Genomic DNA, 54,573 nt, shown 5'->3' on the forward strand with positions numbered 1-54,573 from the left:
TCAGTCCAGACGCGTCACAACCCCGTCCGCAAACGCGGTGATCAGGGTCTGATAGGCGCGCTCTGCTTCAACGCTTTCAAACAACAGCGGCTCTCCGTCCTCGTCCACAGCGGTCACACCGGACAGCGAGACGCTAAGTTCATAGGAATTGAAATTCGCGTTGTTATTCTCATCTGTCACATTCACCTGACCGACCAGCACAGATTGTTCCAGATCGAAATTGCGTTCAAACGCATTGGCAAGCGCGACTTCTTCCAGCCGCACCGAAATGCGGGCACCTTCATCTTCGATGCGGTCCACGATCTGGGCCAGAATGGCGTTTTCCAGATCCTGCGCAATCGAAGACCAGAACAATGCCGCCTCTTCGTTGCTGATGGCGGTGATATCGGCAGTGACGGTCACTTCGGACACTTGGTCGACGCCTGCAAGCGCAGTGCTGGACGCCAGTGCAAACAGGGCGGGGGCAAGGTGACGTGCAAGTTTCATGGTCCGTTTCCTTTTGTTGGGACGGTCGTGTTTCAGACCTTATGGGATCAAAAACCCCCATCCCCCGTTCTGGTTCCCGTGAACCCGAACCCTGCGCGGAATTTCGCGCCTTGGGCGTTGTGTTGCGGTACCACCCGCGCGTCACATCCTGAGCAGAAGGATTTCTGCCTTCAGGTGGTATTCGCTGGCGCATCGATGCGCCTGTTGCAGGACCGGCGTTAAGATGCGGCAGAATGCGCGGCGCAGCAAAGTGACCCGTGCCCTGCCGACGGTCCGGTGCCGTTTCGCGCGCTGTCGCCGGGACCGACAGCTACTTTAGCAAGGCGCGGATTTTAACCTGTATTCAGACCCCCAATGTTCGGCGGGTATCTAGGACCAATGCATCGTTTTGAAACCTTCGCGAAAGGCAAAGCGCTCCAGATGGCTGTCGATGATCGTCTTGGCGCGTTCAAGCTGTTCAAGTGTCGTGGCCGTCACAGTGATTTGAAGGTCACTTTCCGATGCAGACAGGGTGCATGTCCCAGTTGGCAAGCCGACCTCCCCGCTGGTTTCATTGAAACTTACGGGAATTTTATGGGCAAAGTGCTTGCACAATTGCTGAAGATAGGCGCTTGCCTTCAGTGTGGGGAACCGGCCCAAAGCTGTTTGTGTGGATTGCATTTCCCAAAATCCTGATTTAATTGCTCAGGCATACACATGACAAAAACAATCAGGTATGTCCAGCCGCCGCCAGACATCCGCTATCAGCACAGGAAAGAATATGCGCATTATACTTGCCGTGGCGGCCCTAACAGCACTTCCCTTGACGGCGCTGGCACAGGACGTGACGATTGAAACCCATCCCGGCCCGGTCACCCTGCCTGCCAGCCCGCAAAAAATTGTGGCGCTTGATCTGGCCGCAATCGACGCGCTTGATGCACTTGGCATTCCCGTTGCCGCCGTACCCGCCATTACGCCGCCTGCATATCTGGCTGACACGATGGCAACGCTGCCGACTGTCGGAACACTGTTCGAACCCGATCTTGAATCGCTTGCCGTTATGGCCCCCGACCTGATTGTCGCTGGCGGTCGTTCGCAGGCGCAGGTTGGGGCATTGTCGCGCGTTGCCCCGACAATCGACATGACGATTGTGGGCAATGACCTGATCGGGCAGGCACGGGCGCGCGTCCTGGCCTATGGCACGCTGTTCGGCAAATCCGCGCAGGCAGATAGCCTGATCGCGGGGCTGGATGATCTGGTTGCCCAAACCACCGAAGCTGTTGCGGGCAAGGGCGGTGCGCTGATTGTGCAGACCAATGGCGGCAAATTGTCGGCCTATGGTGCGGATAGCCGTTTTGGATGGCTGCACAACGCCATCGGGCTTCCCGAAGCCTTCGAGGGTATAACCGCCGAAAACCATGGCGAGTCGGTGTCGTTTGAATTCATCGCGGAAGTGAACCCCGACTGGCTGCTGGTTCTGGACCGTGCCGCCGCCATCGGACAGGAAGGCGAGGCCGCGGCCGTGACGCTGGACACGCCGCTGATCGCAGGCACAACTGCGGGACAGCGCGGGCAGATCATCTATCTTGACGGCGGTGCGATCTATCTGGCGGGTGGCGGTATCCAGTCTGTCCAGATCGTGCTGGACCAGATCAGGGCCGCGTTCGAGGGCGCTGGCGGCTGATCACTTGCGCGGTTTTCCTGTTGCCCTGACCGGGCTTGCCCTGCTGGGGCTGGCAAGCCTGCTGGTCGGGGCGACCAACCTTTGGAACACCCAGCTTGACGCGGGCATGGTGCTGGCCATCAGCCGTGTTCCGCGCACGGTTGCGGCCATGCTGGCGGGCGCCGGACTGGCGCTGGCGGGTGTGGTTGTCCAGCAAAGCGTGCAGAACAGGCTGGTTGACCCCGGCCTGATCGGCACACCGGAATCGGCCATGCTGGGCCTGCTGGCAATTACCCTGATAGCACCCGGTGCCGCTTTGCTGGTCAAAATGTCGGTGGCCTCACTTTCCTCGCTTGCAGGAACAGCCGTTTTCTTCGCGCTGGCGCGTCTGGTGCCCCGACGCGACCCGATGCTGTTACCGCTGGTGGGCCTGATTTATGGCGGGATTCTGGGGGCTGCAGCAATGTGGCTGGCATGGGTCAACGATCTGGTGCAATTCATCGGCATATGGCAAACCGGCGAATTCTCGGGCGTTCTGCGCGGACGGTATGAGCTGCTTTGGATCATCGCGGCGCTGGCCGTGGCGCTGTTTTTGCTGGCCGACCGGATCACACTTCTGGGGCTGGGCGAGGATTATGCCCGCGCCTTGGGGCTAAACTATCTGCAAACTGTGCTGTTGGGGCTTGGCTGTGTGGCGGTCACCTTTGCGGTGGTGGTTGTGACCGTGGGCGCAATGCCCTTTGTGGGGCTGGTCGTGCCCAATATCGTGTCACGCTGGCGCGGGGATAATCTGCGGCGCAATCTGCCTTGGGTCGCGCTTTTGGGCGCGGTTCTTGTTCTTGCAGCCGATCTGCTGGGCCGCGTGGTGCGCTGGCCCTACGAGATACCGGCGGCAACCGTTTTTGCGGTTTTCGGGGCGGGGTTGTTCCTGTGGCTGCTGAACACACGCAAGACACAGGCACAGCATGGTTAGGTTGCGCATGGCAGCACTGGCTGCGACCCTTTGCCTGTTATGTGCGTTTTTCCTGCTGTGGAATTTGCGCGCGCCGATGGGCTTCATTCTTGAACTACGGGCCGAGAAGCTGGCCGCACTTGTGCTGGTTGGGGCCGCGACCGGCGCGGCAACGGTCCTGTTCCAGACCATCGCAACCAACCGGCTGCTGACCCCCGGTATTGTCGGGTTCGATGCGCTGTTTATCTTCACCCAGACGCTTCTGGTGCTGCTGCTTGGGGGGGCGGGCTATGTGGCGCTGGACAACATGGCCAAGTTCCTTGTGGAAACAGCGCTTCTGGCGGGGGCGGCCATGGCGCTTTTCGGGGTTCTGTTCCGCAAAGGGGCCGAAGATATCATCCGCATGATCCTGACAGGCGTTATTCTGGGGGTTCTGCTGCGCGGGTTGGCGGGCTTTGCCCAGCGCCTGCTGGACCCGTCGGAATTCGCAGTTGTCCAACAGGCCAGCATTGCCAGTTTCAACACGGTTGACCCCGGTTTGCTGGGAATTGCGGCGCTTGCGCTTGGCGCGGGTCTGGCGGGGGCGCTGCGGCTGGCGCCGCGTCTGGATGTGGCCGCATTGGGGCGCGTTCAGGCGCGTGTTCTGGGGCTGAACCATGACCGGCTGGTGCTGTTGTCCCTTGGTGTTGTTGCCCTGTTGGTGGCAGTGTCCACTGCCCTTGTCGGGCCGATCACATTTCTGGGGCTGCTGGCGGCCAGTTTTGCACATGCCCTGTTGCGCGATCACAGGCATATTGTGCTGATTCCGGCCGCTGCCATGATGGGTGCGGCGATACTGCTTGCGGGCCAGACCATATTCGAGCGCCTGATGGGCCTGCAATCAGCACTGGCCATCATTGTCGAATTTGCCGGAGGATTGCTGTTTCTGGCACTGGTGCTGAAAGGGCGCAAATCATGATCGACATCGACAACCTGTGCCTGACGCGGGACGGGACGCAAATTCTGCACAATGTCACATTGCGCATTCCGTCGGGGCGGCTGGCGGCAATTATCGGGCCGAACGGGGCAGGCAAATCCACGCTGTTGCATTGCATGGCGGGACTGCTGGCACCGGATTGCGGCAGCGTGCAGATAAACGGGCAAGATATTCATGCCCTGCGCGAGGATCGCCGCGCGCTGGTTCTGTCCTTGCTGACCCAATCACAAGCCGCCCTGCCCCGCCTGAGCGTGGGGGATCTTGTCGCCTTCGGGCGCTGGCCCCACCATCGGGGCAGGCCACGCGCGCAGGATCACCAGATCACCCGCGAAGCGCTGCGCCGCTTCGATCTTGAAGCCTTGGCCCAGCGCAATGTCGAAACGCTGTCCGGCGGACAGCGCCAGCGGGCCTTTGTCGCAATGGCCTATGCGCAATCGACCCCGTGGATGCTGCTTGACGAACCGCTTGCCGCGCTGGACCCGAAATATGTCCGTGACATCATGGACCGGCTGCACGGCATGACAGGTTCGGCCACGGGCCAGCGCAGTATTGCGCTGGTGCTGCATGATCTGTCTGTCGCCGCACGCTATGCAGATTACTGCATCGCCATGAAGAACGGGCGCGTCGTTGCTGCCGGACCATGGCAGGAAACTGTCACCTCGGACCTGCTGTCAGACTTGTATGAAACGCCGCTGCGGCTGGCAGCGCTTGACGGGGTTGCGGTTGTAGTGGGACTGTAGCCCCCTTCTATCCGGCGCGATCCCGCCCGATTCTGCGCAGGCCGCCCCATTCAACACGACAAGAGGTAGCATGCGCCACCCGAATGATTCAGCCGCGACCGACCCAGAACGCGCACAAACGCGCTATGGGGACGCGCATCCTGAAATCGCCTATTTTCGGGTGCATTTTGCCCTGATGCGCATATCCCGCACGCTGATGCCCCCGATCGAGGCCGAACTGCGCGCGCAGGGCATTGCCGATCCGGTCTGGTACGAGATCCTGCTTGCCGCAGAGGAGGCCCCGACAGAAGGTGTGCGGATGCAGGATCTGGAACACCGGCTTTTCCTGCCGCAATACGCAGTTTCGCGCCATGTCGCGCGCATGCAGAAGGCGGGGCTGGTCACATGCAAGGCCCGCGCAGGCAAAGGGCGCGGGCAGAGCGTGCATGTAACGGACATGGCGCGGGGGCTGCATGAACGGGTATGGGACGCCTATTCCGCGCAACTTCGCGCGGCACTGGCGCCAAAACTGGATACGGACGACGCCTATGCCTTGCTTGATATTCTGAACCGCCTGTATCCGTAATACCTGCACATAGCAGCGTGGTTCCGTTGGCGCGGGTCATATGCGCACCAACGGAAACCGTATTCAGAACCGCAAAGAGGTCGTCAATGTGACACTGCGGCCCGGCTCGAAGAAGGGTGTGACGCTGTTGAAATCGGCCCCGTAGGTCGCACGATCAGCATAATGCTTGTCAAAAAGGTTGTTCACCTCGGCGCGAATGACAAGCCCCCTGACCTGCGGTGCGTGATACTCCGCAAATAGGTTGGCAACCGCATAGCCGGGAATGCCGCGGTCCGATCCGGCAGCGATGGTCCGATAGGCTTGCGCGGCCTGCACACTGCCCCCGAAGGCGAAATCGCTGTTGCGGGGCTGGTGCTGGGCCTCCAGCGCTAGCACCCCACCAAGGGGCGCACCCAGATCCAGCGCCGAATAGCTGTCAGAAGCCTGACCATCAACCTTGATCCTGCTGCGGGAATAGCTGGCGCGCAGATACCCCCCGTCCCAGCCATAGCCCAGACCAAGGTTGAACCCGCGGCTTTCGGCGTCACCAATCGCGTTGCGCGCATAGACACTGACCCGCGCGTTATCTATGCGGGTCAGGAACACTTCACCATCCAGACGCAGATTGCCTGTCTCGTAGTCGAAACCCATTGTGTAATTCGTGGATCGTGCGGCGCGCATGTCGCTGTAATCCCAGGCAGGGTTGAAGATGAAGTTATCTTCCAGTGACAGCCCCCCAAACACCGAAGACGCCCCTGCCCGCAGCCGCAGCGCATCAGTGAACTGATAGGCCGCCGAGACATTGCCACTGAACCCCCTGAAGGAATTCTGCCAGTCATTGACCCCAGTGAATCGCTGGCTGTCGAAACGCAGACCAAATGACAACGACAGCGCATCACTCGGGTCAAGGCGGGCTTGTGCATAGATGCCGGTATTGCGCGCTTTCTCTCGCAAAGGCGCTGTGGCATTGTCACGATAGGTGCTGGAGCGGTCGTAGTAATCCACACCCGCCGTCACGCTGCCCAACTCGCCAAGGTTGAAACGGTTTTCGATCTTGCCGGAAAAGGTGGAACTGTCCCCCCAGCTGGTCCCCAATGCAGGTGCCAAGGGCTGGTCCACGCCAACCCGCACGCGCGAGCGGCCGAGGACAATGCGCGGGTCCCAGAACCCGTCAGCGGCAGTGTTTTCATAGGACACGGAGAATGTGTCGCGGGTGGTGTTGTAGCGTCTCGGCTCTCTCGGGGCACCCACGCCAACCATGTTGGCGCGAAACGGGCGCAGGGCGTCATCAATCATGCGCAGGCCGGAAACCTCGATGCGGTGGCCTTCGGGGTTCTCGAATGCGAATTTCAGCAACCCCGATGTCAGATCTGCGGCACTGCCCGCAATGGTGCTGCCATCACCCGCGCGGTAGTCATTGCCCTTGGCGCGTTTCAGATATCCCACAGCTTCAAAACCGGCATGACGCGCGGCAAGGGTGACCGACCCGGCAGGTGTCTGGCCATTGCTGCTATAGGAAAAGCGCGCATTGCCGCCAACAGATTGGCCCGACAGCAAAATATCTTCTGCATCGACCGTTTCCATCACAACCGCCCCTGCCAGCGCATGCGGCCCCGCATCTGCTGCGGCCGCGCCTGCGTCAACACGGACCGATTTCATAAGACCGGGATCAAACGCATTTGCCGATGTGTGGTGGAAGATCCGGTTATTCTGCGCGACCCCGTCCAGCGTGACCCCAAGGTTCAGCATATCCACACCATTAACGAAGATTTTCTGCGCCACAGGAATGCCCCCGCCAACCGAAACGGATGCAATGCCCGAAAACAGGTGCCGTAGATTCCCCATGCGCGCCCGATCCAGCTCGGCGTCGGCCACATAATGGCTGTTTCCACGATCTGCGGCATTGCCGTCCGGATCTTGTGCGCGCATGAACGCCGGGTCCAGCACAAGCTGGCCCAGATGCAACTCTCCTGCGGTCTGCGCGAAACCGCTTGTCGCGCAACAAAGCGCCAGAACCGAGGAGAGCGTGAAACTATAATAGCGGTGTCCAGATCGCGGACGATCTGTGTGTACGGGCAGGGTCATGGCAAGCTCCAGCGTTAGGGGAAATGGCTGGGTGCATGCCTGGCTCGGGGGGTAACTACAGAATTTGCAATTAACATGCAAGTGCATGTTATGGTCATGAAACACTACACCCTTACATTCTGCCGGACCTGTCGCGGATTGACGCCGCTGCCATGAATGCGACCTGAATGATTGTGCTGCGATGCAGGGATTATCGCTCTGCGTCACTGCATCCGGCGGATCAGAGCCTATACCACAAGTCGCTCGATTCTTGCCTGCGGAAACGCCTGAAGCGTTTGTGCGATCCGGTTGCGGTTCATCAGGCAGAAGGCCGTGCTCAGACCATCGGCAAGCCATGCCTGCGGGGCGGTCACAGTGACAAGTTTCCACCGCTTATGCGCGGGCAGCCCGTTTTTCGGGTTCAGGATATGACCAACGCGGCCTTCGCCGTCAAAGCTGATGCCCTGCGCGGCAGAACTTGCCAGCGCCGCATCCCGAAGGGCAGCCCGTTCTGGCAGCAGGTCATCCCCGGAACGCAAACCAATCTGCCACGGCTGGCCGTCCGGCGCGTGACCAAGCGCTGCAAATTCGCCGGTATTGACCAGCACATCGGTCAAACCCTGCGCACGCAACAGCGCGGCCACCTTGTCAGCTATCAAGCCTTGCGCGATGCCGTTCAGGCTAAGCGCCATGCCGTATTTCAGTCTTAGCTCATTGGGATCAAGGCGTATTTTTTGAAACCCGACATGTTCCAGCACAGACTTTAGCACGGTGGCGTCGGGCAGGGCCGCATTGGTTTTCCCTGCGAAGTGGCGCGCATAGAGCACCCAGAGCGGCTGGATCGTGGGGTCGAACATGCCATCTGTGGCACGGTAAAGCGTTGCGCAGTGGCTTAGGCATTCCAGCAATTCGGGCGGTGGGGCGGCCAGCCTGCCAGTCGCATTCAGCCGGTTCAATGCCGATCCGGGCGTGTGCAGGCTGAAGACATCTTCCAGGCGTGCAATCTCGGCGCGGGCCATCGCCACGATGCGGGGGGCGTCCGGATGCGCCAGCGTGATCGAGGCATCCGCCCCCAGCGCCACCCCGCGCCAGTGATGCACCGATTGCCCACGCGCCGCCACCGGCAAGGCAGCGGCAACCGCAGAAATGGCCAGAAACCGGCGTCTTGACAAGGTCATGTTCATCCCTCCTGTCCGCGCGACAGGGCGCGCAGGCGTTCTTCGAAATCGCCATCATCCTCAATGCCGATATCGGATTCAAATTCGACAGGGGCAAGCACCATGTCATCGGTGATGCCATTCAGGCGCAGGGCCTCGCCGCCATGGCGGGTGATGAAGGCCTGCGCGCCCTCATGCGTGGCAAAGGGCACCAGTTCGGGGGTTTCCATCCCCCCCACCATGTCCGACCCCACAACGTAATAGGCGGCACCCGCAAGGATCCAGTTATCCGCGCCGGGGTTGGCCCAACTTGCCCCCGACCACCCCATATCCGAGACATAGATGGCCGCGATCATGTGGCTTTGTTCCGGCATCCGGTCATAGGCGATGGCATCGCGCACCTGAGAGAAGAACAGCGGATAAGGCAGGCCATCGAGGAAAACCTGCGCCTTGGGGCCGGGGTGTTCCAGCATCTCCATCTGGCAGAAATGGCCAACCGCCTCTTCGGTCATGGTCACGGGGGCAGGCAGTGCGGCGGTGCTGTCCTCGCGGCAGGCGGCAAGCGCAAGGGCGGCGCAGCAAAGAAGGGATGCGTGTTTCATGGCGTCACCTTTCTGAAGGCCAGCACAGCCAGCCCAAGGCCCAACAGCGGCCAGAGCAGGATTGACGCCAGCGCATGTGACGGCGCAATGGTCTGCGCGGCGGCACCGATACCGGCGGCCGCGGCCGTCGCGTCTGACGCCGCCAGATTATACAGGCGGAAGGCATCGGCGGGGTTGCCCACCAGCAGCCACGGGAAAACCTCGGTGGTGAAGCGCCCGCCATCATCGGCCACGACAGCGGCCAGAAGCCCCAGATCGTAAAGCACGATCATTACCAGCCACAATGCAATCGCCAGCCCCGCCGCCGCACCGGGCCTGCGCGCGAAAGCCGAGATGGCATAACCAATGGCAACAAAGGCCGCACCCAGCAGAAGCGAGGTCCAGAACAGCCGGAACATGGCCGGAAAGCCCGCGCTGGCGCGCGGGTCTGTCCAGATCGCTGCCCCTGCCGCCAGCCCGTAGCCAATGGCGACCGCCAGCGACAGGATGACAAGATGCGCGATGAACTTGCCCAGCAGGATTTCAAACCGCCCCAGCGGATAGGTCAGCATCAAGGGCAACGTGCCGCGCTCGACCTCGCCTGCGATGGCATCAAAACTCATCAGCAGGGCAACCAACGGCACCAGATAGACCGCTAGGCTGGTCAGGCTGGCCACGGTCACCGACAGCCGGTCCGCGCCCAGCGTTCCCGTGGGCGCACTGCCTGCACCCGCCAGCACCAGCGAGAAGATCGCCATCATGGCAATCGCGATGGCGACCCAGCGGTTGCGGAATGCGATGCGGAATTCGGCGGCAGAAATGGCAAGAATGGCGTTCATGGCTGCACCTGCTTGCTGAAATGGGTGTAAAGGTCTTCCAGGCTTGGGGGGATCACCTCCACATCCTCGATCATGTCGCCCAAGGCTGTCACCTGCCCCAACCGCGCCAGTTTCTGATCTGGCGCACAGGACAGCGTGACCGTGGCCCCATTGAAACGCGCCCCGCCCAAACGTGCGGCCACCTGATCGGCAGCGGCTGCAGAAGCGCGCACTTGCATCAGGATCGGCAAGGCGGCCTTGCGGCGCAACTCGGCCAATGCGGCATTGGCCACCATCACGCCCTTGGACAGGATCACGATGCGGTCGGTGCGGGCCTCAACCTCGGTCAGGGCATGGCTGGACAGCAGGATCGACGCCCCTTCGGCGGCCAGCCCGTCCAGCGTGGCATAGAATTCCCGCCGCGATACGGGGTCCAGCCCCGATGTGGGTTCATCCAGCACCAGCAGGCGGGGCTGCCCGATCAGCGCCTGCGCCAGCCCCACGCGCTGGCGCATCCCCTTGGAATAGGTGCCAATGCGGCGTTTCGCGGCCTCGGCCAGCCCCACACGTTCCAGCAGGCCCATCGCATCGCGCACAGGCGCGCCGCGCAGGCGCAGGTAGGTGCGGATCTGCTCCAGCCCCGTAAGGGCGGGGTGGAAGGCGACATTTTCGGGCAGATAGGCCACCTGACGGCGCGCTGCGCGGTCGCCGGGGGAGGCACCCAGCACCTCGACGCGGCCAGAGTCATAAGGGATCAGGCCCAACACGATCTTCATCAGCGTGGATTTGCCCGCACCGTTATGGCCCAGAAGGGCGATACGCTCGCCGGGGGCGATATCGAAACTGACCTCGCGCAGCGCGCGTGTGGCCGCGAATGTTTTAGTGAGCTGTGAGAGGGTCAAGTTCGGCATCGTCAAACCTTCCATATTGCCATGCGGGGCGGGCTTCGGCCTCCAGCTTGGCAATGTCATCGGGAACGGGGATTTCGGGCGCGCGCATCAACGGGAAACTGTCCAGCACGCCACCGGGTAAGGTGGCGGGGAATTGGGCCTGCGCAAAGCGGATCAGTTGCACGGCAGGCGAGCCAAGCAGCAGGCCAGCGGCTGGTTGGGACCACAGGATATGGTCCATCATGTCATTGGGGCGGAATTTCGCATCGGCAATCCCGTCGCCATCCAGATCGAAACTGGCATGATCCGACCAGTAATTGCCGCGCCCGTCATGACTCCATTCAATGTCACGGGTGCCAACATATTTGACCTGCGTGCGGTTGCCGATGAACGCATTGCCGGTCAGCGCATTGCGTTCAGAACCGGCGGTGAAATGGATACCGATATCGCACCCCTCAAACCGGTTGCCGACGATCACGTTGCGATGGGCGTTATAGATGAAGGTGCATTTTTCATGGCTGCCGCCACGGATCAGATTGCCGCTGACATCGGCATTATTGGCGAAATTCAGCATCAGCCCGTGGCCACGGTCGCGCAGGGACAGGTTGCCCGTGACCTGTGTGCGGTTCGAGAACATTATGGCATAGCCAAGGTGGTTGCCGATCGAGACATTGCCCGAAACCTCGCTCAGGTTCGTATACATGAAATGCACGGCAAAGCGCAGATCGCGCATGATGTTGTCGCGGAAGATATTGTCGCGCGAGGCATTGGCGAAAATCCCGTCGCGGCCAAAGCGGATGTCATTGCCTTCGACAATCGTACCGGGCGCATTCCAGACATAGATTCCATTGCCGCGGTCATTCATCCGCGCATCCTGCCGGCCAATGATCGTGTTGCCGCGCACGATGGACTCGGTTGCGCCAAAGACATGCACGCCGACAAGGTTTTCGTTCATAACATTATTTTCGATCAGCGCGCGGGTGGCGGTGCGGTCCAGCTTGACCGCGGCATCCACAACCGGATGGGCATTGCCGGACCCGATCAATGTCAGCCCGCGCACCACCACATCCGCGCCGGTCACGCGGATCACATCTGCCACGCCCTGCCCGTCAATCGTGGCTTGCCCGCGCCCGTCCAGCGTTATGGGGCGCTCAAGGGTCACCGGGCCATCGTGGCGGCCCGGCGCAAGGACAAGCACATCGCCGGGGTTGGCCCCGGCGATGGCCGCGACCAGCGCCCCCGGATCAGCGGGCACGAAATGCTGCCCCGCCCCGGCAAAAGCCGGAACAAGGGCCGCAAGCAGCGCCGCAAGAAGGAAACGCAGGCCGCGCATATCAGGCGTCCTTCGGTTCGACGAACATGCGTCCGCGCATTTCCATATGCAGCGCATGGCAGAACCACTGGCAGTAATACCAGTAGACGCCCGCTTTCGCTGCCACGAAGGTGGCTGAAGCCGTCTGGTTTGGGCTGATTTCAAACGCGACGCCATGGTCGCCCATGCAGAAGCCATGCGCCAGATCCTCGATATCATCGAGGTTGGTGATGATCACCGTCACCTCGTCACCTTCCTTGACGGTAAAGCTCTCCAACGAGAAGTTGGGCGCCATGGACGACATGTAGACGCGCACCTTGTTGCCATCGCGCACCACGGTTTCCATCCAGTCGTCGATATCGACGCCGTCGGCTTCGGCGATACGCCGCGTTTCCGCCCATGTCGGATCATTGCGGTCATAGACATGCAGCGGGTTGACGATGTCGCTGCGCACAATGATCGAGTCATGCGGTTCGGCAAAGGTCGGCCCGTCATGCACCAGCCGCAGATTGTCCCCTTCAATGACGAACAACTGCTCGTTCTCGGCCTTGAGGGGGCCGACATTCAGGAAACGGTCCTTCGAGAACTTGTTCATCGACACGAACCACTTGCCATCCGCCTCCAGCGTTTCGCCCATCGAGGTGGAGTTGTGGCCGGGCTGGTAATGCACATCGGTCTTGGACAGGATCGGGTCCACATCCTCGCCGTTGAACAGACGGATCGCGTCCGCGATGTTCCATTTCACGATCTGACTGTCGAGGAACAGCGTGGTGAAGGCATTGCCCTGCCCGTCAAACGCCGTATGAAGCGGGCCAAGGCCCAGTTCGGGTTCGGCCACCAGAACGGTTTCGCGCGGATCAAGGCTTTCATCCGCGAAGATCAGGTCGAATTTGGTGACATCAAGCACCGAAACCGTGGGCGACAGCTTGCCCGCAACGCAAAGGTGCTTCTTGTCGGGTGCCATGTTGATGCCATGCGGGTTGTTCGGGATCGGCACATAGCGCGTGTAATCCTTGTTCTGGCCCTTGCGCCCGTCCACAACCTTGACGCCCTGCAATTCGATATAGTCCCCTTCGCGGATGGCGCGTTCGATCGCGGCAATGTTGAAGATCACCACATGGTCCATCTCCGAGGATGTCATCTCGGCCAGGTTCGTCCCCATTTCCGAGTTGTAGCTGGTCGAGAAGGCCCATTTGCCCTCGTAATCGGCATCGGTGTTGTCAAGGTTTCCCGAAACCATCACCTGCCAGGCGACGTCCATGGTGTCGGCGTCCAAAGCGGTGAAGAAGTTTACATATTTTTCGGGTTCATCAAGAATATTGCCGTCATTGACCATCGGGCCTTCATCCTCGCCATTGGCAAAGACATAGTTGGTGCGCGGGTATTTCTGCGGACGCAGCCCGTGAATGGCCTTGGCGTTGGGGATTTCCGTGATCTTGTCGCATTTCATGATGTCGCAACGAATGCGCGCCACGCGCGTATTCGCCTTGTCATTCATGAACAGGAAGCGCCCGTCATAGGTGCCATCAGTGAAGGACATATGGATATGGTGCAGGTCGCCATTGTCGTGGATCTTCTTGCCATTAGCCTCCAGAAAGGCCTTGGTCTTGGGCAGCATCCGTTCCTGATGAATGCGGATCGATTCATTGGTCTGCCCCCAGCCCGTGGCCGAGCAGCGGTTGAACACCGGCACGCGCATCAGTTCGCGCATGGAAGGAATGCCAAGGATGCGCATCTCGCCTGTCTGGCCCGAAGACCAGAAGCCGTAATATTCGTCCAGCTGCCCCGGCCCGACATGGTAATCCGCCGCTGCATGCGCGCCCTTGGTCGCTGCCGCAGTGCCAAGCGCCGCCGCGCCGCCCATCAGGCCCAGTCGTGCCGCGCCGCCGCCAAGGCCTGCGCCCATCAGCGCCGCGCCGCCTGCGGTTGCCCCCAGCAATCCGCGCCGGCTGATGCCGGGTTTTTGTGTCTTGTCAGACATTGGAAGTCTCCTTCTTCAGGTTGGGATGGTTCGCACGGGCAGGATCGACCGCTTTGGGCGCGGCACTCGCCTTGACAGACTCGCGCCGCTTCAGCTTGCGGATCACGACCGGGCATTTCGTTTCCGACTGATAGAGCACCTGACAATTCATGCAGTTCAGGCATTCATTGGGGTTGATCTCTCCCGTCGGGTGGATGGCCTGCACGAAGCACTCATTCGCGCAGGTCTGGCACGGGGTGCCGCATTCCGGATAGCGTTTCAGCCAGTCGAACATGCGAATCCGTGCCGGAATCGCCAGCGCCGCGCCCAGCGGGCACAGATAGCGGCAATAAAAGCGCTCGATGAACAGCCCGATGCCAAGAAGCACCAGCGCAAAGCTCACGAAGGGCCAGGCGCGGTCGAATTTCAGGACAATCGCGGTCTTGAAAGGCTCAACCTCGTTCAGGCTGCCTGCCCATGGCACAGCGGCCAGCGACGCCGCAAAGAGCGCAAGAAAGATGATGTATTTCAGCGGCCACAGGCGTTCATGCAGCCCCCAAGGCAGGGTGATCTGCGGCACCTTGAAAAACCGCGCGATCTGGTTGGTCAACTCCTGTAGCGCACCGAAGGGGCACAGCCAGCCGCAATAGGCGCCGCGCCCCCAGAAGATCAGCGCCGCCGCCACCGCCCACCACAGGATGAAGGTCAGCGGGTCCAGCATGAACGCCTGCCAGCTGAACCCCGCGCGCAACGAGTCCACCAGCGCAATGATATTGACGACCGACAGTTGTGCCGCCGCATACCAGCCCAGAAAGACCAGAGTGAAGGTCAGAAACCCCATGCGGAACCAATAGGTTGCGCGCGCTGAACGGGTCAGGAACATCTGGAAGAAAAACGCCGCTGTCAATACGGCCAGCATGAGGGCCAGCCCTGAAATCTCGACGCGGCGATCCCACCAGATACGTTCGATCAGCGCCCGCTGCGCGGCCAGTTCGGCCTCTTGGTCATGCAGATCTGGCAGGACAAGTTGCGGCGCAGCAACTTCCGTCAGATATGGCCGCGGCATCTGGAAGCCCAGATCGAAGGTGGTGAACACCCGTTCCAGCGCGGCCACGTCACGGCTGACCAGAAGCTGCAAGCGCCATGGCTGGGTCGGGTCAAACCCGTATTCGGCCGGTATGCGGAACAGGTCCAACTCGTCAAAGGACGGTGCGCCACCCACGTCCAGCGCCCGCAAGCGGCGGTTGTCGCGGTCGCGAAAACGGATGGATTGTTCGTTCTGGATCAACACGATGCGGTCGAACACACCGCCGCGCACATAGCCCGACCCCTTGAAGGAATAGAGCCCCCGCCCGCCGATCACCAGCGCGTGCTCACCCTGTTCCAGCCAGTTTTCCAGATTTGCGAATTCGCGATCACCGATCAGGGTGCGTCCGATACCCGGCACGCTGGCCACGGTCGCATACATGTCGATGAAGCGCGTATCTTCAGGTTCGGTCAGGGCGCGGCGGGTGGCGCGCGGGTCATCCATCGCGGCGAAGGCCGCGTTGACCTGCCCCACATCCAGCGACATGCGCCGCACCGTGCCGTCACCAACCAGCGTGAACCAGTCATCCGCGACGGGTGCATCGGGGTTGATTTCAAATTGCGGGCCTGACGCGACATCGCGCGGGGCCAGACCACCCAGCCCCAATGCGCGGGCCACACGGATACCCGAGCGGACGATGGAATCATCGATCACCATGATCGTGACCGTTACGCCCGAAATGATGTTAAGGTCCTGAATATCCCCGCCCGCCTGCGCGGCAATGGTCAGGTCCAGCCCGATATGGTCCTGCATCAGATCGCGGATGCGCGATTCAGGGATGCCGATCAGGACTATGGGTTCCCAATGCTGGACAAGGTTCAGCCCGATGATGCGGGCATCATCGTCAATGGCCACCATTGTATGGATGGGTTTGCCCGCATAGCCGGTCGTGCCGACATAGTCAGAGGTGATGAAAACCCAGCCGATCTGCGCGTTGCCGCGTAACAGGGGGGCAGCGGGAATGTCTTCGCGCATCGGGCCAAAGCCGGTTGCGTCTGGAACAAGCGTGTCGGGTGCAACTTCGGCCAGAAAACGCGGCAAATGCGGGGTCTGCGCCAATGCAGGCGCAAACGCCAGAAGGCAGAGTATGACGGCAAGGCAACTGAACCACAAAGCGCGCGGAACGCCGGAAATGGCTGGGGAAATCATAGATCAGACCTGCTTCAGATAAGGGGGCGCGCGTGGCTGATGGGCCATGCGGGATATGACGGGGAGTGCGAGCGAGATGCGGGGGGCGCCTGCAAGCGCGCTGGTAATTTCATGCGCGCGTGTCGCGAGGATTTCTGACGACAACGCCGCAGTCACGCGCAGGCAATCCTGACATAGGGTGTCCGGACAAGTATCCGGATCAATCGGATCGCCAGATTCATCCACGAAGATCGTCTCAAGGCCGGTTTCACCACAGATCACCAGTTCATGCATGTCCGGCGCAGGTGTCTTGGCCTGTGCATACCCGTGCGCCACGGCACTTATGACAAGGCCAAGCGCCAGCAGGGCAGACAGGAAAGGGGTTGCACAGCGTTTCATGCGTGCACGCTAGCAAGGGATATTTCAAAGGTCTTTGATCAAGATCAAATTAAATATCCTTTTATAAGAATCGATATGCTATATCTTTGCAATCGGGTTAACATTCACGGACCGTATGGACGAACGAGACAATGCAGCTTTCGAAATTCACCGATTATGCCTTGCGTGTGCTATTGCTTGCCGCCAGCAGCCCTGATCGCAACACAACGATCCGCGAAGCGGCCGAGATTTACGGCATTTCCCACGCACATCTGAAAAAAGTTGTGCTGCTGCTGTCCAAGCAGGGCTATCTGGAATCGATGCGCGGGCATGGTGGCGGGTTTCGCCTTGGCTTGCCACCTGAACAGATCAACCTTGGTGCCCTGATCCGCGCGACCGAAACGGATTTCGCGCTTGTCGAATGCTTCAATCCGAATTCGGGGTGCAGTATTGCGTCTAAATGTATTCTGCCGGGCATCCTTGATGAGGCGCTGACAGCATTTCTGCAGGTGATGGACAAATATTCTTTGCAAGACATTGTCCTGCAGCCTGACGCCTTCGCATTTGGCGGGTCTTGCGGGTGAAGGCATGGCAACAGAAACGTCGATCAGGTCCTGATAGGCACTAGATCCTGATAATCCGACGCAGACCCGAACCAGCACTTCAGTATGAATACCGCCGGACTGCGAGCGTGAACAACTTCCCATCTTAGGGCGAAGGCTTGATGCATGTCAATGAAGTCTGACAGATGCTTCTTTATCCTGCCGTCAACACCGGTGTTTTCACATTCACCGTTCCCACGCCAGTCGCCAACAACTTCAAGCCCGAAAGACGATGTTATGGACCCTGTCATTGACCGATACGCCCGCCGCGCAGGCCAGCGCGGCAGCCGAGGCGCTGACTGCCGAGGGGTATGTCGCCATCGGGCTGGACCATTTCGCACTGCCGGAGGATGATCTGGCCATTGCTGCGCGTGACGGGTGGCTGCGCAGGAATTTTCAGGGCTACACAACCGATCAGGCCGAAACGTTGATCGGGATCGGCGCAACCTCGATCGGGCGCACGCCTGCGGGTTATCTGCAAAACATCGCTGAAACCGGCGCATGGTCCCGCGCGGTCGAAGCAGGAAATCTGCCCGTTGCCAAGGGGCGGGCGTTTGTTGGTGAGGACCGGTTGCGCGCCGAGGTGATTGAACGGCTGATGTGCGACAGCCATGTCGATGCCGCGCATATCGGCGCAAAACATGGGGCGCCTTCGGACTGGTGGCGGGATGCGGCAGCGGGGCTTGCCGAAATGCAGGCGGATGGTCTGGTATCAGTTCGCAACGGTCAAGTGGTTATGACAGATCGGGGTCGCCCGCTGGTGCGGCTGGCGGCGGCCGCGTTTGACACATATCTGGCGGACAGCACCGCCCGCCATTCTGTGGCGGTCTGAGCAGGCATTTCTGCGCAGCGTGATCTGGCAACGCTATTGCACTTGGTGCGCGTTAAGGGGCGTCTTTCATCGCAGGCCCAATTCCGACTGTTTTGCTGGGTTTGGCATTTACGCGCGGCTTGTGCTTGATTATAATCAAGCCATGTAGCCCCAAGGAGGCCCCGCCATGACGACCACCGCCAGACAAAGCCGCGACTGGACAGGCCCTGCCGTGCTCAGCTACGGGTTTCGGCCCTTTTTCCTGTTCTCTGGCCTTTGGGCCGCGTTCGCCATGGGTATCTGGGTCTTTCTGCTGACCGGCCGTGATCCCCTGCCCATCGCCTTTGCGCCCACGGATTGGCATGTGCATGCTTTTGTGTTCGGCTATCTGTCTGCGGTGATCGCAGGCTTTTTGCTGACAGCAGTGCCCAACTGGACAGGGCGTCTGCCTGTGGTGGGCTGGCCGCTTGCCGGGCTGGTGGGCCTGTGGTTGCTGGGGCGTCTGGCGGTGCTGATCGGCGGGGGCTGGCCTGCATGGGTCGTGGCGGCGCTGGATCTGGGCTTGCCGATGGCATTGATCGCCTTCTTGACGCGCGAAATCATCACTGGACGCAACTGGCGCAATCTGCCGGTTCTGGGCCTGATGGCGCTGTTTGCCATGGCCAATGGCCTGTTCCATCTAGAGGCCTCGCAAGGCCCCGCGCAGGATGGATATGGCCTGCGGTTGGGGCTGGCGGCTGTGCTGATGCTGATCGCGCTGATTGGCGGGCGGATTGTGCCAAGTTTCACACGCAACTGGCTGGCCAAGCGGAATGCCACCCGCCTGCCTGTCGCGTTCAACCGCGCTGATGGCGCTGTATTGGGGCTGACTGGTGTTGCGCTTCTGGCCTTTGTGATCGCCCCCTATGGGGTCGTCACCGGCACCCTGTGCCTGACCGCGGGGCTGGCCAATATATGGCGTGTCGCACGCTGGCACGGCTGGCAGACAGGGCCGGAGCCACTGGTTTGGGTGCTGCATGCGGCCTATGCACTGCTCGCGCTCGGGTTTCTGATCGTGGGCGCGTCGGCGCTTGATCTGGTGCCGCAATCGGGCGCGCGTCATGTCTGGCTGGCGGGCGCGGTCGGGCTGATGACCCTTGCGGTAATGACCCGCGCAAGCCTTGGCCATGCGGGCCTGCCGCTGACGGCCAGTCGTCCCGTGACAATGCTTTATCTGGCGCTGATCGGGGCGACGCTCGCGCGCCTGCTGGCCGGGTTTGCAACCGGTCAGGTCTGGCTGATGCATCTGTCAGCGGCGCTGTGGATCGTGGCCTTTGGCGGCTTCTCGGTCATCTACTGGCCAATCCTGACACGTCCAAAACGCGCGCCGAAACCCGCCAGCAGACCGCAACCGGCATGAACGCCTGGATTGCCTATATCGGCGCATGGGCGCTGTTTCTGCTCACCCATGCTGTGCCCGTGCGTCCGCCCGTCAAGCCGTGGCTGATCGCGCGGCTGGGTCCGGCGGGCTACGGGATCGCCTATTCCGCACTCTCGCTCGGGGTGCTGGGATGGCTGTTTATTGCGGCTGCCCGCGCGCCCTATGTTGCGCTGTGGCCCATGCCTGCGGCGGCGCACTGGATCGCCTTGGCCGCGATGCTGCCTGCGGTGCTGCTGCTGGCGCTGACCCTCGGGCGGCCCAACCCGTTCTCTTTCGGTGGGGCACGGAATGACCAGTTTGACGCCCAGCGCCCCGAACTGATCGGGCGCATCCGCCACCCTGTGCTGGCAGCGCTTGGTCTATGGGCAGCGGCGCATCTGGCCATCAATGGCACATTGGCCCATGCGCTGATGTTTGGCGGGTTTGCCGGTTTCGCGGTGCTTGGGATGTGGCTGATCGACCGCCGCAAACAGCGCGAGATGGGCGCTGCCGTGTGGCAAGATTTGCGCAGGCGCAGCTTGAACGCGCGCGCCACACTTCCACCGAATGCAGGTTTACGCCTTGGCGCGGGTGCCATTGTGACCGGCGCGTTGATTGCCGGTCATCAATGGCTGTCCGGTGTGGCGATCTGGCCGCGCTTTGTGCCTTAACCCGACTTGGGACGAAACGCCTTGCAGCGCGCAGGGTCCGTCTCGATCCGGCGCGCGCCGATCAGGTCAAGGCAATAGGGCACAGCCGCAAACACGGCCGCAAGGCAGGTCGCAATCGCGGCGGGCTTGCCGGGTAGCGTGATAAACAGGGTCTTGCCCCGCACGCCTGCGCTTTGGCGCGACAGGATCGCCGTGGGCACCTCCAGCAGTGAGGCGCGGCGCATTTCCTCGCCGAAACCGGGCAGGTCGAATTCGATGATATCGGCCAGCGCCTCGGGGGTCCGGTCGCGCGGGGCAGGGCCTGTGCCCCCTGTGACCAGCACCAGATCAGCACCACCATCAGCCAGCGCGCGCATGGCCTTGGCCACAATCTCGCGCCCGTCCGCAACAATCTGGCGGGTCACATCCAGCGGTGATATGATGGTCGCGCGCAGCCACTCCTCGGCTGCGGGGCCACCAAGATCGGCATATTCCCCGCGCGCGGCGCGATCCGACACGGTCAGAATGGCAATGCGCGCAACCTCAGGCGGCATGACGCTGCCCGACGCGCAGACACCAATCGGTGACATAGGCCAGATCCGCAGGCAGGCCCTCGGCCAGCCAGTCGGCGAATGCTTCGAATGCAGGCAGGTTCAGCGCATTGACACCCACAAGGACCGGCATGCCCAGACAGATCGCCTCGCCGATGACGGGCACAAAGCCACCACCTTCGGCCTCGGACTTGCCGAATTTGTTGACAATCAGCAAATCCGATCCCTGAAGCGCCCCCTCGGTCGCGACAACAGCCTGTGCCAGAACACTGGTATCCAGCGTGCACCCCCGCGCGAGGGCGCCACGATCTTCGCTGATGCGCAACACCTGACCCGTGGACAGAAGTTGCAGGTCCATGTCACATTTGCGCCGGTCCGCGCGGGCCGTATTGGTCTGCACAGTCCCGCAAAGCGCCAAGCGACCGGCCAGCGCGTCAACCACCTGCGACAGAAACAGATCACTCGCGCCCCGCCCTGGCAGACAGATATATCCCAATCTCATCATGCGCGTCCTTTGTCGTCATTCGTTTCACAAGGCATATGCCATTGGCGACCACCAACCCTTGATATGAATCAATAGAAATATGAAATCTTCAGATTCCTCTGCAGAAAAGTGCAAAATACCTGAACTACGTCAACGTATATGAATTGATTAACATCAACAAAAAAAATCCCAACACCCGACCAAAGTGACCCAGGCTAACCTTTCGTAACCAACCTCTGATTGCCGTATACATCTGGAAAACAGGGTTCTTTTCCGCAGTTTCTGTAGCAAAAAAGCCCCGGCCACGCGGGCCGGGGCAGTTACAGGTCATCTATGGGATTACAGAAAACCCGCTGGGACGTTTCAGGCGGGCGCAGTGCGGTGATGCCAGTTTGCACCCGCGCCATCACGCCCGTATCCGTCGCAAAACTGCATGCCGGGATGGGCGGCGTTCAATGCCTCGATCAGGGCATGCGCGGGCAATTCGCCAGCCAATAGCTGCGCGTAATCGTGGCAGATTGCGTGAAACCCCGCCGATTGCGGTTGCAACCGCAGCGCAGTGACGCCCATGTCCTGATACTGCGTGACATATTCCGCCATACAGGCATAGGACTGGCTGAGGGTCTGCACACCGTTGACTGTCAGAAACTGCTGACCTTCCAATGTGTCCACATCGCGCCCGTCGGGGTCTTGTTCGCACACGAACTGGCAGGAATCCTTGGCGCGTTCATGCAGCCGCGCATGATAGCACCGGCCCGAGATGGCCAGCGGCAGGCGTCCATGCCCCCAAACCTCCAGCGCGACACCTTCGGCCTGCGCGACCTGTGCCAGCACGGCGATGGCGGGCATCGGCAATTCCGGCGGCAGGCAGATACGCGCGGCCCCGCGCCGCGCCAGCCAGCGCAATGTGCCTTCATTATAGACATTGACCAGTGGTCCAACCCAGAAGGGCTGTCCTGCGGGGATATGATGCAGCGCGCTCAGGTCGTTCACCTCTAGCGGCAGGTCCATATCCATCAGGTCGGCGGTCAGCTTGCGTTCGCGCTTCAACGTGATCAGCGAAAGCGACGTCAGCGCAACCTGCTTGCCCGCTGCCTGCAACAGTGCCACCGCTTGCGGGATCTCATTTTGCCAGAACGGTAACCGCTTGGAACAGACCAACTCACCCACCACCACGCGGGCAACCGGCGCATTGGCCAGACCGGCATAGAAGCGGCGCACAGATTCGGCGTTCCAGAAAAACGGGTTCGGGGCGATTGTCAGGTCCATTGCGTCACCTCCATGTCTTGGCATATGCGCCTGTGGTGGCGGCTTGCCCTTCCGACAGGCGGGCCAAGGCCAGCGCGGGCGGGGGGCGGCCGGTTTCCAGCGCATCGGTCACGGCACGAAACGCCCGCACGATCTGCGCGACATAGGCCCGAGAGCGCTGCCTCCCTTCGATCTTCAGCGCGGTGACCCCTGCTTGCGCCAAACGCGGCACAAGGGTCGATGCATCCAGACTGACCGCGTCCTCGAACACATGGCCGGTCTTGTCGCCCGAGGTGAAACAACCCTTGCACAGCGTCGGATAAGGCGCGGCCCCACCTTTGGGCGTGCGGTGAATGGTAAAACCGCCCAGCCGCGCCACACTGTCTGTGCCGTCAGTCGCGTAATCGACATGTTCGGGCGGCGAGCAGACACCGTTCATGTTGGGTGACCGGCCAGTGGCATAGGATGACAGCGAACAGCGCCCTTCGGCCATGACGCATAGCCCCCCGAAAACGAACACTTCCGTTTCGACATCAATCTCGCGGTTGATGGCCGCGATTTCCTCGACGCTTAGAACACGCGGCAGAACCACGCGGCGCACGTCGAAGGCACTGGCATAGAAATTGATCGCATCGGGATTGGCAGCCGCCGCCTGCACGGACAGATGGCGGCGCAGGTCAGGGTGATGCTCGGCAGCATAGGCCAGCAAGCCCAGATCGGCCAGAATGACCGCATCCGCGCCCGCGCGTTCTGCATCACCCACCGCCGCATGCCACAGCGCCTCGTGCCCAGCAGTCGGGAAGGTGTTGATCGCCACCAGCACTTTCGCACCGCGCGCATGCGCGTAGTGTACGGATTCGGTCAATTCTGCGCGCGAGAAGTTCAGGCCGGGAAAGTTGCGCGCATTGGTTTCATCGGCAAAACCACAATAGATGCAATGCGCGCCCGCATCAACGGCGGCACGCAGGGCGGCGGGGGTTCCGGCGGGGCAGACAAGTTCCATCAATACACCTCCTGTGGGGCGCGGCGCAGATGCAGGCCGGTCACCCGTTCCAGCGGGGTCAGTGCCATCCGCAGCGGCGGGGCAAGCAGCGGCAGCGCGCGCGCGATTTCCGCGCTCAGGTCCAGTTCGGCGTCATCCAGCGCATTGCGCAGCGCCAGAACAGCAGATGTGTCCCCTTCAATCTGCAACGCCCCCGAGAAATAGAGCGAGTCGCCATCCTCGACCCCGTGCAGCATTGCCAGAAACGCGGCCAGTGTGCCCGCGATCCGCGCATCCGCGTCACGCGCGGCATTACGTCGAAAGGCGCGCAACTGTGCTTGCGCCGGATCAAGCTGCAAAATGAAGGGCAGATCCGTAATGTCCAACACGAAAACATATGATTGATATTTATCAATACGAGTCAAAATCTGTGGATGTGCGCGTAACAATTTGCGCGCAAGCTGACTCAGCGCGAGTGTGAGGGGCCAAAGCGGTAAAACATGCATCGGGGCTGTAATAAAAACCGGCGTTCTGACGCTTGAAGGATCGTTGCACATAAATCCGCCCCTGCACTTGCAGTGAAATGACACACCCTCGCTATCAGAGGGGAAGCGCTTGATGTTTGACTTAAATCAATCACTGGAAAGATTCTGCCTGATATCCGACACCTATCCTTTCTGGCAGGCTGTCATGCGTCAATTCCCCCCTTTCCCTGATCTGCGCACCTTTCTGACATGGTTGGCGGGGCGCAATGATATTCTGACTGTTGCCGACCCTGTCGATCTGCGCCACGAAATGACCGCGCTGCAACTTGGGGCCCTGCGGGCCGCGGGGCCGGCGTTGCGGTTCACGCATGCGCATGACGGGGACAATCCTGCGCAGATGCCGGTTATCACGAATTTATTCGGCACGCGCGCGCGGGTGGCGGCAGGGCTGGGCATGACACTGGACGACCTGCCGCAACTGGGCGCGTTTCTTGCCGCCCTGCGCAGCCCCGCCCCTGTGGACGGCATGCGCGACGCGCTGTCGCGCTGGCCAATGCTGCGCGCCGCACTTAGCGCAAGGCCGCAAACCTGCCGCAGCGCGCCGGTGCAGCAGGCGCAGGATATTGCCGATCTGACGCAAATCCCCGTCCAGACACCGTGGCCGCTGGATGCAGGCCCGCTGATCACATGGCCGGTTGTCATCACCCGCCCGCATGGCACGAAGGCCCATCAGATCGCGCACTATAATCTGGGTGTCTACCGCGCGCAGGTGCTGGGGCCAGACCGGCTGATTTTGCGCTGGCTGGCGCATCGTGGTGGCGCAGCCCATGCCCGCACATGGGCGCAGGCGCGCGACCCCATGCCCGTGGCCATTGCGTTGGGCGCTGATCCGGCAACATTGCTGTCCGCCGCATTGCCCCTGCCCGAAACCGTGTCGGAACTGGGCTTTTCGGGTGTGTTGCGCGGGGCGCGCACTGAACTGGTTGCGGCGAAAACCGTACCGCTGATGGTGCCGGCGCGGGCCGAAATCATGTTGGAGGGGTGGATACATCCGGATGACACAGCGCCAGAAGGTCCGTTTGGCGACCATACCGGCTATTACAACGCGGTCGAACGTTTTCCGGTCATGCGTATCGCGGCCATCACGCACAGGCGCGATCCGCTGTATCTGACCACAGTGACGGGCCGCCCACCCGATGAGCCGTCAGTTATTGGCGAGGTGTTCAACGATCTGGCCCTGCCCGTCATCCGCGCGCAGATCCCCGAAATCCGCGACCTGTGGCTGCCACCTGCGGGCTGTTCCTACCGGATTGCTGTGGTGCAGATCGACAAACGCTATGCAGGTCAGGCGCGGCGCGTGATGATGGCACTTTGGGGAATGTTGCCGCAATTCAGTTATACCAAGCTGGTGATCGTTGTGGATACCGATATCGACCCGCGCAACTGGGATGACATTGCATGGGCGCTTGCCACGCGCATGGACCCGTCGCGCGATCTGATGGTGCTGGACCATACGCCCATGGATTACCTTGATTTTGCCTCGCCACTTGAAGGGCTGGCGGGCAAGCTGGGTGTGGATGCCACCACCAAGATCGGCGCGGAAACCACCCGCGACTGGGGGCAGGTCATGGCGCTTGATCCCGAACACGAGGCCCGCGCGGCAGAGTTTGTCACCCGCCATATAAAGAAAGCCCGCACATGAGCAGACGGATTGTCCTTGGTATCTCTGGCGCATCCGGCGCGGCGCTGGCGCTGGATTGCGCGCGCCTGCTGGCACGCATGGGCATTGTGATTGATCTGGTCACCACCCGCATGGCGCGCCACACCTGCGAACTGGAACTGGGGCCTGAAGCGACACAGGAACTGGAAGGGCTGGCCGATGTGGTCCATGACGGCCGGAATATGGGTGCCCCCATCGCGTCGGGCAGCTATCCGGTGGCGGGCATGATCGTGGCACCTTGTTCAATGCGCAGCCTTGCCGCGATTGCAAGCGGGCTGGATGACACACTGCTGACCCGCGCGGCGGGCGTGCAGTTGAAGGAACGCCGCCCCCTTGTCCTGCTGGCGCGAGAGGCACCGCTGACACAGGCGCATCTGCGCAATATGACCGCCGTGACGGATATGGGGGGCATCATTCTGCCGCCCGTGCCTGCCTTCTATCTGAAACCTGACAGCGTGCAGGCGATCACCATGCAAATCGCCGCGCGTGCGGTGGATCTGCTGCGACTTGGGGCGGCACAGGCTGATGCATGGCAGGGCTGACGCTGTCAGGGCGCGGTCCAGTGATCGCCGTTTCAGCGATCTGGTCCCCGCAAACCGGACCGTCCAAGGTTGGGGTTCCCCACTATGCCAAGGTGTCGGTTTTGTAGCAAATGAGGCTGAGAGCGGATCGCCACAGGGCAAATATGACGCAGCACTTGCATGCGGTGATGGCGGGCCATGCGCAAAGACATAAGGATGTTACATCCGCGCGTCACACTGCGCACAGAGCCGAACTTGCCCGAGTGGTATGACGTTGAAATCCAATTCCGGAACACCCGCATCGCTGCCGCGTATCCTGATCATCAGCGATGCGTGGGAACCTCAGGTGAATGGCGTTGTGCGGACCTATAAGCACTTGATGCGCGAATGGCGCGCTATGGGGCATGAGGTGCGCGTGATCGGGCCTGCGGAATTCACGGCCTTGTCGATGCCCGGATATCCTGAAATCCGCCTCGCGCTTTGGCCGGGGCGCAAACTGGCGCGGCTGATTGCGCAGTTCAATCCCGATATCATCCATATTGCAGTTGAAGGACCGTTGGGTTGGGCGGCCCGACGCTATTGCCTGCGTCATGGCATTGCGTTCTCGACATCGTTTCACACCAATTTTCCGGCCTATATTGCGCTGCGGGCCCCCCGCGCATTCAGGCCGATGCTGGAACGCGTTGCCCTTGCCATGCTGCGCCGGTTCCATGATCGCGCGGACCGTGTCTTCGTTGCAACCCGTTCCTTCGAGGCGCTGTTGTGCGACTGGGGTTTTCGCGCGCCTTTTGCGCGGCTCTCGCGGGGCGTGGACACAACGCTGTTTTTTCCGGCCCCTGAAAAACCCGAACCGTCCAAAGTCGATGCGCCGACCCTGCTTTACGTTGGCCGGATCGCCCCCGAAAAGTCGCTGAAGACATTCCTTTCGCTGGATGAACAGGCGCTGGGGCGACACCGCAAGGTCATCGTCGGCGATGGTCCCGCGCTTGGAGAGTTGCAGCGCGCGTTTCCTGATGCCGAATTCTGCGGCAAGCTGGAAGGAAACGCGCTCGCTGACGCCTATAGGCGTGCCGATGTTTTTGTTTTCCCGTCCCGCACGGATACATTCGGGATTGTCCTGATCGAGGCTCTTGCCTCGGGCCTGCCTATTGCTGCGCATGATGCGCCCGGACCGCGTGACATCGTGACAGACCCAAGCCTTGGTGCATTGGATGACGATCTGGCATGCGCAATCCGGCATGCACTACATGCGCCCGGCGGGCGGGACGCGCGCGCGGCCCATGTCAAGGCGACCTATGACTGGCATTCTGTCGCGCAGGCATTCCTGCGCGCCAACACCGGCTACAGGACCGGCGCACGGACCATGCGCAGTACTTTTGCGGCACATACGGATCTGGGGGCGGGATCGCCCGCGCGGACTCGGGGGTGAACGCACGCTCTGGCAGCGAGATCGGATGGTGTGGCACATCCTGATAGGGCAGATGGTCGATGCAGTTCACATGGGCGCGGTGGCGTCTGTCGGTGCCTTCGAGCAGATACCAAGGCCACGATACTGGAATTCGCAGTCCCGATCAGGCCAATACGCAGAGGTCAGATAATCCCGCTCTCGGGTAAGAACCGTTGGGTAAGAACCGTTTCCTGCATCAGCATCAAACGATGCGCGTTTTTCATATGTTCGGACATAATATGCCGCGCAGCTATGGCATCACCTGCGCGCAAGGCTGCAATCAAGCGTGACTGGTAATCAAGCCCCGAGGACCAGAGTTCCCGGTTAGGGTGGGCATAAAGACGGCGCGAAACGGTAATTTCGGCCAGCATGTTGGCGGTAAACCGGATCAGGAACCTTAGCAGCGGGTTGCCCGACATTTCGGCCAGCATCGCATGAAATCTTAGGGATTCAACATGCTGTTCGCGCTCCTCCTCGGCAGTGCGTGCCGGTTCGGAATAACATGTCATTACCCCCTCAAGGGCGGCAAACTGGCTGTCATCCAGACGGCCTGCAAGGCTTGCTGCCAATTCGGGTTCCAGCGCCTGCCGGATCTGGTAGACATCATCGATCGTCAGATGTTCAAAGTAAAAATAGTTCCCCAGAAGCGCGGTCGCCCGCTCCTCGGAGACCTGATGAACAAAGACACCGCCACCCGGCCCGGTGCGGGACTTGACCAGCCCTTGCGCTTCAAGAATTCGGACCGCTTCGCGGATGGTGCCCTTAGCCATGCCGAAGCGGTCAATAAGTTCAGCTTCCGATGGCAGGCGCACGCCTGGTCCCCAGCCATTTTCCATGACCCAGGACTTGATCGCCTCGGCGACCTGTTGTGGCCGTGACAACCGGTCAGGGGTCGAGCGGGTGGTGACAGGCGGCAAACTGGTCTCCTTCTACAAGTTGCAGATCCGGCACCACTGCCCTGCACAGATCGGATGCGCGGGGGCAGCGTCCGGCAAAGGCGCAGCCCGCTGGCGGGTTCAGCGGGTCCGGCAATTCACCCGACTGTGCCCCCCCAAGCGGACGCCCCACGACGGGCGCCGAGTCTGCCAGAAGTTTCGTATAGGGATGGCGCGGCGCTGCAAAGACCTTTTCGGCGGGACCACTTTCCACGACAGAACCGAAATACAAAACCGCAATGCGATCGCTGACGGCTTCGACCACTGCCAGATCATGGCTGATGAACAGATAGGTCAGGTTGAATTCGGATTTCAGATCGGCCAGCAGGTTCAGAACCTGTGCCTGCACGGACACATCCAGCGCCGAGACCGGCTCATCAAGGATCATTATGCGCGGGCTTGCCGCCAGCGCCCGCGCGATCCCGATGCGCTGTGCCTGCCCGCCGGAAAATTCATGCGGATAGCGGGTCAGGAACTCAGGCCGCAGATTGACCGCGTCGAACAGCTCCGCGATGCGGTCGTCCAACGCCTTGCCGCGCAAACCATGTAACAGGCGCAGCGGCACCTCCATGATCTGACGGATGGTTTTGCGCGGGTTCAGGCTGGAAACGGGGTCTTGGAACACATATTGGATCAAGCGCCCGAACGCCGCCGGGTCGGCGCGGTTCAACGCGCGCCCCTCGATCTCGATACTGCCCGATGTGGGTGGCGTCAGCCCCACCAGCATCCGCGCCAAGGTGGACTTGCCGCAGCCGGATTCCCCCACGATTCCCAGTGTTTCGCCCGTACGAACGTCAAGGGACACGGGATGCACTGCATGAACATGCGCCCGCGGCGGACCGATCAGGCGCTTGCCGATATCAAATGTTTTGGCCAGATCTGTGGTTTTCAACGCAATCGTCATTGTGCCCCCTCGGGAAACAGGCAGCGCACCTTGCGGGCCGCACCTGTCAGGTCAATCTCGCCGCCGCGGCAAGCCGCCTGCGCCTTGTCACAACGCGGGGCGAAGGCGCAACCTTCGGGCAGTTGGTCCACAGCAGGCGGCAGGCCGGGAATGGCTGCAAGCACGCGCCGCCCCCCGCCCAGTTCAGGCACGCAGGCAATCAGCCGCTTGGTATAGGGATGCGCGGGGGTGGCCAGCACCTCCTCGGTGGCCCCCGCCTCGACGATCCGTCCGCCATACATGACCGCGATACGGTCACAAAGCTGGCCAACCACGCCGAAATCATGGGTGATGAACAGGATCGCCAACCCGCGCGAACGGCGCAAGTCATCAAGAAGCGCCAGGATCTGTGCCTGTACCGTTACATCCAGCGCAGTGGTCGGTTCATCCGCAATAATGATGTCAGGATCATTGGCCAGCGCCATGGCAATGCCCACACGCTGGCGCATCCCGCCCGACAATTCATGCGGATAAGCCCGTGCGCGCGCAGCCGCATTGGGGATGCGCACATCTTCCAGCAGTTTGACGGCACGCTTGTGCGCCTCAGCATGGCTGACGGGATCATGCACGCGGATTGCCTCGATCAGTTGATCACCGATGCGGTAAAGTGGGTGCAGGGTCGACAGCGGGTCCTGAAAAATATAGGCGACCTTGCGCCCCCGCAAGGACCGCAGCAATTCATAAGGCGCGCCAATCAGGTCCTGCCCTTCCAGCCGCACGGCCCCGCCCGTGATCACACCGGGCGGCGACGCCACAAGCCCCATCACCGACAGCGCCGTGACGGATTTGCCCGAACCGGATTCACCGATCAGCCCCAGACATTCGCCCGGTTTCAGGTCAAGCGAAACCTTGTTGACCGCCTTGTAGATGCGCGGGCCGACATGAAACTGGGTTTCCAGTTCATCAATTTGCAGCAGCCCGTCCCCTTTTGGCGCAGGGGCCTCCGCCCGATCTACCCGCGTGGTCGCCATGGGCCGCGCCAACGCGCCCGAGCGCAGACGCGGGTCCAGCGCATCGCGGATACCGTCGCCCAACAAATTGACCGACATCACAATCAACAGGATCATCACGCCCGGCACGATCGAGGTATGCGGCGCGGTAATCAACGCCGAGCGCGCCTCGCCCAGCATCGAACCCAGATCGGCCTGCGGCGGCTGGCTGCCAAGGCCCAGAAACGACAGGCCCGCTGTTTCAAGGATCATCCAGCCGATGGTCGTGGACATGGCAATCACGACGACGGGCACGATATTCGGCACCACCTCGGTCAGCAGGATGCGCGTGTGCCCCATACCCGCCAGTTTCGCTGCATCAATGAATTCCCGATGCGCAATGCCAACCGTAACCCCGCGAATATTCCGCGCGAAAAACGGGATATTCACCACCGCAACCGCAATCAGCGCATTCAGCAGCCCCGGTCCCAGAACGGCGACAATGGCCAACGCCAGCAGGATATAGGGAAATGCCATCAGCATATCGATGCCGCGCATGGTCACATTATCCGTGCGCCCGCCGAAATAGCCGGCCATGACCCCGATGGCCGCGCCCAGCAGCCCCGCGACGAGTGCCGCCGCGAAGCCCACGGCCAGTGACAAGCGCGTGCCCCACATCAACCGCGACAGCAGATCACGGCCCAGATGGTCAGTGCCCAGCAAATGCCCGTCTGACAGGGGGCGCAGGAAACGGTTGGCGGTGTTGGTCTCATTTGGCGCATGCAGTGGCAGAATGGGTGTCAGCAACGCCAGCACCACGATGATCCCCAGCACGACGGCCCCGAAGCCCGCCAGTTTGTTGCGAAACAGCAGACGCAGAAACAGGCTCATGTCTTGATCCCCCTCATGTCTTGATCCGGGGGTCCAGCCAGGCTTGCGCCACATCGACAAGAATGTTGAAACCGACATAACAGGCCGCAATGAACACGACCCCGCCTTGCACCAGCAGAATATCGCGTTTCAAGATACCATCGACCAGCATGCGGCCCACACCGGGCCATTGAAACACCATCTCGATATAGACCGCGCCCGACAGCACGAAACCCGCCTGAATGCCCAGCACCGGAATAATGCTGACCATCGCCGCGCGCAGCGCATGGCCCCGGATCACGCGGCGCTCATGCACGCCTTTGGCGCGCGCGGTGCGAATGAAATCCTGCCGCAGCACCTCCAGCATCGCACCCCGCGACAGCCGCGCGATCACGCCTGTGGCCACGACCGACAGCGCAAGCGCGGGCATGGTCAGGTGCCGGATCAGGTCAGGCAGATCGCCGCCGCCCCAGATCGAATACATCCCCGACACGGGAAACCAGCGCAGCTTCACGGCAAACAGCAGGATCATCATCATGCCAAGGAAAAATGACGGCACCGAAATGCCAAGGATCACCACAAAGGTAATCGCCTTGTCCGCCAGTCCGTATTGACGCGCGGCAGAAACCACCCCGGCCAGAATGCCCAGAAGCGAACACAGCACAAAGGCCGTGCCCGCCAGAATCAGGGTCGCCGAAAACCGGTCAAGGATTTCGTCCAGCACAGGCCGGTTCAAGGCAAAGGACCGCCCGAAATCGCCCTGCAACAAGTTGCCCAGCCAGATGAAATACTGGCGCCAAAGCGGCTCATCCAGTCCCAGATGGCGGTTCAGCCGCGCGACATTTTCGGGTGTTGCATAGCTGCCCAGTATCGCCGTTGCCGGATCGCCGGGGATCATTGCCATGATCAGAAACACGATCACCGTAATGCCCAGCAGCACTGGAATGGCCGACAAAAGCCGTTTCAGAATATAGCCGCCCATTGCCGTCCCTATGCTTCATCTTGCCCTAAATACTCAAACAGGGCGCGCGACCGCGCGCCCTGCCTGCGGTATCAGTTCTTCACCACGTCTTTCAGAAGCAGAAAGAAAGACGGTTCCAGCTGGAAATCTTCGACCGCATCCGAAGTGACGGCATTCTGCATCCAGTTCGCCACGAAAACCCATGGCGCATCTTCCTGCACGATCGCCTGCATCTCGCGGTACAGCCGCGCGCGTTCGTCCTGATCTGTCTCCACGCGTGCCGCTTCCAGCAGCGCATCAACTTCAGGGTTGGAATAATAGCCCGAATTGAACCCGCCCGCATCGGGCCAGGCATCCGTGCGCAGCGCAAGGAAGGGCAGCGTGTCGGGATCATTGGTCATCCAGGCCATTTGCGCCATATCGGCCTTGCCTTCCAGCCCAGGGTTCACGCGGCCCAGAAAGGTGTTCCATTCATACGTCTCGATCGTCACATCGAAACCTACAGCGGCCAGATCGGCCTGAATCGCGGTGCCCATCGGGATCGGGTCCAGCATGCCGGACCCGCCTTCGGTCACATAGAACGTCAGGCTCGCCCCTTCGGCGCCAGCTTCAGCCATCAACTCGCGGGCGCGGTCGGGGTTATAGGGATACGGCTCCAGCTCCTCGTTATAAGCCCATGCAAAAGCGGGCGGGATCGGGCCGGCGGCAATGGTGGCTGTGCCTTCCAGCACGTCATTTACCAGCGCTTCCTTGTTGATCGCGTAATTCGCGGCCTGACGCACGCGCTGGTCGGCAAAAGGGCCTTCCTTGGCGTTCAGGATCAGGAACCACAGATGCGGGCCGGCTTGTTCATGCACGGTATGCTGCGCGCCCTGAAACTGCGAAATCGCCACAGGCGGCACTTCTACCATCACGTCAATCCCGCCTGCCAGCATTTCGGCCACGCGGGTGTTGGCATCTGTGATCGGGCGGAAGATCACGGCCTCGGTCCCTGCGGTCCCGTCCCAGTAATCCTCATTGCGGGTTACGACCACGCGTTCGTTGGAACGCCATTCTGCAAACTGGAACGGTCCTGTGCCTGACGGGTTACGCCCGAAATCGCTGCCGTGCTCCATCACGGCGGCGGGCGAAACGATAAGCCCTGTCGGATAGGCAAGGTTCGACAGGAAGGGCGCATAGGGTTCGTTCAGCGTGAACCGCACCGTCAGGTCATCCACGGCCTCGACTGTCTCGATCGCGCTGAAGAAGAAGGACAGCGGGAACGGGCCGGTTTCGTGATAGGGGTGGTCTTCGTTCAGCATCCGCTCGAAATTCCAGACCACGGCTTCGGCATCAAAAGCGCCACCATCATGGAAGCTGACACCCTCACGCAGGGCGAAGGTGTAGACTGTGCCATCCTCGGAAATCTCCCAGCTCTCGGCAAGTGCGGGTTCAACTTCCAGCGTGCCGGACGCGTAGCGCACCAGCCCGTCATAGATATTCATAAGGATACGGAAATCATTAACTGCCGTCACCGCATGCGGATCGAGTGCCTGCGGTTCAGCGATCTGGCCCACGACCAACACACCGGGCGGTGTCTGGGCATTGGCGGCAGTGACCAATGCCGAGCTGGCCAAAAGAGCGGCTGTCAGAACCCCGAAACCGCGACGGGTCAGTGATGAAAAGGCCATATCCGGCACTCCCTGTTGGTTTGATTGTTGCAATCTATTTATCATGATAATTTGCATTCGTCAAAATTTTCATGATAAATGGGCAGGACCAAGGGAAACAAACAGATGACTTTCTCGATTCTTGCACAAGATTTGAACACGGGCGCTTTGGGTGGCGCGGCGGCGACAGGGTCGCTTTGTGTTGGGGGCTGGGTTTTGCGGGGCGATTCGCGCGCCGGCTTGTCCGCGTCGCAGGGGGCCGCCCCTTCGACAATGTGGGGCGAAGATGCGCTGGTTCGGATGCGGGCAGGTGATACGGCTGAACAGGCGCTTGCAGCGGTGGTTTGCGCTGATGCAGGGCGCGAATGGCGACAATTGGCGCTGTTGGATAGTGCGGGCGGCACCGCGTGCCATACCGGCACGAAAAACACGGACTGGCGCGGATCATTGGCCGCATCGGGGCTGGTGGTGTCGGGCAATCTGCTGGCAGGATCACAGGTGCTGGAAGCCCTGCGCGATACATTCCTTACTGCGCGGGGCGATCTGGCGGAACGGCTGCTGGCATCCATCGCTGCGGCCGAGGCGGCAGGTGGCGATACGCGGGGCCTGCAATCTGCGGCGCTGCTGGTCGTGTCCAACGACACGCCGCCACTGACGCTGCGCGTGGACTGGTCCGAAAATCCGATCTGCGCCTTGCGCGATCTGCACAGGCGCAGCCAAAGCGGCGCTTACGCCGCATGGTTGCCCAGTGTTCCCACCCGCAATGATCCGGAACGTGGCCATGACTAAAACAAACTGGGGCGCACTTGCGCAGCATTGGCTGGACCGGCTGGCCGCCTGTTCCGAACCCGGCCCGGGCGTGACGCGCCTGCCCTTTACACCTGAACACCGTGCCGCGCTGGGTGTGTTGACCGAATTGATGGAACAGGCGGGGCTTGCGGTTCATCTGGATGCGGCAGGCACGCTGATCGGACGGCAAGATGGGCCAGAGGGCGCGCCTGCCCTGTTGATGGGGTCGCATCAGGATTCGGTGCGCGAGGGCGGCGCCTATGACGGGATCATGGGCGTTGTGCTGCCCGTGCTGGCGTTGATGAAATTGCGACAGGACGGGGTGGCGCTGCCTTTCGCGGTCGAGGTTCTGGCCTTCGCCGATGAAGAAGGCGTGCGCTTTCCCACAGCGCTGATGGGCCCACGCGCGCTTGCCGGAACATTCGACATGGCGGCGCTGGACCTGCGCGACCGTGACGGCATATCCCTGCGCCGCGCTATGGAAGATTTCGGGTTGAATCCCGATGCCCTGCCGGCGCTGAAGCGCCGGCGCGCACAGGTTCTGGGCTGGATCGAAATTCATTTGGAACAGGGTCCGGTTCTGGAAGCTGCGGCACAGGATATAGGCATTGTCACCAGCATCTGCGGGATTGAACGGCATATGATCACGCTGACCGGCACGGCCGCGCATGCGGGCACCATGCCGATGCATCTGCGCCGCGATGCGCTGGCCGGGGCTGCGGAACTGACGCTGGCCGCGGAAACACTGGCGCGCGAAACGGGTGGGCTTCTGGCGACCGTCGGGGCCTTGCAGGTGCGGCCAGGTGTGGTGAATGCCGTCCCCGGCGAAGTGGCGCTGACCCTTGAAATCCGGGCGCCTGATGATGCCATGCGCGAACGGGCTGGCGGCGCATTGACGCAAGCGGCCCATGACATCGCGAACCGGCGCGGACTAAGGCTGGACATCACGCGGACCTATGCCCAACCGGCAACGCCCTGTTCAGCACAGATCATCGAGCGCTTGTCGAAATCCGTCGAGGCAGGAAACCGAGAGGCGCCGCAGCACATGGCGTCCGGCGCGACGCATGACACCTCGGCTATGGCTGGGCTTTGTCCGGTTGGGATGCTGTTCACCGCGTGTCGCGACGGCATCAGCCATCATCCTGACGAGGATGTTCCGGTTGCCGCAATGTCATCAGGCATCAGGGCACTTGAGGCGTGCCTGAGGCAGTTCCAATAATCGGACGCCGCCGCACAAGTTGGGTTGCACCACCGGCCGGACCCGTGCCACCCAGATCCCATGTATGGCGGTAGATGATCAGCGCGGCCCGTCCCACAAGCGATTTCAAGGACACGCCCGCCCGCAGGCACGTTCAGATCGGCAATCGGATGGTCACGCGCGGTGACAGGTCCAGCGCCACCATATCCGCCACAGGGTCTTCCCATATCTGGGCATAAACCAGCCCCTGAAACAGGCGCGCGAAAAGCCGCACCTGTAGCCCGATATGGTTTGTCGCAGGGTTCTGGCATACCGCGCCATCGACCCGGCGCATGATTTCACTGGCATCACTTATTGCACAAGGGCTTTCTGGCCAGAATGTGAATGTCCGGAATTCAGGGGCAGACCCACGGCAGCCTGTCGTGCACCGATCAAACGCAGCACACCATCGCCCGCGTCCATCAGCGCGGTCATGCTGTCCACCCAGTCGCCGCAATTTGCATAGGTCAGACCGAAATGGTTATGCAGCGCCGCAATGTGGAAATGCCCGCAGATGACCCCGTCCAGACCACGCACGCGGGCAAGGTCAACCATCCGCTGCTCGTGGCTGCGACCGCGATAGCGCAGCTCATTCGCCGCCGTAAGGAGCCAGCCTGCATAGCCGCGCATTCGTGGCTCGCGCAACGACAGCCGCGACAAAAACGCGTCAAGGCGGCGCAAGCCATGGTCGATCAGGCTACCAAGCCGTGTCATAATATGAAACCGGATCAGGCGACTGTCGGCCTCGTCCCCGTGTACGACCAGAAATCGTTTTCCCGTCGGTGCGACATGAACATATGCGTCCAGATATTCGGCAGGCAGGGCGGCATACTCCGGCACGCGGGACGGATCGGGGTCATGATTGCCGCGGATATAGATCAGGCGCGCACCAGATGCGTGGCGCGCGCGCAAGAAGTCGATAACGGCCTGATCCTGCGCACTCCAATGCGGCAGCATAGGTTGCCACAGATCAAGGATATCGCCAACCAGAACATAGGTTTCGGCAGGATGTACACGCAGAAAATGCAGCACATCTTCCCCGCGCGCGGACAAGGCCCCAAGATGCAGGTCTGACAGGAATAACGTGCGGTGTCTTAGCGGCCTTGGAAATGAGCGGTCAAACGGCATGTCAGCATCCAAATAGCTCAGATGCGTGTTGCATGACGCCTTGAGGCAACGGTTTCATGACCGTAAGGTGTCAGTTTTGTAGCAAGCGGCAGCAGGGGTCCACCACCACAGGGCAAGTACGAACAGGCAACTGCCGCATGTTTCACGTCACCCTTCTGCGGTGCCATCGTTCCCTTGCCAGAGTGATCGATACCCAAGGCAGGCGCGTAAGAGTAATCACCTACACAAGAAAACGGGGCACAAAAGCAAATGGATAATCCCAAACCTGCCAGATCGCGCACCGTGCCACCCCGACGCCGCGGTATGCTGCATGTGATCGACGCAACAGGATATTCTATTGCAGGTTTGCGACGCCTTTGGCTTGAAGCTGCAGTGCGGCTGGAATTTGCAGCAGCCTGTATTGTCATGATCGCGTTCTTTTTGCGCGGCGTTGATGCCTGGCATTGGTTCGTCGCTGGCGCACTGCTTGCAGTGCTTCTGGCTATCGAGGCCCTGAACACCGCGATTGAGGTGCTGACAGATCACCTGTCGCCCGAATGGTCACAAATGGCCAAGGACGCAAAAGACCTCGGATCGTTGGCGGTGGGCCTGATAATCGTCCTTGTATGCATCTTTGTCGGGCTGGTCATGACAAGGGTGATCTGAACAGCCACAAGTATCGTCACATCAGTTTATGGGCGCAACGATGCCACGAAAGGTGGGCCAAAGGGGGTAACTGCCACGCGCGGCTATTGCGCTGAGCTACGTTTGCGCATTGCAGAGTACACGCCCCAGATCAGCAGGCAGAGTGTAATGAACAAAACACTCGCACTGATCGGGCGCTGAAGGAATGTCATCGGGTCCCCCCGACCAAGCAGCATGGCGCGGCGGAAATGTTCTTCCATCAGGGGGCCCAGAACGAAGCCCAGTATCATTGGCGCGGCAGGAAAGGACAGGTAGCGCAACACATAGCCCAAAACCCCGAAAAATGCGACCAGAAGCACATCGAAGCTGCTGTTATTGACGCTGTAGGTGCCGATGCAGACGAACATCAGGACAGCAGGGAATAGCCATTGATAGGGGACCGTCAGCAGGCGGACCCAAAGTCCGATCAGCGGGATATTCAGAACCAGAAGAAGCAGGTTTCCAATCCAGAAACTCATGACCAGCCCCCAGAACAACGCCGGTTGTTCTGTCATCAGCTGCGGACCGGGTGCTATTCCATGGATCATCAGGGCACCCAGCATCAGGGCCATTGTGGCCGATCCGGGAATGCCAAGCGCAAGGGTCGGAATGAACGCGGTCTGGTCCGCCGCGTTATTGGCGGATTCCGGACCCATAATCCCTTCAATCGCGCCCTTCCCGAACCGTTCCGGCTTCTTGGCCACCCGGCGTTCCAGGGCATAGGACATGAACGCGGCAATCGAAGGCCCCGTTCCGGGCAAGGTTCCGAAGAACGATCCAACAGCAGACCCGCGCAACATGGGAAACCATGAACGGCGGACATCATCACGCGTGGGCTTCATCGCCCTGAAGCGCACTGCGTCCGGGTCCACCCCTTTCGCGCTGATCTTGCCGACACTTGCGATCACCTCGGATATGCCGAACAGCCCAAGCGCAAGGGCAACCAGCGCGATGCCATCTGCAAGTTCTACAAACCCGAAGGTAAAGCGCCGCGCGCCGGAATAAATGTCCGCCCCCACCAGACCGAACAGTACACCCAGACACACCATGATCAACCCTTTGATCATCGCCCCGTTGGACATGCCTGATGCCGCGATCAGGCCCAGCAACATAAGCGCGAAATATTCGGTTGATGAAAACTGCAACGCCATCTGGCTGATGGTGCCGGAAAACCCCATCAGCAGGATGATCCCGACAGAACCGCCAAAAAACGACGCAAACGTGGTCATCAGCAGCGCGACACCTGCGCGGCCTTGCTGGGCCATCGGGTACCCGTCCAGCGCGGTAATGGCGCTTGACGGGGTGCCCGGCACATTCAGAAGGATTGACGCCGTGCTGCCGCCATAGGTGGTGCCATACCAAATGCCCGCCAGCATGATCAGCGCCGCTGTCGGTTCAAGCTGGAAGGTAAGCGGAAACAGCATCGAGATTGCTGCCAGAACGCCAATGCCGGGGATGACACCCAGAAGTGTGCCCATGAACACGCCGACGAAACACCACATCAGGTTGTTCAGCGACAGCGCGGTTTCCAGACCCAGCAGGATGTTGTCGAAAAAGGTCATGACCAGTTCCACGCGATCAGGGAGAAGGACAGGCCAAGGCCAAACTTGAATATCACCGTGGCAAGCACGACCAGAACAAGGGCCAGCACCACGATACCAAGCGGCTTGTTTCGCGCATCTGACAGCGCGGAAATACATACCACCGCGATTACCGCAGGGATCAAGCCCATTGGGCGCAACAACACTGCAAAAGCGACCACGCCAGCCACCGTCAGACCGGCAGTGCGCAACTCAAACCGGACCGGCGGCCAGTCATGGCCGGCATTCGCGCGCAAGCTGCGCCAGCTGTTCAGCGCAAGCACCATTCCCAGCAGCGACAGGACTGCACCCAATCCGGCCGGAAACATGCCCGGCCCCATGCGGCGCATGGTTCCCATCGGGTAATTTCCATGGGCATAGATGACGATGATAATGCCAACTGCGCAAATCATCAGTCCTGCAACCATGTCAGCGCGCGCGTTCTGGATCATCTCTCACCCTCCCTGTTGGAAACGACATGCGGGCCGTGGCATGTCAGCCACAGCCCGCATTCCGGCAACTGCGCTTTAGCGCAAGCCTGCAGCTTCGACAACGCTGGCCCAGGCGGCAACCTCGTCAGCCAGAAAGTCGCGGAACTCCTCGGCGGTGCCGCCAAGGACAACACTACCCTGTGCCTCAAGCGCTGCGCGCAATTCGGGGTCTGCAAGGGCGTCATTCACTGCCTGATTCAATGCCACGACGGCATCTTCGGGCATACCTGCCGGACCCACGACGGCCTTCCAGTCTTCGGCCAGATACCCGTCAAACCCGAGCGAGGCGACCGTCGGCACATCGGGCACCAGCGGGTGAGGTTGGGCGGAAGTTACGGCCAGCAGACGCACATTGCCTGCCTCCACATGCTGCATGACGCTGGGCAGCGACCCGACATAGATATCAACCACGCCGCCCATCACATCAGAAATGGCCTGCGCAATGCCGGTATAGGGCACATGCTCAAACACCAGATCGTCCTGCGCCATCAGGCGTTCAATCGACATATGCGACACGGTTCCGGTACCCGGTGTGCCATAAAGGACGGAACCGGGTTCTGCGCGCACAGCCTCCAGCACGGCCGCAAAGTCCGCAAACGGGCTGTCATTATGGGTGATGATTCCCATGGGCTGGGTATTGACCAGGGCGATGGGGGTGAAGTCTGCCAGCGGGTCGTATTGCACCTCGGGGTTCAGTGCCGGATTGACCGCCAGATTGGACGTCTGCCCCATGCCAATGGTCTGCCCGTCACCATCCGCACGCGACAACTGGTCCATCCCGATTGTCCCGCCAGCGCCGGGCTGGTTCAGAATGACAAAATTCCAGCCGGTGGTGCGCGCAATCTGGTCATTCAGCTGCCGCGCAAGCACATCTGTGCCACCACCTGGCGGATAGGGCACAATATAATCAATGTTTCCGGCAGGATAGGATTGTGCAAAGGCACTTCCGCCCAAGGCGATGACTGCAGCGCCTGCCAGCGCGAAAAGTTTGGTTTTCATGGTTTCTCTCCTCCTTAAGTGATCGATAGGGTCTTGCTCAGGCAGCGGGAAGCGTGCAGCCAAGGCGGCGCAATGTCTGGTCTATCCAGCTGCGGTCGTTTGTTTGCGCGGTGATTTGCGCCATAAGTTTGGCCTCGGCCATCTGCTTGGCTTCGGTTTTCTCCAGAACCTCGGCAGCAACCGCATAGGGCACGGCCAGAACACCGTCACCATCGCCGATGACCAGATCACCGGGTTCAATGACCATGCCATCCAGTGCAATGGACACGTTGATTTCGCCGGGGCCGTCCTTGTAGGGGCCGCGATGTGTGATGCCCGCAGCCCAAAGCGGCAGGTTCGCTTCGGCAATCGCATCTGCATCGCGGATTGCGCCATGAATGACAAAACCCGCAACCTTTCGGTTGATTGCGTGGGCCAGCATCAATTCGCCCATCAGCGAATTGGTCAGATCGCCGCCCCCGTCGACGACGATCACATCGCCGGGCAGCGCCATATCGATGGCCTTGTGCAGCATCAGGTTGTCACCCGGTCGCGCCTTGACCGTAATGGCCGGCCCAGCCATAGCGCCGCTGCGATGCATGCGAGTCAGGCGTGGCCCTGCCCCTGTCATGCGGTGCATGGCATCGCTGACATTTGCCACGGGCAGTGCTGCGAAGCGGGCAATCAGATCAGTGGAAACCGCGCGTTCACGGTTAAGGATACGAAAACCGATAGACATCTTATTCTCCTGTCGCCGGGGCCAGTTGGGCCAGCAAGTGCCGGTTCATGATGCGATGCGCGGGTATTTCGCGCCCTTCAAGCATGTCGATGATCCCGCGCAAGGCTTCTGTGCCGACACGGGCATTGGCCTCATTGGTGACCCCACCGATATGCGGCGTGACCAGAATGCGGGGATCGGACAGGAAAGGGTGGTTCGCGGGCGGGGGTTCCACCGCGAATGTATCCAATCCCGCCCCCGCAAGATGGCCCGACCGGATTGCGTCCAGTAACGCATCTTCGTCGATCAACCCGCCGCGGGCGGTATTGATAACATAGGATCGCGCGGGCATTTGCGCGATATTCGCGGCATTTACAACCGCGCGTGTGGCGTCGTTCAGCGGGCAATGCAGACTAAGGATATCCGAATTGCGCAACAGGTCGGTCAAGGTCTTGCAGCGGTCAATATCCATGCGTGCAAACGCGTCATCGGGTGCAAAAGGGTCAAAGGCGTGCAGTTTCAGACCAAGCCCACCTGCCATCCGCGCTGTGGCCTGTGCAATAGCGCCCATCCCCAGCAGGCCCAATCGCAGCCCCGCCAGTTCCCGCCCTGAATACCCCGGTTTTTCCCATCGACCGGCCCGCATTCCCGCGTCAAGTTGGCCCAGACGCTTTACAACCCCCAGAATAAGGGCAATCGCGTGTTCGGCCACCGAAATGGCATTCGCGCCAGTTGCTGCCAGAACCGGAACACCGCGATCGGCGGCTGCGGCCAGATCGATATTGTCCACCCCCGCACCATGTTTGGAAATCACGCGCAGTTGGGGCGCGGCATCCATCACGGCTGCATCAATTCGTCCCATCCGCGCGATGATCGCGACAGCGCCGCTATCGGCCAGCGCTGCCACCAGTTGGTCGGTGCTGGCATAGGGCGGCGCGTAGTGAAGGACATATCCGGATGCGTTTGCCAGCCTGACTGCGTCAGCGTGCAAGTTCGGTCCAGTGACGAGGATGGCTTTCGACATAGTGTTCCTTGACGCAGATAGCTTGATGCCCTGCTGCTTTTGAGTCTCGTAAGTGATTGGGCCGTCCCCCTCTCCCAAGGGGTGGCATTCTCCCGCAGCTGAACATATCGAAAACTTAAGCTTTACAAAAACGCCGATTTTGACATATTAAGTTAAGCAAAACTGGATTAATATGGATACGAGACAGCTTCGCACCCTATTGGCCATCGTCCAGCATGGCGGCTTCGCCAAAGCGGCAGAGGTTGTCCATATCACCCCGTCGGCAGTCAGCCAGCAAGTTCAAGCCTTGGAGCAGGAATTGGACGTAACGCTGTTCGAACGCAGCAGCCGCCCCCCGTCGTTGACGCCGCAGGGCCTGCAAGTGGTTGAGATGGCGACGAATATTCTGCGTATGGTCACGGAAACACGCACAGATCTGTCAGGCAATCAGGTGAATGGCACGCTTTTGCTGGGATCGGTGCGCACCAGCGCCTTGGGCGTCCTGCCGCGCGCGATCATGAAAATGCGCACGACATATCCACAGCTGAAGATTAATCTTCGCGTAGGCAATTCCTCCAGTTTGATCGCTGAAGTTGCGGCCGGGCGACTGGATGCCGCAGTCGTGGCAGAGAATATGAGTATCCCGCAACTGATTCGCTGGAGTCCCTTCCTGCGCGAACCCCTTTGGGTGGTCGCGCCCAAGGATCTGGCATCTGATGATCCTGTCGCAATGCTCAGGACACTGCCCTTTGTACGGTTCCAAAGCCCCGTGCCCCTGGCGGGGCTGATCGATACGGAACTGGCGCGATTGCAGATCGCAACACAGGATATCGCGGAAATGGATTCGATCGCATCCATCATCAATTGTGTGGCCGAGGGGATGGGTATTTCCATTGTTCCGGACATAGCGCTGCGCGAACCAGACGCCGAAAACCTGATCTACCGTCCCTTTGGCCAGCCTCAGGTTTATCGTCAGATCGGCCTGATTGAACGAATTAATTCCAGACGAGCGGGAGTTATCAACCATTTCCATAGGATACTGGCCGATACATGCGGCGAGCATGGGGTTGTGCGCGACGCAACAAGTGAAGGTTATCTTTGAACAATGGTACTTGGGTGTTCAGTCGCGGAATCTGGCGGGTCGGGTTCGGGATGAACCTATCTGGCGTTAAAGTCCTGTTTTGCAGATGTATTCGCGGGGACAGGGCCGATCAGGGCCTTGATACAACCGGCGGAATTGCAGACTGCGATGACGCCGGCGCGGCGCGTCCGCAACTGGTCGTGACTGTCATTGTGAACGGACGCGGTCGGGGCATCGACTGCATCACTCACCGGTTTCAACCATGACCCGCATCAGTTGAGAGAATGTCATGTCCGGACGCAACTTCTGACTCAGGCCGGGTAGGTGTTCGGCATAACGTGAATTCGACAGGACAAGCCGTTCATCCTTGTCGAAAATCACGAAGCCGTCTTGCAAAGCCTCAACAGCCGCATAAAGCTGCGCGCGTGCGGCGCTGGTGTTCGCGTTGAACCGCCAGCACCAGTGTCATGGCGATCAGCAATCCAATGACAACATAGGCGACAATGGCAGCACGGCGTTGCAATGCGCCCGGTTCCTCGCGCTCGCGGTCAGCGACCGTATTGAATACCTCCATGACCTCAAGGATGAAGCTGCGTGCCTCGGGCATCAGCAAGTCAAGCGCATCAGCCATGTCCGGCAAGGCCGCGTTCAATGGCGCTGGCAGGTGTCAATACGGCAATGCACCCGCACCTGACTGTTTAGCCCCCCTTGCGCTGGCGCAACTCGTTTCAACGCGAAGGTTGTGATCGGTCCAGTTCCGCCTCTTTTCGTGTGTTTCAATCTCATGAGAACATCACAGGCGACCGACCAAAGGCATCTTGGCATCCAGCTTCTGCGCCTCTGACAGCGGGGTGTCCGATGCCCGCGCCAGCTTGTCACATCGCAAAATAAAACATGCAGTGTATATGTTTATTTCAGAAAAAACTGAAATGAATGTAATTGCAATGCTGACAGACCTGAGACAAGAATTCATCCTTCATTTCGGCGAGATGGGATCGCGCTGGGGCATCAACCGCACTGTGGGCCAGATCTATGCCGCATTGTTTTTGTCGCAAGACCCGCTATGCGCGGATGATCTGGTGGGGATGCTGGGCGTTTCACGTTCCAATGTCTCGATGAGCCTGAAGGAGTTGCAAAGCTGGAATCTTGTGCATCTGCGCCACCTGCCCGGCGACAGGCGGGATTTCTTCACCACGCCCGACGACATGTGGCAGATCGTCCGCACATTGGTCGAGGAACGCAAGAAACGCGAGATTGACCCCACGCTGACCAAGCTGCGCCAGCTGGAGATGCGCCCCGGTTCGGCCGAGGATGCCTATGCCCAAGGCCGCATTACCGAGATGCGAGAGCTGATCGAATTGCTGACCGGCTGGTACGACCAGATGAACACGCTGGAGACAGAGCGACTGGTGGCCTTGCTGCATATGGGCGCCAAGCTGCAAAAATTTGCGCAATCCGCCCGTATCCTGCCCAGACGCGCCACAAAGACGGAGAATTGACACATGGACCTTGCAACAGATCCCTTCATGTTGTCGCGGATCCAGTTCGCGGCCAATATTACCTTCCACATCCTGTTCCCCACGATTACCATCGCATTGGGCTGGGTTCTGGTGTTCTTCAAATGGCGGTTTAGCCGCACCGGAGACAAGACATGGATGGATGCCTATTTCTTCTGGGTGAAGATCTTTGCGCTGACCTTCGCGCTGGGCGTTGTCTCGGGTATTACAATGTCGTTCCAGTTCGGAACCAACTGGTCCGGCTTCATGGAACGTGTGGGCAACATCGCAGGTCCGTTGCTTGCATATGAAATCGTGACGGCCTTTTTTCTGGAGGCAGTGTTTCTGGGCATCATGCTGTTCGGCTTTCGCCGCGTGCCGGGATGGGCGCATACCGGTGCGACAGTGCTGGTCGCGGTTGGCACGACAATGTCGGCTTTCTGGATACTGGTACTCAATAGCTGGATGCACACCCCCGCCGGTTTCGAGATGCGCGACGGCGTGGCCCATGTCACCAGTTGGTGGGAGGTGGTTTTCAATCCCTCGATGCCCTACCGTCTGGTTCATATGCTGCTGGCCTCGGGGCTGACAGTGGCATTTGTTCTGGCAGGCGTGTCGGCCATCCGCTGGCTGATCGGGGACCGTAGCGCCGAGATGCGCAAGACCTTTCGCACCGGCACGATCATGGCGGCCGTGATCATCCCGCTGCAAATCTACGCGGGCGACCTGCATGGCCTGAACACACTGGAACACCAGCCCGCCAAGGTGGCGGCAATGGAAGGCAACTGGGAAACGCGCAGTCATGTCCCGCTGTTATTGTTTGCCCTGCCGGATGAAGCCGCGCGCGAAAACCGTTTCGCGCTGGGTATCCCTTCAGGGGCCAGCATCATCCTTGAACACAGCCCAAGCGGTGTAGTGCCGGGCCTGAATGATTTCGTGGCAGAGGACGGCACAATCAACCACCCGCCAGTTGCGCCGGTGTTCTGGTCCTTCCGGATCATGGTTGGCACGGGGATGGCAATGCTGCTTCTGTCATGGGCGACGGTGTTCATGATGCGCCGCGGTCAGGGCATGGACGCGCTGCCGCGCCCTGTCATCTGGGCGTTTGTGCCTATGGCCTTTTCGGGCTGGGTTGCCACGCTGGCTGGCTGGTATACGACCGAAATCGGCCGTCAGCCGTGGCTGGTGCAAGGCGTTCTGACAACCCGCGAGGCGGTCAGCGATGTGCCACCGGCTTTGGTGCTCTCGACGCTTGTGACCTATCTGGTGATCTATGCGCTGTTGTTATTCGCATATCTGGGTGTTGTGTTGTTTCTGGCGCGGCGCGCGGCGCAGGCATCCTCAGCTGATCTGCCCGACCCCACGCCTGTCAGGCCCGCGCTTGCGGCGCATCCTTTGCACACTGTTCCGGGGGAATGAATATGCCAGCATTTCTTGGCGATGCGACAATTACGCTGCCGGTCATATTTGCCGCACTGATGGGTCTGTCGATCCTGATATATGTGGTGCTGGACGGTTTTGATCTGGGGGTGGGGCTGCTGACGCCGTTTGGTGACGCTGCGCAAAAGGACCGGATGGTGGCCTCGATCGGGCCGTTCTGGGATGCGAATGAAACCTGGCTGGTCATGGCTGTGGGGCTGTTGCTGGTGGCTTTTCCAATCGCCCATGGCGCGATCCTGACCGCGCTATACCTGCCTGTTGCCCTTATGCTGATCGGGTTGATCCTGCGCGGCGTGGCATTCGAGTTTCGCGCCAAGGTGCCCGCGCCACACAAACCGCTATGGAACAAAGTGTTTTTCGCAGGCTCGTTGCTGACGGCGCTGTCGCAGGGGTATATGCTGGGCTTCTATATCATGGGGCTGGAACATACGCTGGCTGCGCATGTATTCTCGGCACTGACAGGGCTGGCGCTGACTGCGGGCTTCGCGTTTATCGGGGCGTGCTGGCTGATCCTCAAGACTGAAGGCGCGCTGCAAGACCTTGCAATCAACTGGGCGAAACGCACCCTTTTCGGGGTTGTGCTGGGGCTTGCTGCCGTATCGCTGGCTACGCCGTTGGTAAATCCACGCATATGGGAACGCTGGTTTTCGGTGCCCGAGTTCTTTTTGCTGGCCCCGTTGCCGTTGATGTCCCTTGCGCTGATTGTCGGGCTGTGGCTGGTGCTGCGGCGTATGGCCGAGGTTCCGGACTCACTTGCATGGTTGCCATTTGCAGGGGCAAGCCTGCTGTATATTCTGGCGTTTATCGGGCTGGCCTATAGTTTCTATCCCTTCGTGGTTCCCGACCGCCTGACGATCTATGACGCCGCCGCCGCACCCGAAAGCCTGCTGATCATTCTGGTCGGTGTGCTGGTCGTGTTGCCCGTCATCGCGGGCTATTCCGCGCTGGCCTATTATATCTTCCGCGGCAAAGCGAAAGACTTGCGCTACGATTAACCGGCGCTGGTCAAGGGGCTGTCATGTGCGGGGCACGTCGAGGCGACGCGCACACGACGACCACATCTGCAAGGTCTGGACACCTGATCCAGACGGATTCACCCCAAGCCCGATCCGCCGGATGCTGCGGCTAGACACCGAACGCCACGGGGGTTGCCTGCACGACAGGGTAGCCACCAAATAACAAGGGTTTCAGCCTGCGATGGTCTTTGCGGTTTCCTCGATCAAGCCATCGTGCGAAAGCGCCTGTAGTAATGTATTCACATCACGGATCAGGTCGCACAATGTCTGGTCGGGGAAATGCTCATGCAGCGTGGTCGCAAGTTCGGTGGCGCTGCCGGGAATTTCCAGTAATACCCAGACGGCCAGCGCCAGAGCATTCATGTGCCAGATCATCTGCCTGCCGGGCTGCCACAGGAACGCGCCGTCAGCCTTCTGCTGGATCACCACCTCGGGATTGCGTGACCAGCAAATGTCCGGGGGCAGATCCGCTTGCGGATGACGGGCATGGGTCGCCTCAGGCAAGATTGGACCAATTTCGACATCTGCGGCCAGTGGCGTGGTTGTTCCAAATGCGCGGCGGATCAGCGCCACGGCGTCTTCCAGATCGGAATAGACCAGCCGCAGACAAGTGATGCCGGACAGCAGGTCTGACAGCCTGTCAAAGGCGGCCTGAGGCGTATTCAGGTCTGACATGTTCTGCGACAGCAGGAAGTGCAGGGCTTCATCGTCGGCCACGGCATGCAAACCCGCTGTGGCAGCGTCCCGCCGATCAAGGATCAGCAGCACTGACAAGGAAGCGCGCGTGCCATGCAGGGCGACTGTTGGCGCACAGAGATAGGCATACCGATTGTCACGCGGGCCGGTGTGGCGCGCGACATGGGCCTTGAACGCCGGGCTGACGGTATCGGGTAGCGGCAGGCGCAGGCGTGGCGCGATGCCCAGCCCGATGGCAATGCCGTCAGATGGCATGGGCAGAACGTCGTCGCAAAAGACCTCGACATCAGGTTCCTGTGTCATGCGGGCGGCTAAAGTGCTTTTGCCTGCACGCGAAGGGCCAGTCATGGCGATCAGCCTGTCATTGAACCGAAACGCGGCGCAATGCAGGGCCAGACTGCCGGGGCGGGATTCGAAGTAATCCTGCGCCAAATCCGCAATCACGGCACAAGTGGCCCCTGCAACGCCAAGCCCGTTCAGGGATTCCTCCAGATAGATGGAGTGCGTCGCAAAGCCAGCTTGCGTGCCACAAATGACGGCTTCCCGCGATTGCGCATCGGGGTTTGGGGCCGCGTCAACGGGCCAGCCCTTCAGCGCCTGCGCGAGCGCGATCTCGACCTCTGGGGCATCCACGAGCCGCACGGACAGGGTGACACCGCGGAACTGAAGCACGCTGGCCCGGGAACAGGGGCTGCCATGCGCAGCCCCCGGCATGTTTTGTACGGGTTTCATGGTCGGCCCGGTCAACGGCTGATCCGGGCGCGGACCCAGCGTTTGCGGTTGTTGTTCCAGCGCCAGCGTGTCGTCTGCGAAGCGCCGCGATTGCCTGAACTGCGGGGCCGCGACGGGCCAGAGCTTCTGCCGCGACCGCTTGAGGATGGGCGCGAAGGGCCAGACGAACGCCCGCCGCCTGAGTTGCCGCCACCGCCGCTTCCCGTGCTGGCACGCGCGATGTCCAGACCTGCAACTGCGGGTGCGACATAGGCCGCGCCTGCGGCGAGCCCCAGTTTCATCAGCAGATTGCGGCGCGAGATCATTTTGCTTTCATCTTCAGACATTTGAGGATTTCCTTTCCCTGAACGCGCTGTTGGTTGCGCAAAGGGGAAACGGGCGATGCGGAGTTTTTATTCCCCGCTGACCGAAAAAATCTGCGCCCCGCTGTCGCACTGTCCCGGCGCCGAGATCAGGCCATGCCCGAAGACCGGATCAAACCCGGCTTCCCCCAGATCGCGGGCGCAGGCGAATAATTGCCCGGTCACTTCCCCGATATCCAGTTCCGGCGCACGCTTGCGTTCGACCGCCAGCGCCGCGGTGACAAAAGGTGCCGCATAGGACGTGCCAGAGCGCAACCGCCCGCCGGAAATGGATGCGGCGGTCCATATATTCACACCGGGTGCGGCAAGCGCCACATAGGGGCCTTGATTGGCCTGCCGGTAAATGCGTTCGCGCGCATCGATGGCCGTAACGGCGATGACCTGCGGCCATGCCGCCGGATATGCGGGCGCAGCACCTGGCCCGCCATTGCCTGCCGCGGCAACCAGCCCGATCCCGCTTTCCGCAGCACGGTCGATCAACCGTTCCAGCACGCGGTTGGCCGGACCAGAGAAGGACATGTTGATCACATCGACGCCTTCGGACACCAACAGGCCAAGCGCGCCCGTCACTGAAAACGCATCCGCCTGTTCGGTTGCGCCGCGCTTGTGAAAAGCCTCGACCGCGATCAACGCCGCATCTGGCAACAGCCCCGGAACACGGCCTTCGACGCTGCCCACCAGCATCGCCGCAATCGCTGTGCCATGTTGGCGTCCTGCCGCGTCGCGTGTTCCCAGATCGACCTGATGGACCGTCAAACGCCGATCCTGCAGCGCCGGGTGGTCAGTGTTGATGCCAGTATCGATCATTCCCAGTCGCGGACGCATGGCGCTTGGCCAGCCCGCCCAGCCGATCATCGCATGGGCCGCACAGTCTTCGCCCTCGCAAAGAAAATCATCTGGCGTATAAAGGTGGTTCTCATCGGCAAGCGCGCTGGGCAGCAGCTCTGCCAGTTCCACGATCGCGTCTGCCAGATCACGGCCTTGCGGCAGACCGAAGCGCACCAGCACCCCCTCGGACCCGGTCAGATCGGTCTGCGCCACTGCGGTGAAACCCGCGTTCAAGGCAGGGTCAAGCGATTGGCTCAACGGAACCAACGCCACAATTTCAGGCGGCGGAGGAGGCGCGGCGCGGCGGCGCACAGGCTGGCGCACGGGCTCTTGCCGGATCACGCGGGCGGGTTCACGCCGTGTGGTTGACCTGGTCCCGCCGCCACTGTCCGACCCACTACGCGTGTCGGCGGATGGGCCGGACGGACCAGAACCGCCCCCCCCGCCACCGCTGCCACCAGAGGCCCGCGCCACGCTCAGCCCGCTCAGTGCAGGCGCTATATAGGCAAGCCCGGCCCCGAGGCCGATCTTGCGCAGCAACCTGCGTCTTGCGATATCCACGTCTGAAGGCTTCGTCATGGCACTTCCTGTAATGGTTGCGTTTGCTCTGTCACATCCTTAACGAAAGAGCGCATCAACATATTCCACAAAAAATTCATATCGGCGGGAATAAACCGACCCGCGCATCCGTTACCGTGTCGAGTATACAGAAAGAACAGTCCGTGCGTGAAGATATCCGAACAGAATTGATCCAGCTTCTGCCGCGCCTGCGCAGTTTTGCGCGCAGTCTGACGGGCGCTGCCGATCAGGCCGACGATCTGGTCCAGACCGGGATCGAGAAAGCGCTGCGCAATCTGGACAGCTACACGCCTGGCACCCGGCTTGATGCCTGGATGTTCCGCATCCTGCGCAACGCCTGGATCGACACCGTTCGCGCACGGCGCGAAACAGTGGAATTCGATGCCGAGGCCGCTGATACGTTGGCGGGCGAGGATGGTCGCACCACCTCTGAAGCGCGCCTGCACCTGAGCGAGGTTCGTCGCGCCATGGCAGGCTTGCCCGAGGAACAACGCAGCGTGCTGATGCTGGTTTGCGTGGAAGGGATGCGCTACCGCGAGGTCGCAGCAGCACTCGACATCCCCGAGGGCACGGTGATGAGCCGCCTGTCCCGTGCTCGATTGGCGCTGGCCGAAAGATTGAAAGACAAGCCCCTCGGGGCGCAGCAACAGGGGATCAGACGATGACCCGACCAGATGAAGTGAGTGACGAAATGCTGATGGCCCTTGCCGATGGCGAATTAAACGAAACTGACGCGCAGCGCCTGCATCGGCGCGTCAATGCCGACCCCGATCTGACCGCGCGCTATGCTGATTTCGTGGAAACACGCGCGCTGATGCAAGATGCCTTTCCGCCCGAACCTGTGCCCGACCGCCTGATCGCCGCAATCCTGAAAGGCGGCGCGGCGCAGGGCAAGGTCGTACCGTTTCGCAAACGGGCGCTGGCTCTGCCGGGCTGGGGCATGGCGATTGCGGCCTCGATCGTGTTGGTGGTGGGCGGGTTCTGGGCCGGGCGCGAAAGCGCGCCGCAGATGGCGGCTGTTTCCAATATCGGCGCGGTGACTGCCAGCCTGCCCACTGGTGGCGAAATGCACCTGCCCGACGGGACCAAGGCCCGCGTTCTGGCCAGCTATGACACTGATCTGGGCCTGTGCCGGATGATCGCTCAAGACAGCCTGCGTCATGTCACCTGCCGCGACAGTGCAACCGGCGACTGGGCCCTGGCGCTGAGCGTGCAGGATGCAGAGGCGGGCAGCTTCCTTCCCGCCTCGGATATTGGTGTCGGGCTGATCGACCGGCTGCTTGATGACATCGGGGCCGGCCCTGCATTGACAGGGGATGCAGAGCGCAGCGCACTGGGGCAATAACCGCCCGGCGCAACCAATCCAGGTAAACCCGGCCCGATTGGCCGGGTTTTTTCGTTCCCGCGCCACGCCGATAGGTTTTTTACAAAATCGTCACATCGGCCGGAATAAACCACGCACCCACTCCGTTTCCCTCGTGTCGATCGCAAAGATCACTTCATTCAACACAGGAAACTGACACATGCTTGACACACTCATCCAGAACGAAACGCCGCTGCGTTTCCTGATCAATATCGCGGCGATGGTCGCGCTGGTCTTTGGCCTGTATTACCGCCGCTACCGCGACAAGGAGCTGGTGACGGCGGCCTCGCTGTTCAACATCTTTGCCTTTGGTGTGCTGTCGATCCTGTCGTCGGTCGAGTTCTCGCTTGCCGCGGGCTTCGGTCTGTTCGCGATCCTGGCGCTATTCACCCTGCGTTCGGAACAGATCAGCAAGGTCGAGATCACCTATTTCTTCGGATCGGTCGCCATCGCCGTGATCTGCGCCATTCCGGGCACGGAGCTGGTCTTTACCCTTGGCGTTGTCGCGATTGTCTTGCTGGGGGCTTTTGTCTTCGACCATCCGGCGATCCTTGCGTCCAGCGATGGCGTGAAAATCACCCTCGACAAGATCGACCATGATGCCCTGTCTGACCCCAAGAAGATGCGCGCCGATCTGTCCACGCGTCTGGGCGTCGATGTGATGTCCTATCAGATCACGGCGCTCGATTACATCAACGACATGGCGCGGCTGAACGTGTTCTTCCTTAAGCCCCGCGCATAAGGACCCCCGATCATGGACCCGATCATCAAAACGGTGCTGGACGGCTTCACCCCCCTTTCGCTGGACGAGCTGAACAGCAAGGCCGCGATGCTGGAACGGCTGGACAACAAGTATATCCTGCCCGCCAGCCGCTTTCGCCCTGCACTTGAGGCATTCTCGGAGCTTTTCGATGTGCTGGAAATCGATGGCAAGCGCGCCTTCACCTATGCCACGACCTATTTCGACGACCCCGGCCTGCACGGCTATTACGACCACCACCAGGGGCGGCGCAAACGCTGCAAGGTGCGGGTGCGGGACTATGTCGATGCCGGGTTCAGCTATCTGGAGGTCAAGCTGAAGGACAAGCGGCAGGTCACTGTAAAGAAGCGCCTGAAGCTGGCCGAACCCGAAAACGGGCTGGACCAAGGCGCGCTCGACTTTGTCGAGACCTGCCACAGCGACCTGTATGCCCGGCCCTTTGCCAAGCCCCTCGCCCCCGTGATCGGCATGCAATACGAGCGCATCACGCTGGTGGCCAAGGCCGGTGGCGAGCGGATGACCATCGACACTGCGCTGCGCTTCGAGGCCGCGAATGTCACCCGCATCGTGCGCCCCGACATGTTCATCATCGAGACGAAATCGAAGCTCGGCAATGGCATCGCTGACAAGATCCTGCGCGCGATGCATATGCATCCGACCAAGCGGTGCTCGAAATACTGCATCGGCATGGCCGCCACCGGACAGGTGGCCCGCCGCAATCGCTTTCTGCCCGCCCTGCGGCGGCTGAACCTTCTGACCCCGGCGCATGGCACCTGAATCCCCCTTCAACCTTGCAACGGTAGGACCATGCCGCCGGTTGCACATGACCGACCTTGCAAGGCGGCCACGCGGCACATTCGTCCGACTGTCCGGTCGCAATTCGCGGGCGCAAGTCGTTCAGCCTTGTTGCACCTTTTGATCAATGCCCCCGAATGCAGGGCCGTCCGGCAGACGGGCTTCCATGGTCACACGGTCACCAAAACGCAGGAACTGGGTCTGAGGCGCGCCGAAATCGATTTTCTCAATGACGCGCAGTTCGGTCAGGCAGGCAGATCCCGCGCCGCGCGCCGCGTTTGACACTGTGCCAGACCCCAGGATACTGCCCGCGCGCAAGCTGCGGGTGCGCGCGGCATGTGCAATGATCTGCCCGAAATGGAAATCCATTTCACCGCCATGCGGGCTGCCAAGACGCCTGCCGTTCACGCCAACATGCAATGGCAGGCACACCCGCCCGCCTTGCCAATGTGCGCCCAGTTCATCAGGGGTAATGGCGCATGGTGCGAAACCCGTGGACGGTTTGGCCTGTATGAACCCGAAACCGCGCTTCATTTCCCATGGGCCGGGGGCGCGCAGGGACCAGTCATTGATCTGCACGATCAGCCGCACAAGTCCCAGCGCATCCTGCGCACTGGTGCCCATGGGGACGTCATCGACGACAACACCGAACTCCCCCTCGCAATCAATGTTCAGGGCCTCGTCAGGTGTGACCAATGCAGCATGCGGGCCAAGAAAATCGTCACTTGCGCCCTGATAGACCAGCGGATGTGTATCAAAATCGGGCAACGGGTCATGTCCGAAAGCCTGATCCATCAGGCGACCGTGGTTCAAGAAGGCCGACCCGTCCAGCCATTGCGGGGCACGCGGCAGGGGCGCAAGCACGTCTTTGGGTGCGAACGGCGCAAGCGCCGGTGCAGTGCCATCCTCGACCTGATGGGCGCGCGCGCGCAACAG

57 protein-coding genes (1 of these 57 only partly in view) are annotated in these 54,573 nt (G+C 60.9%); 23 read left to right on the plus strand and 34 right to left on the minus strand.

Features of this window, described 5'->3' with window-relative positions:
- Together ACTIE1_RS11280 and ACTIE1_RS11285 are read right to left on the minus strand one after the other, a co-directional pair.
- Complete coding sequence (locus ACTIE1_RS11280; RefSeq protein WP_439562895.1) at positions 1-486, minus strand: hypothetical protein; 486 nt, start codon at positions 484-486, stop codon at positions 1-3.
- 369 nt (positions 487-855) lie between these two features.
- On the minus strand, positions 856-1,146 hold the full coding sequence (locus ACTIE1_RS11285) for a DUF2218 domain-containing protein (protein WP_439562896.1): 291 nt from the start codon (positions 1,144-1,146) through the stop codon (positions 856-858).
- Positions 1,147-1,246: 100 nt separating this feature from the next.
- Here ACTIE1_RS11285 and ACTIE1_RS11290 point away from each other — a divergent pair, with 100 nt between their 5' ends.
- From ACTIE1_RS11290 to ACTIE1_RS11310, 5 genes are all read left to right on the plus strand, one after another.
- Entirely contained in the window at positions 1,247-2,149 is a 903-nt protein-coding gene (locus tag ACTIE1_RS11290; RefSeq protein WP_439562897.1) for a siderophore ABC transporter substrate-binding protein, read from the plus strand.
- A 4-nt stretch (positions 2,150-2,153) separates the two neighbouring features.
- Positions 2,154-3,101, plus strand: coding sequence for an iron chelate uptake ABC transporter family permease subunit (locus ACTIE1_RS11295; protein WP_439562898.1), 948 nt, complete (start codon positions 2,154-2,156; stop codon positions 3,099-3,101).
- A complete protein-coding gene (locus ACTIE1_RS11300) occupies positions 3,094-4,038 on the plus strand; it encodes an iron chelate uptake ABC transporter family permease subunit (protein WP_439562899.1) in 945 nt (314 codons plus the stop codon). The genes ACTIE1_RS11295 and ACTIE1_RS11300 overlap by 8 nt, the downstream gene beginning before the upstream one ends.
- Positions 4,035-4,796, plus strand: a complete 762-nt coding sequence (locus tag ACTIE1_RS11305) for an ATP-binding cassette domain-containing protein (RefSeq protein ID WP_439562900.1) — start codon at positions 4,035-4,037, stop codon at positions 4,794-4,796. The genes ACTIE1_RS11300 and ACTIE1_RS11305 overlap by 4 nt, the downstream gene beginning before the upstream one ends.
- 70 nt (positions 4,797-4,866) lie before the next feature.
- Positions 4,867-5,361, plus strand: coding sequence for a MarR family winged helix-turn-helix transcriptional regulator (locus ACTIE1_RS11310; RefSeq protein WP_439562901.1), 495 nt, complete (start codon positions 4,867-4,869; stop codon positions 5,359-5,361).
- 63 nt (positions 5,362-5,424) lie between these two features.
- On the opposite strand, the gene ACTIE1_RS11315 is transcribed toward ACTIE1_RS11310, so the two are convergent.
- The 9 genes from ACTIE1_RS11315 to ACTIE1_RS11355 form a co-directional block, all read right to left on the minus strand.
- Positions 5,425-7,425 carry a TonB-dependent receptor domain-containing protein gene (locus ACTIE1_RS11315; RefSeq protein WP_439562902.1) on the minus strand — a complete coding sequence of 667 codons (2,001 nt, stop codon included), beginning with the start codon at positions 7,423-7,425 and terminating at the stop codon, positions 5,425-5,427.
- Between the two features lie 227 nt (positions 7,426-7,652).
- Entirely contained in the window at positions 7,653-8,582 is a 930-nt protein-coding gene (locus ACTIE1_RS11320) for an FAD:protein FMN transferase (RefSeq protein WP_439562903.1), read from the minus strand.
- Between the two features lie 2 nt (positions 8,583-8,584).
- A complete protein-coding gene (locus ACTIE1_RS11325) occupies positions 8,585-9,163 on the minus strand; it encodes a nitrous oxide reductase accessory protein NosL (RefSeq protein ID WP_439562904.1) in 579 nt (192 codons plus the stop codon).
- Entirely contained in the window at positions 9,160-9,981 is an 822-nt protein-coding gene (locus tag ACTIE1_RS11330) for an ABC transporter permease (protein WP_439562905.1), read from the minus strand. The genes ACTIE1_RS11325 and ACTIE1_RS11330 overlap by 4 nt, the downstream gene beginning before the upstream one ends.
- Positions 9,978-10,871: an ABC transporter ATP-binding protein gene (locus ACTIE1_RS11335; protein ID WP_439562906.1), complete on the minus strand. Its 894-nt coding sequence runs from the start codon at positions 10,869-10,871 to the stop codon at positions 9,978-9,980. The genes ACTIE1_RS11330 and ACTIE1_RS11335 overlap by 4 nt, the downstream gene beginning before the upstream one ends.
- Entirely contained in the window at positions 10,840-12,183 is a 1,344-nt protein-coding gene (locus ACTIE1_RS11340) for a nitrous oxide reductase family maturation protein NosD (RefSeq protein ID WP_439562907.1), read from the minus strand. Before ACTIE1_RS11340 ends, ACTIE1_RS11335 begins: the two co-directional genes overlap by 32 nt.
- A gap of 1 nt (position 12,184) precedes the next feature.
- The gene (gene nosZ, locus ACTIE1_RS11345) at positions 12,185-14,143 is read right to left on the minus strand and encodes a TAT-dependent nitrous-oxide reductase (protein ID WP_439562908.1); all 1,959 of its coding nucleotides are present in this window, start codon (positions 14,141-14,143) and stop codon (positions 12,185-12,187) included.
- Positions 14,136-16,358, minus strand: coding sequence for a 4Fe-4S binding protein (locus ACTIE1_RS11350; RefSeq protein ID WP_439562909.1), 2,223 nt, complete (start codon positions 16,356-16,358; stop codon positions 14,136-14,138). Before ACTIE1_RS11350 ends, nosZ begins: the two co-directional genes overlap by 8 nt.
- Positions 16,359-16,361: 3 nt before the next feature.
- A complete protein-coding gene (locus ACTIE1_RS11355) occupies positions 16,362-16,736 on the minus strand; it encodes a hypothetical protein (protein WP_439562910.1) in 375 nt (124 codons plus the stop codon).
- 131 nt (positions 16,737-16,867) lie between these two features.
- On the opposite strand from ACTIE1_RS11355, the gene ACTIE1_RS11360 reads away from it, so the two are divergent.
- From ACTIE1_RS11360 to ACTIE1_RS11375, 4 genes are all read left to right on the plus strand, one after another.
- Positions 16,868-17,299, plus strand: a complete 432-nt coding sequence (locus ACTIE1_RS11360) for an RrF2 family transcriptional regulator (protein ID WP_439562911.1) — start codon at positions 16,868-16,870, stop codon at positions 17,297-17,299.
- A gap of 268 nt (positions 17,300-17,567) precedes the next feature.
- Entirely contained in the window at positions 17,568-18,149 is a 582-nt protein-coding gene (locus ACTIE1_RS11365; RefSeq protein ID WP_439563380.1) for a hypothetical protein, read from the plus strand.
- 166 nt (positions 18,150-18,315) lie between these two features.
- The gene (locus tag ACTIE1_RS11370) at positions 18,316-19,527 is read left to right on the plus strand and encodes an NnrS family protein (protein WP_439562913.1); all 1,212 of its coding nucleotides are present in this window, start codon (positions 18,316-18,318) and stop codon (positions 19,525-19,527) included.
- Positions 19,524-20,198 (plus strand): NnrU family protein, encoded by a 675-nt coding sequence (locus ACTIE1_RS11375; protein WP_439562914.1) that lies wholly within the window; start codon positions 19,524-19,526, stop codon positions 20,196-20,198. The genes ACTIE1_RS11370 and ACTIE1_RS11375 overlap by 4 nt, the downstream gene beginning before the upstream one ends.
- Here ACTIE1_RS11375 and mog read toward each other — a convergent pair.
- The 5 genes from mog to ubiT all read right to left on the minus strand — a co-directional run bounded on the left by mog (position 20,195) and on the right by ubiT (position 23,999).
- Positions 20,195-20,731, minus strand: a complete 537-nt coding sequence (gene mog / locus ACTIE1_RS11380) for a molybdopterin adenylyltransferase (protein ID WP_439562915.1) — start codon at positions 20,729-20,731, stop codon at positions 20,195-20,197. The genes ACTIE1_RS11375 and mog overlap by 4 nt on opposite strands.
- Positions 20,721-21,233, minus strand: a complete 513-nt coding sequence (locus ACTIE1_RS11385) for a DUF2478 domain-containing protein (RefSeq protein ID WP_439563381.1) — start codon at positions 21,231-21,233, stop codon at positions 20,721-20,723. The genes mog and ACTIE1_RS11385 overlap by 11 nt, the downstream gene beginning before the upstream one ends.
- Before the next feature lie 342 nt (positions 21,234-21,575).
- The gene (gene ubiV, locus ACTIE1_RS11390; protein ID WP_439562917.1) at positions 21,576-22,481 is read right to left on the minus strand and encodes a ubiquinone anaerobic biosynthesis protein UbiV; all 906 of its coding nucleotides are present in this window, start codon (positions 22,479-22,481) and stop codon (positions 21,576-21,578) included.
- Positions 22,482-22,485: 4 nt separating this feature from the next.
- Entirely contained in the window at positions 22,486-23,463 is a 978-nt protein-coding gene (gene ubiU / locus ACTIE1_RS11395; RefSeq protein ID WP_439562918.1) for a ubiquinone anaerobic biosynthesis protein UbiU, read from the minus strand.
- The gene (gene ubiT / locus ACTIE1_RS11400; RefSeq protein WP_439562919.1) at positions 23,463-23,999 is read right to left on the minus strand and encodes a ubiquinone anaerobic biosynthesis accessory factor UbiT; all 537 of its coding nucleotides are present in this window, start codon (positions 23,997-23,999) and stop codon (positions 23,463-23,465) included. Before ubiT ends, ubiU begins: the two co-directional genes overlap by 1 nt.
- Positions 24,000-24,132: 133 nt before the next feature.
- Between ubiT and ACTIE1_RS11405 the strand changes: the two genes are divergently transcribed.
- The 3 genes from ACTIE1_RS11405 to ACTIE1_RS11415 all read left to right on the plus strand — a co-directional run bounded on the left by ACTIE1_RS11405 (position 24,133) and on the right by ACTIE1_RS11415 (position 27,597).
- A complete protein-coding gene (locus ACTIE1_RS11405) occupies positions 24,133-25,629 on the plus strand; it encodes a UbiD family decarboxylase (RefSeq protein WP_439562920.1) in 1,497 nt (498 codons plus the stop codon).
- Entirely contained in the window at positions 25,626-26,189 is a 564-nt protein-coding gene (locus ACTIE1_RS11410; protein WP_439563382.1) for a UbiX family flavin prenyltransferase, read from the plus strand. Before ACTIE1_RS11405 ends, ACTIE1_RS11410 begins: the two co-directional genes overlap by 4 nt.
- A 247-nt stretch (positions 26,190-26,436) precedes the next feature.
- Positions 26,437-27,597: a glycosyltransferase family 4 protein gene (locus ACTIE1_RS11415; RefSeq protein ID WP_439562922.1), complete on the plus strand. Its 1,161-nt coding sequence runs from the start codon at positions 26,437-26,439 to the stop codon at positions 27,595-27,597.
- Positions 27,598-27,758: 161 nt separating this feature from the next.
- On the opposite strand, the gene ACTIE1_RS11420 is transcribed toward ACTIE1_RS11415, so the two are convergent.
- The 5 genes from ACTIE1_RS11420 to ACTIE1_RS11440 all read right to left on the minus strand — a co-directional run bounded on the left by ACTIE1_RS11420 (position 27,759) and on the right by ACTIE1_RS11440 (position 33,923).
- Entirely contained in the window at positions 27,759-28,532 is a 774-nt protein-coding gene (locus tag ACTIE1_RS11420) for a FadR/GntR family transcriptional regulator (RefSeq protein ID WP_439562923.1), read from the minus strand.
- On the minus strand, positions 28,501-29,454 hold the full coding sequence (locus ACTIE1_RS11425) for an ABC transporter ATP-binding protein (RefSeq protein WP_439562924.1): 954 nt from the start codon (positions 29,452-29,454) through the stop codon (positions 28,501-28,503). The genes ACTIE1_RS11420 and ACTIE1_RS11425 overlap by 32 nt, the downstream gene beginning before the upstream one ends.
- Positions 29,451-31,313, minus strand: a complete 1,863-nt coding sequence (locus ACTIE1_RS11430; protein ID WP_439562925.1) for a dipeptide/oligopeptide/nickel ABC transporter permease/ATP-binding protein — start codon at positions 31,311-31,313, stop codon at positions 29,451-29,453. Before ACTIE1_RS11430 ends, ACTIE1_RS11425 begins: the two co-directional genes overlap by 4 nt.
- A gap of 13 nt (positions 31,314-31,326) precedes the next feature.
- Entirely contained in the window at positions 31,327-32,274 is a 948-nt protein-coding gene (locus ACTIE1_RS11435; RefSeq protein ID WP_439562926.1) for an ABC transporter permease, read from the minus strand.
- 71 nt (positions 32,275-32,345) lie between these two features.
- Positions 32,346-33,923: an ABC transporter substrate-binding protein gene (locus ACTIE1_RS11440; protein WP_439562927.1), complete on the minus strand. Its 1,578-nt coding sequence runs from the start codon at positions 33,921-33,923 to the stop codon at positions 32,346-32,348.
- A 105-nt stretch (positions 33,924-34,028) separates the two neighbouring features.
- Between ACTIE1_RS11440 and ACTIE1_RS11445 the strand changes: the two genes are divergently transcribed.
- Together ACTIE1_RS11445 and ACTIE1_RS11450 are read left to right on the plus strand one after the other, a co-directional pair.
- Positions 34,029-34,691 (plus strand): DUF1028 domain-containing protein, encoded by a 663-nt coding sequence (locus ACTIE1_RS11445; protein WP_439562928.1) that lies wholly within the window; start codon positions 34,029-34,031, stop codon positions 34,689-34,691.
- Positions 34,684-35,910, plus strand: a complete 1,227-nt coding sequence (locus tag ACTIE1_RS11450; protein WP_439562929.1) for a M20 family metallo-hydrolase — start codon at positions 34,684-34,686, stop codon at positions 35,908-35,910. Before ACTIE1_RS11445 ends, ACTIE1_RS11450 begins: the two co-directional genes overlap by 8 nt.
- Before the next feature lie 133 nt (positions 35,911-36,043).
- Here the strand turns inward: ACTIE1_RS11450 and ACTIE1_RS11455 are convergent, their stop codons facing one another.
- Complete coding sequence (locus tag ACTIE1_RS11455) at positions 36,044-36,223, minus strand: hypothetical protein (protein ID WP_439562930.1); 180 nt, start codon at positions 36,221-36,223, stop codon at positions 36,044-36,046.
- Positions 36,224-36,240: 17 nt separating this feature from the next.
- Positions 36,241-37,056 carry a UDP-2,3-diacylglucosamine diphosphatase gene (locus ACTIE1_RS11460; RefSeq protein ID WP_439562931.1) on the minus strand — a complete coding sequence of 272 codons (816 nt, stop codon included), beginning with the start codon at positions 37,054-37,056 and terminating at the stop codon, positions 36,241-36,243.
- Between the two features lie 249 nt (positions 37,057-37,305).
- On the opposite strand from ACTIE1_RS11460, the gene ACTIE1_RS11465 reads away from it, so the two are divergent.
- Positions 37,306-37,701 carry a diacylglycerol kinase gene (locus tag ACTIE1_RS11465; protein WP_439563383.1) on the plus strand — a complete coding sequence of 132 codons (396 nt, stop codon included), beginning with the start codon at positions 37,306-37,308 and terminating at the stop codon, positions 37,699-37,701.
- An 83-nt stretch (positions 37,702-37,784) separates the two neighbouring features.
- Here ACTIE1_RS11465 and ACTIE1_RS11470 read toward each other — a convergent pair whose 3' ends face one another.
- The 5 genes from ACTIE1_RS11470 to ACTIE1_RS11490 form a co-directional block, all read right to left on the minus strand.
- Positions 37,785-39,281 carry a tripartite tricarboxylate transporter permease gene (locus ACTIE1_RS11470; protein ID WP_439562933.1) on the minus strand — a complete coding sequence of 499 codons (1,497 nt, stop codon included), beginning with the start codon at positions 39,279-39,281 and terminating at the stop codon, positions 37,785-37,787.
- The gene (locus tag ACTIE1_RS11475) at positions 39,278-39,751 is read right to left on the minus strand and encodes a tripartite tricarboxylate transporter TctB family protein (RefSeq protein WP_439562934.1); all 474 of its coding nucleotides are present in this window, start codon (positions 39,749-39,751) and stop codon (positions 39,278-39,280) included. Before ACTIE1_RS11475 ends, ACTIE1_RS11470 begins: the two co-directional genes overlap by 4 nt.
- A 75-nt stretch (positions 39,752-39,826) precedes the next feature.
- Positions 39,827-40,789, minus strand: coding sequence for a Bug family tripartite tricarboxylate transporter substrate binding protein (locus tag ACTIE1_RS11480; RefSeq protein ID WP_439563384.1), 963 nt, complete (start codon positions 40,787-40,789; stop codon positions 39,827-39,829).
- A gap of 37 nt (positions 40,790-40,826) precedes the next feature.
- Positions 40,827-41,507, minus strand: a complete 681-nt coding sequence (locus ACTIE1_RS11485; protein WP_439562936.1) for an RraA family protein — start codon at positions 41,505-41,507, stop codon at positions 40,827-40,829.
- A 1-nt stretch (position 41,508) separates the two neighbouring features.
- Entirely contained in the window at positions 41,509-42,510 is a 1,002-nt protein-coding gene (locus tag ACTIE1_RS11490) for a hydroxyacid dehydrogenase (protein WP_439562937.1), read from the minus strand.
- Between the two features lie 172 nt (positions 42,511-42,682).
- Between ACTIE1_RS11490 and ACTIE1_RS11495 the strand changes: the two genes are divergently transcribed.
- The gene (locus ACTIE1_RS11495) at positions 42,683-43,591 is read left to right on the plus strand and encodes a LysR family transcriptional regulator (RefSeq protein ID WP_439563385.1); all 909 of its coding nucleotides are present in this window, start codon (positions 42,683-42,685) and stop codon (positions 43,589-43,591) included.
- 222 nt (positions 43,592-43,813) lie between these two features.
- On the opposite strand, the gene ACTIE1_RS11500 is transcribed toward ACTIE1_RS11495, so the two are convergent.
- Both ACTIE1_RS11500 and ACTIE1_RS11505 read right to left on the minus strand, forming a co-directional pair.
- Positions 43,814-43,966 (minus strand): PAS-domain containing protein, encoded by a 153-nt coding sequence (locus tag ACTIE1_RS11500; RefSeq protein WP_439562939.1) that lies wholly within the window; start codon positions 43,964-43,966, stop codon positions 43,814-43,816.
- Between the two features lie 4 nt (positions 43,967-43,970).
- On the minus strand, positions 43,971-44,201 hold the full coding sequence (locus ACTIE1_RS11505) for a hypothetical protein (protein ID WP_439562940.1): 231 nt from the start codon (positions 44,199-44,201) through the stop codon (positions 43,971-43,973).
- A gap of 313 nt (positions 44,202-44,514) precedes the next feature.
- Here ACTIE1_RS11505 and ACTIE1_RS11510 point away from each other — a divergent pair, with 313 nt between their 5' ends.
- Genes ACTIE1_RS11510 through ACTIE1_RS11520 form a run of 3 tightly spaced genes read left to right on the plus strand, consistent with a single transcriptional unit; the run spans position 44,515 to position 47,501 of the window.
- Positions 44,515-45,069: a GbsR/MarR family transcriptional regulator gene (locus ACTIE1_RS11510; protein ID WP_439563386.1), complete on the plus strand. Its 555-nt coding sequence runs from the start codon at positions 44,515-44,517 to the stop codon at positions 45,067-45,069.
- 3 nt (positions 45,070-45,072) lie between these two features.
- Positions 45,073-46,485, plus strand: coding sequence for a cytochrome ubiquinol oxidase subunit I (locus tag ACTIE1_RS11515; RefSeq protein ID WP_439562942.1), 1,413 nt, complete (start codon positions 45,073-45,075; stop codon positions 46,483-46,485).
- 2 nt (positions 46,486-46,487) lie between these two features.
- On the plus strand, positions 46,488-47,501 hold the full coding sequence (locus tag ACTIE1_RS11520) for a cytochrome d ubiquinol oxidase subunit II (protein WP_439562943.1): 1,014 nt from the start codon (positions 46,488-46,490) through the stop codon (positions 47,499-47,501).
- Positions 47,502-47,693: 192 nt separating this feature from the next.
- On the opposite strand, the gene ACTIE1_RS11525 is transcribed toward ACTIE1_RS11520, so the two are convergent.
- The 3 genes from ACTIE1_RS11525 to ACTIE1_RS11535 all read right to left on the minus strand — a co-directional run bounded on the left by ACTIE1_RS11525 (position 47,694) and on the right by ACTIE1_RS11535 (position 50,719).
- On the minus strand, positions 47,694-48,950 hold the full coding sequence (locus ACTIE1_RS11525) for a PqqD family protein (RefSeq protein ID WP_439562944.1): 1,257 nt from the start codon (positions 48,948-48,950) through the stop codon (positions 47,694-47,696).
- A gap of 11 nt (positions 48,951-48,961) precedes the next feature.
- A complete protein-coding gene (locus ACTIE1_RS11530; RefSeq protein ID WP_439562945.1) occupies positions 48,962-49,276 on the minus strand; it encodes a hypothetical protein in 315 nt (104 codons plus the stop codon).
- A 66-nt stretch (positions 49,277-49,342) separates the two neighbouring features.
- Complete coding sequence (locus ACTIE1_RS11535; protein WP_439562946.1) at positions 49,343-50,719, minus strand: S8 family serine peptidase; 1,377 nt, start codon at positions 50,717-50,719, stop codon at positions 49,343-49,345.
- Positions 50,720-50,862: 143 nt separating this feature from the next.
- On the opposite strand from ACTIE1_RS11535, the gene ACTIE1_RS11540 reads away from it, so the two are divergent.
- From ACTIE1_RS11540 to ACTIE1_RS11555, 4 genes are all read left to right on the plus strand, one after another.
- A complete protein-coding gene (locus ACTIE1_RS11540) occupies positions 50,863-51,384 on the plus strand; it encodes an RNA polymerase sigma factor (protein ID WP_439562947.1) in 522 nt (173 codons plus the stop codon).
- Positions 51,381-52,064, plus strand: a complete 684-nt coding sequence (locus ACTIE1_RS11545; RefSeq protein ID WP_439562948.1) for a hypothetical protein — start codon at positions 51,381-51,383, stop codon at positions 52,062-52,064. The genes ACTIE1_RS11540 and ACTIE1_RS11545 overlap by 4 nt, the downstream gene beginning before the upstream one ends.
- Before the next feature lie 178 nt (positions 52,065-52,242).
- Entirely contained in the window at positions 52,243-52,824 is a 582-nt protein-coding gene (locus tag ACTIE1_RS11550) for a DUF4956 domain-containing protein (protein ID WP_439562949.1), read from the plus strand.
- Between the two features lie 12 nt (positions 52,825-52,836).
- Entirely contained in the window at positions 52,837-53,619 is a 783-nt protein-coding gene (locus tag ACTIE1_RS11555; protein ID WP_439562950.1) for a polyphosphate polymerase domain-containing protein, read from the plus strand.
- A 120-nt stretch (positions 53,620-53,739) separates the two neighbouring features.
- Here the strand turns inward: ACTIE1_RS11555 and ACTIE1_RS11560 are convergent, their stop codons facing one another.
- Positions 53,740-54,573, minus strand: partial view of a fumarylacetoacetate hydrolase family protein gene (locus tag ACTIE1_RS11560; protein WP_439562951.1) — the 3' portion only. 141 nt of this gene lie beyond the right edge of the window; the window shows 834 of its 975 coding nt (coding positions 142-975); the start codon falls outside the window, past its right edge; it ends in the stop codon at positions 53,740-53,742.

The sequence above is a fragment of the Roseinatronobacter sp. genome (assembly GCF_051859525.1).
Taxonomy (GTDB): Bacteria; Pseudomonadota; Alphaproteobacteria; order Rhodobacterales; family Rhodobacteraceae; genus Roseinatronobacter.

Excerpts from the sequence above, each read along its gene's own strand:
- ACTIE1_RS11350 (WP_439562909.1), bottom strand. The coding sequence starts at position 16,358 with ATGATTTCCCCAGCCATTTCCGGCGTTCCGCGCGCTTTGTGGTTCAGT.
- ACTIE1_RS11430 (WP_439562925.1), bottom strand. The coding sequence starts at position 31,313 with ATGAGCCTGTTTCTGCGTCTGCTGTTTCGCAACAAACTGGCGGGCTTC.
- ACTIE1_RS11470 (WP_439562933.1), bottom strand. The coding sequence starts at position 39,281 with ATGACCTTTTTCGACAACATCCTGCTGGGTCTGGAAACCGCGCTGTCG.
- ACTIE1_RS11475 (WP_439562934.1), bottom strand. The coding sequence starts at position 39,751 with ATGATCCAGAACGCGCGCGCTGACATGGTTGCAGGACTGATGATTTGC.
- ubiU (WP_439562918.1), bottom strand. The coding sequence starts at position 23,463 with ATGGAACTTGTCTGCCCCGCCGGAACCCCCGCCGCCCTGCGTGCCGCC.
- ACTIE1_RS11550 (WP_439562949.1), top strand. The coding sequence starts at position 52,243 with ATGCTTGACACACTCATCCAGAACGAAACGCCGCTGCGTTTCCTGATC.
- ACTIE1_RS11290 (WP_439562897.1), top strand. The coding sequence starts at position 1,247 with ATGCGCATTATACTTGCCGTGGCGGCCCTAACAGCACTTCCCTTGACG.
- ACTIE1_RS11325 (WP_439562904.1), bottom strand. The coding sequence starts at position 9,163 with ATGAAACACGCATCCCTTCTTTGCTGCGCCGCCCTTGCGCTTGCCGCC.
- ACTIE1_RS11460 (WP_439562931.1), bottom strand. The coding sequence starts at position 37,056 with ATGCCGTTTGACCGCTCATTTCCAAGGCCGCTAAGACACCGCACGTTA.
- ACTIE1_RS11555 (WP_439562950.1), top strand. The coding sequence starts at position 52,837 with ATGGACCCGATCATCAAAACGGTGCTGGACGGCTTCACCCCCCTTTCG.
- ACTIE1_RS11445 (WP_439562928.1), top strand. The coding sequence starts at position 34,029 with ATGACTTTCTCGATTCTTGCACAAGATTTGAACACGGGCGCTTTGGGT.
- ACTIE1_RS11315 (WP_439562902.1), bottom strand. The coding sequence starts at position 7,425 with ATGACCCTGCCCGTACACACAGATCGTCCGCGATCTGGACACCGCTAT.
- ACTIE1_RS11505 (WP_439562940.1), bottom strand. The coding sequence starts at position 44,201 with ATGGCTGATGCGCTTGACTTGCTGATGCCCGAGGCACGCAGCTTCATC.
- ACTIE1_RS11530 (WP_439562945.1), bottom strand. The coding sequence starts at position 49,276 with ATGTCTGAAGATGAAAGCAAAATGATCTCGCGCCGCAATCTGCTGATG.
- ACTIE1_RS11490 (WP_439562937.1), bottom strand. The coding sequence starts at position 42,510 with ATGTCGAAAGCCATCCTCGTCACTGGACCGAACTTGCACGCTGACGCA.
- ACTIE1_RS11330 (WP_439562905.1), bottom strand. The coding sequence starts at position 9,981 with ATGAACGCCATTCTTGCCATTTCTGCCGCCGAATTCCGCATCGCATTC.
- ACTIE1_RS11360 (WP_439562911.1), top strand. The coding sequence starts at position 16,868 with ATGCAGCTTTCGAAATTCACCGATTATGCCTTGCGTGTGCTATTGCTT.
- ACTIE1_RS11520 (WP_439562943.1), top strand. The coding sequence starts at position 46,488 with ATGCCAGCATTTCTTGGCGATGCGACAATTACGCTGCCGGTCATATTT.
- ACTIE1_RS11370 (WP_439562913.1), top strand. The coding sequence starts at position 18,316 with ATGACGACCACCGCCAGACAAAGCCGCGACTGGACAGGCCCTGCCGTG.
- ACTIE1_RS11485 (WP_439562936.1), bottom strand. The coding sequence starts at position 41,507 with ATGTCTATCGGTTTTCGTATCCTTAACCGTGAACGCGCGGTTTCCACT.
- ACTIE1_RS11285 (WP_439562896.1), bottom strand. The coding sequence starts at position 1,146 with ATGCAATCCACACAAACAGCTTTGGGCCGGTTCCCCACACTGAAGGCA.
- ACTIE1_RS11545 (WP_439562948.1), top strand. The coding sequence starts at position 51,381 with ATGACCCGACCAGATGAAGTGAGTGACGAAATGCTGATGGCCCTTGCC.
- mog (WP_439562915.1), bottom strand. The coding sequence starts at position 20,731 with ATGCCGCCTGAGGTTGCGCGCATTGCCATTCTGACCGTGTCGGATCGC.
- ACTIE1_RS11305 (WP_439562900.1), top strand. The coding sequence starts at position 4,035 with ATGATCGACATCGACAACCTGTGCCTGACGCGGGACGGGACGCAAATT.
- ACTIE1_RS11525 (WP_439562944.1), bottom strand. The coding sequence starts at position 48,950 with ATGAAACCCGTACAAAACATGCCGGGGGCTGCGCATGGCAGCCCCTGT.
- ACTIE1_RS11435 (WP_439562926.1), bottom strand. The coding sequence starts at position 32,274 with ATGGGCGGCTATATTCTGAAACGGCTTTTGTCGGCCATTCCAGTGCTG.
- ACTIE1_RS11465 (WP_439563383.1), top strand. The coding sequence starts at position 37,306 with ATGGATAATCCCAAACCTGCCAGATCGCGCACCGTGCCACCCCGACGC.
- ubiV (WP_439562917.1), bottom strand. The coding sequence starts at position 22,481 with ATGGACCTGACAATCGCCCCGAACCCGTTTTTCTGGAACGCCGAATCT.
- ACTIE1_RS11310 (WP_439562901.1), top strand. The coding sequence starts at position 4,867 with ATGCGCCACCCGAATGATTCAGCCGCGACCGACCCAGAACGCGCACAA.
- ACTIE1_RS11535 (WP_439562946.1), bottom strand. The coding sequence starts at position 50,719 with ATGACGAAGCCTTCAGACGTGGATATCGCAAGACGCAGGTTGCTGCGC.
- ACTIE1_RS11335 (WP_439562906.1), bottom strand. The coding sequence starts at position 10,871 with ATGCCGAACTTGACCCTCTCACAGCTCACTAAAACATTCGCGGCCACA.
- ACTIE1_RS11495 (WP_439563385.1), top strand. The coding sequence starts at position 42,683 with ATGGATACGAGACAGCTTCGCACCCTATTGGCCATCGTCCAGCATGGC.
- ACTIE1_RS11455 (WP_439562930.1), bottom strand. The coding sequence starts at position 36,223 with ATGCGCCGGGTCGATGGCGCGGTATGCCAGAACCCTGCGACAAACCAT.
- ACTIE1_RS11340 (WP_439562907.1), bottom strand. The coding sequence starts at position 12,183 with ATGCGCGGCCTGCGTTTCCTTCTTGCGGCGCTGCTTGCGGCCCTTGTT.
- ACTIE1_RS11385 (WP_439563381.1), bottom strand. The coding sequence starts at position 21,233 with ATGATGAGATTGGGATATATCTGTCTGCCAGGGCGGGGCGCGAGTGAT.
- ACTIE1_RS11450 (WP_439562929.1), top strand. The coding sequence starts at position 34,684 with ATGACTAAAACAAACTGGGGCGCACTTGCGCAGCATTGGCTGGACCGG.
- ACTIE1_RS11415 (WP_439562922.1), top strand. The coding sequence starts at position 26,437 with ATGACGTTGAAATCCAATTCCGGAACACCCGCATCGCTGCCGCGTATC.
- ACTIE1_RS11410 (WP_439563382.1), top strand. The coding sequence starts at position 25,626 with ATGAGCAGACGGATTGTCCTTGGTATCTCTGGCGCATCCGGCGCGGCG.
- ACTIE1_RS11515 (WP_439562942.1), top strand. The coding sequence starts at position 45,073 with ATGGACCTTGCAACAGATCCCTTCATGTTGTCGCGGATCCAGTTCGCG.
- ACTIE1_RS11355 (WP_439562910.1), bottom strand. The coding sequence starts at position 16,736 with ATGAAACGCTGTGCAACCCCTTTCCTGTCTGCCCTGCTGGCGCTTGGC.
- ACTIE1_RS11320 (WP_439562903.1), bottom strand. The coding sequence starts at position 8,582 with ATGACCTTGTCAAGACGCCGGTTTCTGGCCATTTCTGCGGTTGCCGCT.
- nosZ (WP_439562908.1), bottom strand. The coding sequence starts at position 14,143 with ATGTCTGACAAGACACAAAAACCCGGCATCAGCCGGCGCGGATTGCTG.
- ACTIE1_RS11440 (WP_439562927.1), bottom strand. The coding sequence starts at position 33,923 with ATGGCCTTTTCATCACTGACCCGTCGCGGTTTCGGGGTTCTGACAGCC.
- ubiT (WP_439562919.1), bottom strand. The coding sequence starts at position 23,999 with ATGTGCAACGATCCTTCAAGCGTCAGAACGCCGGTTTTTATTACAGCC.
- ACTIE1_RS11425 (WP_439562924.1), bottom strand. The coding sequence starts at position 29,454 with ATGACGATTGCGTTGAAAACCACAGATCTGGCCAAAACATTTGATATC.
- ACTIE1_RS11510 (WP_439563386.1), top strand. The coding sequence starts at position 44,515 with ATGCTGACAGACCTGAGACAAGAATTCATCCTTCATTTCGGCGAGATG.
- ACTIE1_RS11405 (WP_439562920.1), top strand. The coding sequence starts at position 24,133 with ATGCGTCAATTCCCCCCTTTCCCTGATCTGCGCACCTTTCTGACATGG.
- ACTIE1_RS11280 (WP_439562895.1), bottom strand. The coding sequence starts at position 486 with ATGAAACTTGCACGTCACCTTGCCCCCGCCCTGTTTGCACTGGCGTCC.
- ACTIE1_RS11375 (WP_439562914.1), top strand. The coding sequence starts at position 19,524 with ATGAACGCCTGGATTGCCTATATCGGCGCATGGGCGCTGTTTCTGCTC.
- ACTIE1_RS11300 (WP_439562899.1), top strand. The coding sequence starts at position 3,094 with ATGGTTAGGTTGCGCATGGCAGCACTGGCTGCGACCCTTTGCCTGTTA.
- ACTIE1_RS11480 (WP_439563384.1), bottom strand. The coding sequence starts at position 40,789 with ATGAAAACCAAACTTTTCGCGCTGGCAGGCGCTGCAGTCATCGCCTTG.